Origin of the sequence: Devosia sp. (assembly GCF_035944845.1) — a bacterium.
Classification (GTDB): domain Bacteria; phylum Pseudomonadota; class Alphaproteobacteria; order Rhizobiales; family Devosiaceae; genus Devosia_A.
The window spans coordinates 56,127-112,917 of the sequence record NZ_DASZAW010000087.1 but is presented as its reverse complement, the minus strand read 5'-3'; the positions used below and the strand labels follow the sequence as shown (position 1 = coordinate 112,917).

52 protein-coding genes, 2 tRNA genes and 1 pseudogene (1 of these 55 running past the window's edge) are annotated in these 56,791 nt (G+C 64.7%); 10 read left to right on the top strand and 45 right to left on the bottom strand.

What is annotated here, in order from left to right; genetic code table 11:
• Positions 1-395 precede the first annotated feature (395 nt).
• From VGV07_RS17455 to VGV07_RS17435, 6 genes are all read right to left on the bottom strand, one after another.
• Positions 396-1,514 carry a site-specific integrase gene (locus tag VGV07_RS17455; protein ID WP_326869999.1) on the bottom strand — a complete coding sequence of 373 codons (1,119 nt, stop codon included), beginning with the start codon at positions 1,512-1,514 and terminating at the stop codon, positions 396-398.
• 2 nt (positions 1,515-1,516) lie between these two features.
• The gene (locus tag VGV07_RS27425) at positions 1,517-1,996 is read right to left on the bottom strand and encodes a helix-turn-helix domain-containing protein (protein WP_414649971.1); all 480 of its coding nucleotides are present in this window, start codon (positions 1,994-1,996) and stop codon (positions 1,517-1,519) included.
• Between the two features lie 5 nt (positions 1,997-2,001).
• Positions 2,002-2,181, bottom strand: a complete 180-nt coding sequence (locus VGV07_RS17450; RefSeq protein WP_326869998.1) for a helix-turn-helix domain-containing protein — start codon at positions 2,179-2,181, stop codon at positions 2,002-2,004.
• A 104-nt stretch (positions 2,182-2,285) separates the two neighbouring features.
• Complete coding sequence (locus VGV07_RS17445) at positions 2,286-3,305, bottom strand: hypothetical protein (protein ID WP_326869997.1); 1,020 nt, start codon at positions 3,303-3,305, stop codon at positions 2,286-2,288.
• 68 nt (positions 3,306-3,373) lie between these two features.
• A complete protein-coding gene (locus tag VGV07_RS17440; RefSeq protein ID WP_326869996.1) occupies positions 3,374-4,624 on the bottom strand; it encodes a tyrosine-type recombinase/integrase in 1,251 nt (416 codons plus the stop codon).
• Between the two features lie 192 nt (positions 4,625-4,816).
• A tRNA-Phe gene (locus VGV07_RS17435) sits at positions 4,817-4,892 on the bottom strand.
• Between the two features lie 211 nt (positions 4,893-5,103).
• Here VGV07_RS17435 and VGV07_RS17430 point away from each other — a divergent pair.
• Both VGV07_RS17430 and VGV07_RS17425 read left to right on the top strand, forming a co-directional pair.
• Positions 5,104-5,865 (top strand): SDR family NAD(P)-dependent oxidoreductase, encoded by a 762-nt coding sequence (locus VGV07_RS17430; protein ID WP_326869995.1) that lies wholly within the window; start codon positions 5,104-5,106, stop codon positions 5,863-5,865.
• A gap of 21 nt (positions 5,866-5,886) precedes the next feature.
• A complete protein-coding gene (locus VGV07_RS17425; RefSeq protein WP_326869994.1) occupies positions 5,887-6,243 on the top strand; it encodes an endonuclease domain-containing protein in 357 nt (118 codons plus the stop codon).
• A 239-nt stretch (positions 6,244-6,482) separates the two neighbouring features.
• On the opposite strand, the gene yacG is transcribed toward VGV07_RS17425, so the two are convergent.
• The 8 genes and pseudogenes from yacG to murA all read right to left on the bottom strand — a co-directional run bounded on the left by yacG (position 6,483) and on the right by murA (position 12,467).
• A complete protein-coding gene (yacG, locus tag VGV07_RS17420) occupies positions 6,483-6,692 on the bottom strand; it encodes a DNA gyrase inhibitor YacG (protein WP_326869993.1) in 210 nt (69 codons plus the stop codon).
• Between the two features lies 1 nt (position 6,693).
• On the bottom strand, positions 6,694-7,332 hold the full coding sequence (locus VGV07_RS17415; RefSeq protein ID WP_326869992.1) for a Maf-like protein: 639 nt from the start codon (positions 7,330-7,332) through the stop codon (positions 6,694-6,696).
• Positions 7,272-7,445 (bottom strand): annotated as a pseudogene (locus tag VGV07_RS17410) (translation initiation factor IF-1); the annotation flags it as partial. The gene VGV07_RS17415 and the pseudogene VGV07_RS17410, both read right to left, overlap by 61 nt.
• 56 nt (positions 7,446-7,501) lie before the next feature.
• The gene (gene infA, locus VGV07_RS17405) at positions 7,502-7,720 is read right to left on the bottom strand and encodes a translation initiation factor IF-1 (protein ID WP_055048078.1); all 219 of its coding nucleotides are present in this window, start codon (positions 7,718-7,720) and stop codon (positions 7,502-7,504) included.
• Between the two features lie 318 nt (positions 7,721-8,038).
• Entirely contained in the window at positions 8,039-9,004 is a 966-nt protein-coding gene (locus VGV07_RS17400; RefSeq protein WP_326869991.1) for a UPF0262 family protein, read from the bottom strand.
• Positions 9,005-10,297, bottom strand: a complete 1,293-nt coding sequence (gene hisD, locus VGV07_RS17395; protein ID WP_326869990.1) for a histidinol dehydrogenase — start codon at positions 10,295-10,297, stop codon at positions 9,005-9,007. It lies immediately after the preceding gene.
• Positions 10,297-10,725, bottom strand: a complete 429-nt coding sequence (locus tag VGV07_RS17390) for a DUF2948 family protein (RefSeq protein WP_326869989.1) — start codon at positions 10,723-10,725, stop codon at positions 10,297-10,299. The genes hisD and VGV07_RS17390 overlap by 1 nt, the downstream gene beginning before the upstream one ends.
• Positions 10,726-11,180: 455 nt before the next feature.
• A complete protein-coding gene (gene murA, locus VGV07_RS17385) occupies positions 11,181-12,467 on the bottom strand; it encodes a UDP-N-acetylglucosamine 1-carboxyvinyltransferase (protein ID WP_326869988.1) in 1,287 nt (428 codons plus the stop codon).
• A gap of 386 nt (positions 12,468-12,853) precedes the next feature.
• On the opposite strand from murA, the gene VGV07_RS17375 reads away from it, so the two are divergent.
• Positions 12,854-12,928: transfer RNA gene (locus VGV07_RS17375), tRNA-Thr, on the top strand.
• Between the two features lie 92 nt (positions 12,929-13,020).
• On the top strand, positions 13,021-13,854 hold the full coding sequence (locus tag VGV07_RS17370) for a DUF6538 domain-containing protein (protein WP_326869986.1): 834 nt from the start codon (positions 13,021-13,023) through the stop codon (positions 13,852-13,854).
• A gap of 217 nt (positions 13,855-14,071) precedes the next feature.
• Here the strand turns inward: VGV07_RS17370 and VGV07_RS17365 are convergent, their stop codons facing one another.
• From VGV07_RS17365 to VGV07_RS17325, 9 genes are all read right to left on the bottom strand, one after another.
• Positions 14,072-15,304 carry a metal-dependent hydrolase family protein gene (locus VGV07_RS17365; RefSeq protein WP_326869985.1) on the bottom strand — a complete coding sequence of 411 codons (1,233 nt, stop codon included), beginning with the start codon at positions 15,302-15,304 and terminating at the stop codon, positions 14,072-14,074.
• A gap of 222 nt (positions 15,305-15,526) precedes the next feature.
• Positions 15,527-16,492, bottom strand: a complete 966-nt coding sequence (locus VGV07_RS17360) for an oligopeptide/dipeptide ABC transporter ATP-binding protein (protein ID WP_326869984.1) — start codon at positions 16,490-16,492, stop codon at positions 15,527-15,529.
• Entirely contained in the window at positions 16,485-17,492 is a 1,008-nt protein-coding gene (locus tag VGV07_RS17355) for an ABC transporter ATP-binding protein (RefSeq protein ID WP_326869983.1), read from the bottom strand. Before VGV07_RS17355 ends, VGV07_RS17360 begins: the two co-directional genes overlap by 8 nt.
• A gap of 5 nt (positions 17,493-17,497) precedes the next feature.
• The gene (locus tag VGV07_RS17350) at positions 17,498-18,445 is read right to left on the bottom strand and encodes a succinylglutamate desuccinylase/aspartoacylase family protein (protein WP_326869982.1); all 948 of its coding nucleotides are present in this window, start codon (positions 18,443-18,445) and stop codon (positions 17,498-17,500) included.
• Positions 18,446-18,478: 33 nt separating this feature from the next.
• Positions 18,479-19,321, bottom strand: a complete 843-nt coding sequence (locus VGV07_RS17345) for an ABC transporter permease (protein WP_326869981.1) — start codon at positions 19,319-19,321, stop codon at positions 18,479-18,481.
• Between the two features lie 4 nt (positions 19,322-19,325).
• Positions 19,326-20,351: an ABC transporter permease gene (locus VGV07_RS17340; protein WP_326869980.1), complete on the bottom strand. Its 1,026-nt coding sequence runs from the start codon at positions 20,349-20,351 to the stop codon at positions 19,326-19,328.
• 229 nt (positions 20,352-20,580) lie between these two features.
• Positions 20,581-21,753, bottom strand: coding sequence for a Xaa-Pro peptidase family protein (locus VGV07_RS17335; protein ID WP_326869979.1), 1,173 nt, complete (start codon positions 21,751-21,753; stop codon positions 20,581-20,583).
• A 269-nt stretch (positions 21,754-22,022) separates the two neighbouring features.
• Entirely contained in the window at positions 22,023-23,558 is a 1,536-nt protein-coding gene (locus tag VGV07_RS17330; RefSeq protein ID WP_326869978.1) for an ABC transporter substrate-binding protein, read from the bottom strand.
• 102 nt (positions 23,559-23,660) lie between these two features.
• Entirely contained in the window at positions 23,661-24,710 is a 1,050-nt protein-coding gene (locus VGV07_RS17325) for a GntR family transcriptional regulator (protein WP_326869977.1), read from the bottom strand.
• A 259-nt stretch (positions 24,711-24,969) separates the two neighbouring features.
• On the opposite strand from VGV07_RS17325, the gene VGV07_RS17320 reads away from it, so the two are divergent.
• Both VGV07_RS17320 and VGV07_RS17315 read left to right on the top strand, forming a co-directional pair.
• Positions 24,970-26,136: a hypothetical protein gene (locus VGV07_RS17320; protein ID WP_326869976.1), complete on the top strand. Its 1,167-nt coding sequence runs from the start codon at positions 24,970-24,972 to the stop codon at positions 26,134-26,136.
• A complete protein-coding gene (locus VGV07_RS17315; protein ID WP_326869975.1) occupies positions 26,136-26,642 on the top strand; it encodes a hypothetical protein in 507 nt (168 codons plus the stop codon). The genes VGV07_RS17320 and VGV07_RS17315 overlap by 1 nt, the downstream gene beginning before the upstream one ends.
• Before the next feature lie 544 nt (positions 26,643-27,186).
• Here the strand turns inward: VGV07_RS17315 and VGV07_RS17310 are convergent.
• The 5 genes from VGV07_RS17310 to VGV07_RS17290 form a co-directional block, all read right to left on the bottom strand.
• Positions 27,187-29,484, bottom strand: coding sequence for a Tex family protein (locus tag VGV07_RS17310; RefSeq protein WP_326869974.1), 2,298 nt, complete (start codon positions 29,482-29,484; stop codon positions 27,187-27,189).
• Positions 29,485-29,809: 325 nt separating this feature from the next.
• Positions 29,810-31,267 (bottom strand): hypothetical protein, encoded by a 1,458-nt coding sequence (locus VGV07_RS17305; protein WP_326869973.1) that lies wholly within the window; start codon positions 31,265-31,267, stop codon positions 29,810-29,812.
• A gap of 18 nt (positions 31,268-31,285) precedes the next feature.
• Positions 31,286-32,122 (bottom strand): carbohydrate ABC transporter permease, encoded by an 837-nt coding sequence (locus tag VGV07_RS17300; protein ID WP_326869972.1) that lies wholly within the window; start codon positions 32,120-32,122, stop codon positions 31,286-31,288.
• A 3-nt stretch (positions 32,123-32,125) separates the two neighbouring features.
• Positions 32,126-32,989, bottom strand: coding sequence for a sugar ABC transporter permease (locus VGV07_RS17295; RefSeq protein WP_326869971.1), 864 nt, complete (start codon positions 32,987-32,989; stop codon positions 32,126-32,128).
• Positions 32,990-33,087: 98 nt separating this feature from the next.
• Positions 33,088-34,344: an extracellular solute-binding protein gene (locus VGV07_RS17290; RefSeq protein ID WP_326869970.1), complete on the bottom strand. Its 1,257-nt coding sequence runs from the start codon at positions 34,342-34,344 to the stop codon at positions 33,088-33,090.
• A 162-nt stretch (positions 34,345-34,506) separates the two neighbouring features.
• Between VGV07_RS17290 and VGV07_RS17285 the strand changes: the two genes are divergently transcribed.
• Positions 34,507-35,226 carry a GntR family transcriptional regulator gene (locus VGV07_RS17285; protein WP_326869969.1) on the top strand — a complete coding sequence of 240 codons (720 nt, stop codon included), beginning with the start codon at positions 34,507-34,509 and terminating at the stop codon, positions 35,224-35,226.
• A gap of 41 nt (positions 35,227-35,267) precedes the next feature.
• On the opposite strand, the gene VGV07_RS17280 is transcribed toward VGV07_RS17285, so the two are convergent.
• The 16 genes from VGV07_RS17280 to VGV07_RS17205 form a co-directional block, all read right to left on the bottom strand.
• Positions 35,268-36,965 (bottom strand): chloride channel protein, encoded by a 1,698-nt coding sequence (locus VGV07_RS17280; protein WP_326869968.1) that lies wholly within the window; start codon positions 36,963-36,965, stop codon positions 35,268-35,270.
• Positions 36,966-37,213: 248 nt separating this feature from the next.
• Positions 37,214-38,002 carry a DeoR/GlpR family DNA-binding transcription regulator gene (locus VGV07_RS17275; RefSeq protein ID WP_326869967.1) on the bottom strand — a complete coding sequence of 263 codons (789 nt, stop codon included), beginning with the start codon at positions 38,000-38,002 and terminating at the stop codon, positions 37,214-37,216.
• A 127-nt stretch (positions 38,003-38,129) separates the two neighbouring features.
• On the bottom strand, positions 38,130-39,173 hold the full coding sequence (locus VGV07_RS17270; RefSeq protein WP_326869966.1) for a sn-glycerol-3-phosphate import ATP-binding protein UgpC: 1,044 nt from the start codon (positions 39,171-39,173) through the stop codon (positions 38,130-38,132).
• Between the two features lie 5 nt (positions 39,174-39,178).
• The gene (gene ugpE / locus VGV07_RS17265) at positions 39,179-40,027 is read right to left on the bottom strand and encodes a sn-glycerol-3-phosphate ABC transporter permease UgpE (RefSeq protein WP_326869965.1); all 849 of its coding nucleotides are present in this window, start codon (positions 40,025-40,027) and stop codon (positions 39,179-39,181) included.
• 11 nt (positions 40,028-40,038) lie between these two features.
• A complete protein-coding gene (gene ugpA / locus VGV07_RS17260; protein ID WP_326869964.1) occupies positions 40,039-40,923 on the bottom strand; it encodes a sn-glycerol-3-phosphate ABC transporter permease UgpA in 885 nt (294 codons plus the stop codon).
• 94 nt (positions 40,924-41,017) lie between these two features.
• Positions 41,018-42,346: a sn-glycerol-3-phosphate ABC transporter substrate-binding protein UgpB gene (gene ugpB / locus VGV07_RS17255; RefSeq protein WP_326869963.1), complete on the bottom strand. Its 1,329-nt coding sequence runs from the start codon at positions 42,344-42,346 to the stop codon at positions 41,018-41,020.
• 281 nt (positions 42,347-42,627) lie between these two features.
• Entirely contained in the window at positions 42,628-43,635 is a 1,008-nt protein-coding gene (locus VGV07_RS17250; protein ID WP_326869962.1) for an Ldh family oxidoreductase, read from the bottom strand.
• A complete protein-coding gene (locus VGV07_RS17245) occupies positions 43,632-44,666 on the bottom strand; it encodes a trans-3-hydroxy-L-proline dehydratase (protein ID WP_326869961.1) in 1,035 nt (344 codons plus the stop codon). The genes VGV07_RS17250 and VGV07_RS17245 overlap by 4 nt, the downstream gene beginning before the upstream one ends.
• Positions 44,667-44,835: 169 nt before the next feature.
• Positions 44,836-45,939, bottom strand: coding sequence for a cis-3-hydroxy-L-proline dehydratase (locus VGV07_RS17240; RefSeq protein ID WP_326869960.1), 1,104 nt, complete (start codon positions 45,937-45,939; stop codon positions 44,836-44,838).
• Positions 45,940-46,095: 156 nt separating this feature from the next.
• Positions 46,096-47,097, bottom strand: a complete 1,002-nt coding sequence (locus VGV07_RS17235; RefSeq protein ID WP_326869959.1) for a 4-hydroxyproline epimerase — start codon at positions 47,095-47,097, stop codon at positions 46,096-46,098.
• Between the two features lie 13 nt (positions 47,098-47,110).
• Positions 47,111-48,361 carry an FAD-binding oxidoreductase gene (locus VGV07_RS17230; protein WP_326869958.1) on the bottom strand — a complete coding sequence of 417 codons (1,251 nt, stop codon included), beginning with the start codon at positions 48,359-48,361 and terminating at the stop codon, positions 47,111-47,113.
• Between the two features lie 87 nt (positions 48,362-48,448).
• Positions 48,449-49,153 carry an ABC transporter ATP-binding protein gene (locus VGV07_RS17225; protein WP_326870044.1) on the bottom strand — a complete coding sequence of 235 codons (705 nt, stop codon included), beginning with the start codon at positions 49,151-49,153 and terminating at the stop codon, positions 48,449-48,451.
• A 4-nt stretch (positions 49,154-49,157) separates the two neighbouring features.
• On the bottom strand, positions 49,158-49,937 hold the full coding sequence (locus VGV07_RS17220; RefSeq protein WP_326869957.1) for an ABC transporter ATP-binding protein: 780 nt from the start codon (positions 49,935-49,937) through the stop codon (positions 49,158-49,160).
• On the bottom strand, positions 49,934-50,908 hold the full coding sequence (locus VGV07_RS17215; protein WP_326869956.1) for a branched-chain amino acid ABC transporter permease: 975 nt from the start codon (positions 50,906-50,908) through the stop codon (positions 49,934-49,936). The genes VGV07_RS17220 and VGV07_RS17215 overlap by 4 nt, the downstream gene beginning before the upstream one ends.
• Positions 50,908-51,822, bottom strand: coding sequence for a branched-chain amino acid ABC transporter permease (locus VGV07_RS17210; RefSeq protein ID WP_326869955.1), 915 nt, complete (start codon positions 51,820-51,822; stop codon positions 50,908-50,910). Before VGV07_RS17210 ends, VGV07_RS17215 begins: the two co-directional genes overlap by 1 nt.
• A 74-nt stretch (positions 51,823-51,896) precedes the next feature.
• Positions 51,897-53,006: a branched-chain amino acid ABC transporter substrate-binding protein gene (locus VGV07_RS17205; RefSeq protein WP_326869954.1), complete on the bottom strand. Its 1,110-nt coding sequence runs from the start codon at positions 53,004-53,006 to the stop codon at positions 51,897-51,899.
• Positions 53,007-53,110: 104 nt separating this feature from the next.
• On the opposite strand from VGV07_RS17205, the gene VGV07_RS17200 reads away from it, so the two are divergent.
• Entirely contained in the window at positions 53,111-53,827 is a 717-nt protein-coding gene (locus tag VGV07_RS17200) for a GntR family transcriptional regulator (RefSeq protein ID WP_326869953.1), read from the top strand.
• 215 nt (positions 53,828-54,042) lie between these two features.
• Here VGV07_RS17200 and VGV07_RS17195 read toward each other — a convergent pair whose 3' ends face one another.
• Positions 54,043-54,807, bottom strand: coding sequence for a GntR family transcriptional regulator (locus VGV07_RS17195; protein ID WP_326869952.1), 765 nt, complete (start codon positions 54,805-54,807; stop codon positions 54,043-54,045).
• 135 nt (positions 54,808-54,942) lie between these two features.
• Here VGV07_RS17195 and VGV07_RS17190 point away from each other — a divergent pair, with 135 nt between their 5' ends.
• Positions 54,943-56,295, top strand: coding sequence for a 6-phospho-beta-glucosidase (locus VGV07_RS17190; RefSeq protein WP_326869951.1), 1,353 nt, complete (start codon positions 54,943-54,945; stop codon positions 56,293-56,295).
• Positions 56,295-56,791, top strand: partial view of a carbohydrate kinase family protein gene (locus VGV07_RS17185; protein WP_326869950.1) — the 5' portion only. It continues 436 nt past the right edge of the window; only the first 497 of its 933 coding nucleotides appear in the window; it begins with the start codon at positions 56,295-56,297; its stop codon lies beyond the right edge, outside the window. Before VGV07_RS17190 ends, VGV07_RS17185 begins: the two co-directional genes overlap by 1 nt.

The following is a 56,791-nucleotide window of genomic DNA, read 5'->3' as shown; positions in this document are numbered from 1 at the left end:
CCGCCTTCGACAGCATGGCCGAGAAGGTGGCGACAAGGTGCGCTCGCGCCGCCGCAAGCGTCACAGACCCGCCTCGTCCGCGTCCGGGCAGTAGCGTGCCATCGGCCAAGAGTTCAGACTTGATGAGATGGTACTCGTCATCGCTCCATTGAAGCGCCTTCCGGAGCCGTTCATTGCCTGCTGTTCCACCCAGCGCTCGCAGGGAGTCCAAGAGTTGCTCTCGCTTCGCCTGATCAGCCATAGCGTTTCGTCTCGCTTCTATGCGTTTGAGTAATGCAGTCGGACGCATCGCCAGTCTGCAGATGTGTCGATGTGCGGCACTTGTTTGGTGGTAACGCCAAAGCTCCCAGGTGCCATTCTTGGTCTATCGTCGTGAATAAGCAATCGATGAGTGGTCACTGCCGCGCCATACTGCCATCCGAGACTTTTTGGGCCAATGCCGCGATCAGTTGAGCTGCATCAGCATTGTACAGGGGATCGGCGAAGGTGCCGGACAGCGACATGCGACGAATCAGGTCTGCCTGCCGGTGCGGAGGAACAGTCCCATAGCTGTTGAGCGTCGTCATCACATCGCTATGCCCCAGATTCTGTGACCACGCCTTGAATTCCTCCGGTGATCGGCAGAGGCGCTCACCGAGTAGCGCGAGCATGTCCCGAACCGAGTGAGGGTTGAAGTAGGGCAGGCCAGCGGCCGCGCAGCCGTCCCTGAAGGCGTCGCGAATAGGTTGCGTGGTGCTCCAGCCGTTGCGAGACAGCCCGGCGGCGATGAAGCCGCCCTCCGGACCCAGTCCGCTCTGAGTGGAAGGGAAAAGTGGGTCGTCATTTCCCCAATGCCGCTCTGTGCGAAGCCAGTTTACCCATTCTGTGAGGATCGCCAGCGCATTGCCTCCCACTGGGAAAAAGCAGGTCGTGAAGGACTTCGCAAACTTGGTCCGAACCTCATGCGGATCCTGAAAGATGGCGCCGCGATCAAGGTCGATGTGCTTCAGCTTGAAGGAAGCCAGCGCGTCGGCTCGTGCGCCAGTGAGGACGGCAAAGGCAATCAGGGCACGACTGCGGCGCTCCTGATCGGTGCCGGACGGCATGACGGAGAGGATATGGTGCATCTGTTCCAGCGTCGGGACGCGCTTCTCACGCTTGGCTCGCGCCACCGATAGTTCCTTCTCGGACAGGTTGAAGTAGTCGGCATCGCCATAGCGAATTCTGGTCTTGTATCCCGGCTGACCGGCCAGCCAGAGGAAGAAAGCACGAAGCTCGCGCACTGTGGCCTGGACTGTCGACCAGCTCAGGCGCTCGGCCGACCTCGCATTGGTCTGCTCTGAGAGGGTAGTCTTAAAGGCGACCGCCTGCTCGCGGTGAAAGCGCTTGAAGTCGCGCCAGCGCGTGGTCTCCTCAAACCGATGGAGCGCCTTGGCAGCAGCATCCACCGAAGCATTGCCGCGCCGCCGGGCTTCCTTCAGGTAGTGGAAATACTCGCGCTTGATCCGCTCATTGGAAGGGTGGTGCTTGGCCATGATCATCGGTCCTTCGGTTTGTCACAGTTTTGGGAGGGAAAGTGCTTCCCATCTAGTCGTGGCGGACCTTCCACGATCCGGACCTGAATGCCCGGCATCACCGCTGCCAACTGGTCACGGCTGACACTGCGAAACATCGGCGTTTCACAGACGCTGCAAAGCGCCATGATGTTGCCGCGCCGTGCAGTTGACGGGTTCCAGTCGACCATGCCCAGCGCTGGCTCGCGCGGCTCTCGGCATCTGAAGCAGTAGACCGTTCCGGGTCGGCATGGGCGCTTCCGACCAGCTCTGCGCCGCTCTAGGAAGACGCGCAGCTCGCTGCCCAGAAACAGCACCGGGCGGCTGTCGTCGATTGGCCGGAGGCCTTGTGCGCGCCAGGCGCGAACGCTGTTCTTGTGAACGCCCAGCACGCGTGCCGCTTCCTCTACCGAATAGGTCCGGTGCAGTTTGATGGCGCGAGGAGTGGTGCGTCGGCGGGACACGTCCCCTACTCCGCACCAGTCCTGACGTCTCCGATCAAGGCACGGATCGAAGCCGTCTTGACGAGAGTGCGGCGACCGAGCTTGACCGTCTCAAGCCGGCCTTCCTTGATCAGCGCATAGATGGATGTGCGCCCCAGGCTCAGTGCCTTGGCCGCGCCGTTGATGGATGTTGCAATGGGTTCCATGGTCGATCCTTCGCTTGTAGCCGCTGGTGTTCCAGCGAACGCAGGACCGACGATATGGACATGGGCAGCCAATGCAGCCGGATTGGGCCGGAAACTGCCGAGGCTTAGTTTCCGGCTGATCTCAGCCGCACCAAAACAGCGCGAACAGGGGCCTGCACGGTGGATCGGCTCAGGCCGTCCAGGCCTCGGGCCTCAAGGCGTTCCTCTATGGCTCCAATCAGTGCGTCCTGTCCCTCGGCGCCTTCACCGGCCGGTATGCCCTCTTCGTGTATGAGGCTGACCAGCTCTGCAATCCAGTCGGTCCAAGACTCGCTGCGAGACCGCCCACCGCGCGACGGTCGCGCGGAAGGCCGTACACTATCGCTTGCAGCGACCGCGATCGGCGCTGGCGAGTCGGCTACGTCCCGTTCGCGAAGCATGATCTCTAGGTCGACCACCCCACCGATATCGAACTCGGCTCCTTTGATCCGTACTTTGTGCACTAAGCCGGATATCCGGCCACGCCCCGCAAAAGTACCCGTCTGCCAGTCCAGGATTGCCTCCGGCTCGGTCGCGCAATGCTCCCAGAACCACGCGGGAATAGCGACGTTCTCCAGTTCTTGCTCTTCCAGACCCAGTAACTCAGTCGATTCGTGCCAGAAGCTGGCGCAGCGTCCTTCTATCAGGCCCGCTCGACAAAACCGCACGAGATGGTCCGCAGCCTCTTTCTGGCTGCAGCCCAAACGACTTTGCAGCTCGCCTAGACAGCGTGCGCTAGACGCGAAATTCCCTTGTCTGGCCCGTCCTGGTTGGAAGCCGCTACCTCGGCTGGGCGGCAACATTGCTGCGATGTCGCGCTCTCGAAAGGTAACGCCATAGGCCCTGCAATGGAACTTGCTGCCGATCCAGGTTTCGAAATCTCCTGAAGCCCATTTCTGGGTCAATGCGGCCTCGCCACATGCCCACCAGAAGCCGGCAGGCACTTCGACATCTTGGTCTCTGTTATCGCCAGCAATAAAGGTCTGGGCTCGTGCGACGATGATTCCATCATGCGCACGGCTGCAAATCACCTGCGCCGCCCGAAACGGCTCCGTTTTCTTGACCCGCTCATATGCTTCGGCAGCACTGATCCACGTTTCTTCCATTCGGCAAGATTAGCCGATGGTGGAGTAGCGGCAAGCGTGGGCGAACGTTCGTGAACGGAAAACGCCCTTTAGCCCGCCACTTTCCCGGGAAAGCGAACGACTTCGCCACCTTCTCGCAGCTTGTCCAAATGATCACTCCACCACTGCGCCATCTGTACGCGTTCGTCCCAGTAGGTTGATCGATGATATGCCGCGCGCACCTGATTGCCTTCACGATGCGCCAAGGCTCGTTCAATGGCGTCGGGGTTCCATTTGCCGCTCTCGTTTAGCAGCGAACTGGCAGTAGAACGGAACCCGTGCGCGGTCATCTCGTCCGCGCCATAGCCCAAACGGCGGAGGGCTGCGTTGATGGTGTTCTCCGACATCGGGCGCACAAACGACCGTATTGACGGAAAAACCAGTTTCCCAGAACCGGTCAGCGAGTGGATGTCCCTCAAGATAGCCAGCGCCTGCGACGACAACGGGACATGGTGCGCCTGCCGCATCTTCATGCGTGTAGCCGGGATCGTCCAAACAGCCTTGTCAAAATCAACCTCCGACCACTCCATCTGACGGACTTCGCCGGGGCGTTGGAAGATGTGCGGCGCAAGCCTGAGCGCGAACAGTGTTGCCGGCTGGCCCTGGTATCCATCTATTGCTCGCAGAAGTTCGCCCAGCGCCTTCGGCTCTGTGATGGCGGCATGGTGCTTGGCATTCGGAGGCACGAGGGCGCCGAGAAGCATGTGGGCAGGATCATCGCTGGCACGGGCTGTGGCAACGGCATAGCGAAACACTCGACTGGCGAAGGACCGCAGGCGGCCGGCCGTCTCTCGCTTTCCTGACTGCTCAATCTTCTTCATGACAGCGAGCAGTTCGTGCGGCTTCACTTCTGCCACCGGTCGGGCGCCTATCGCTGGCTTCAGGATCGCGGCGAGCCACCGGACCTTGTTCAGAGTGGCATCCGCACGCCCCTCCTGCTCCATCCTCTGAATGTACTCTTCCGCTACCGCTGCGAAGCTGTTGGCGGCGCCCAAGGCAGAAGCGATCTTAGCTTCCTTCTTTAGCTGTCCGGGATCGATGCCCTCGGCAAGCTGCTTTCGAGCTGCGTCCCGCAGGGCTCGCGCCGCCTTAAGTGTCACATCCGGATAGCTTCCGAAGGAAAGCAACTTCTCGATGCGCTTGGGGTGTCCGTTAGGGTCTGCACCGTCTGCCCGATACTTCATTCGCCAAAGCCGCCCGCCTTGCGGCTGGATCAACAGGTGTAGCCCGCGCTCGTCCGACAACTTGTAGGGCCTGGCGCGGGGTTTGGCGTTCTTGATCGCAGTATCGGTCAGCGGCACGGCGGCACCCCCAGTTCTGCGTCGCCTTTTTGGGGGTATCGAGTCAGTCGACCGCAGGCCACCCCCAACGCCACCCCCAACTTGGGGCGACTGCCGGCGAACTTGGCCGGACGATGCCGGCCGTTCAGATACTGTTTTTACAGGATTTCTGGGGTTCTCTCAATCATTCGCGCACTTTCGCGAACAGAGAAATGGTGCCCGGGACCGGAATCGAACCAGTGACACGCGGATTTTCAATCCGCTGCTCTACCAACTGAGCTACCCGGGCAACCGTGGCGCCCGAGGGCGCTAAGTCGGGCGGTTTATAGGGGGCATTGCCGGGGTGCGCAAGCGGGTTTTGCCATCTTGTTGCCTGTGGAAAATCCGGCAGCCAAACCGCGCTGTCGAAGCCCCTCGCCGGCATGGTTCATGCGCCATTCCTGTGGCCTCGCGGTGGCCCTGCGGGCTAGTCTGCGCCCGATTCAATTTGCGGAGGCAACATGCTTGAGGATCTCAAGGGTAAGCGCGCCCTCATCACCGGCTCGTCCACCGGCATCGGCGCCGCCGTGGCCAAGGAACTGGCGCGGCTCGGCGCCAGCGTCGCCGTGCATGGCAACAGGAATGCTGCGAGCGCTGAAGCAGTGGCTGCCGAGATACGCGCCGCGGGTAGCAAAGCCGTGGTGGTGCTCGGCGATGTCAGCAACTCGGCTTCCGCCGCCAAGATCGTCGCCGACGCGGTGGCCGGGCTCGGCGGCCTCGATATCCTCATCAACAATGCCGGCGCCATCCTCGAGCGCGTCACCAACGCCGCCTTCGACGACACGGCCTACGACAATGTCTACAACCTCAATGTCCGCTCGGTGCTGGCGGTGACCAAGGCGGCCTATCCGCATCTCAAAGCCGCCGGCGGCGGCTCGATCATCAACACCGGCTCGGTGGCCGGCCGCTTCGGTGGCTTCGGCGGCTCGGCCGTCTATGCTTCGGCCAAGGCCGCGGTGCACTCGATCACCCGCAACGCCGCCCGCGAATTCGCCCCCGACCACATCCGCGTCAATGTCGTCGCCCCGGGCTTCATCATCACCCCGTTCCACGACAAGACCCCGCAATCGGTGAAAGACACCGCCGCCGCGCAGATCCCGATGCAGCGGCTCGGCACGGCCGAAGATTGCGTCGGCGCCTACGTGTTCTTGGCGTCGGATTCGATGTCCGGCTACATCACCGGGCAGATCATCGATGTGAATGGCGGGCAGCTGATGCCGTGAGGGGGAGGGGGTCTTTGCAGCATGCGCCGACCAGTCTCGCCTCCACACCGCACCTTCGCCAGATCCCTCCGCACCGACAGCACCGACGCCGAGCGCAAGCTCTGGTCCGTGCTTCGCGCCGGCCAGCTCGACGGCCTCAAGTTCAAGCGCCAGGTGCCGCTCGACGGCTACATCCTCGACTTCGTCTGCTTCGAGACGAAGCTGATCATCGAGCTCGATGGCGGCCAGCACAGTGGATCGGCGGCGGACCTGATCCGCGATGAGCACTTTCGCGCGGCAGGCTTCCGCACGCTGCGGTTTTGGAGCAATGACGTGCTGGAGAATATCGAGGGGGTGTACGAGCGGCTGCGGATCGTGCTCGAGACGAGAGATCGCTGACACTGCTGTCGTGCCTCGAAAACCCCCTCTCTTGCAAAATCTAAGGCTTAGCCAAACGGCTAAACCTAAGATTTTGCTTTCTCCCCCGCCAAGGGGGAGATGATCCGTGCCCTCCACTAGCATCGGAGCATCAGTCGGGACTCTCCCCCTTGGCGGGGGAGAAAGCGAAAACTTGGGCTTAGCGCAGCTAAGTCCGTAGTTTTCGCAAGAGAGGGGGTCTGGGGAGCTACGAGGAACGCCTACTCCTCGTCCCCATCATCGCGCGTCACCACCCCATCCTCGTCCTCCTCCACCGGCTCGGCCGGGATCACATAGCTCCCGCTGAGCCAGCGATTGAGGTCGATGTCCTGGCAGCGGCCGGAGCAGAACGGGTGGTGTTGCTGGCTCGATGGCTTGCCGCAGATCGGGCAGGGCCGGGTCGGCTTGAGTTTGATAATCTCAGCGGTCATCTCAAACCGCCGTCAAACTCGACTGGTTGAGCCAGTTGAAATGCACCGGATAGCCTTCGCCGGCCAACAGCCCCACGGTCTCGTTGAGCGGCAGCCCGACCACGGCGGTGTAGGAGCCCTGCAGCTTGAGGACGAACGCCCCGGCAATGCCCTGGATGGCGTAGCCGCCGGCCTTGTCGCGCCATTCGGCGCTGGCGAGATAGCTTTCGATTTCGCGCGCCGAGAGCCGCTTGAAGCGGATGCGGGTTTCGACCAGGCGTTTGCGCATCTGGCCCGACGGCGTCAGCATGGTAACGGCGGTGAACACCCGGTGCGAGCGGCCCGAGAGGACGCGGAGGCACTCCGACGCTTCTTCCATCGTCTCGGCCTTGGGGAGGATCCGCCGGCCCACGGCCACCACCGTATCCGCCGCCAGCACCAGGGCGTTGCCCGCAATGCCGGTCGTCTTGGCCTTATGCTGCGCGGTGATGGCCTTCTGGTCGGCGAGGCGCTGCGCGAGCTTGCGCGGCAGCTCGCCCTTTTCCGGCGTCTCGTCGATATGCGCCGGCACCAGATGTTCCGGCTCGATGCCGATCTGGTTCAACAGCGCCAGGCGCCGCGGCGAGGCGGACGCGAGGATGAGCTCGGGACGGCTGGCCATACGGTGCCCTGTTTGAAGCGGTAAATGATCCGGCGCTTGGTCAGATCGTCAGGTGTCATTTCGCACAACACCTCATCGCCCGCCAAGACTCGAATGCGAGTCTTGCGCATGCGGCGATGATCTCGTGCGCCATCGGCAGCGCGGCAGCGTGCCGCCGCACGTCCAGACCTTACCTGAACCGGTAGTTGATCCGGCCCTTGGTCAGGTCATAGGGGGTCATTTCGACCAGCACCTTGTCGCCTGCCAGCACACGGATGCGGTTCTTGCGCAGCCGGCCCGCCGTATGGGCGATGATCTCGTGCTCGTTCTCCAGCTTCACGCGAAAAGTCGCATTCGGCAGCAGTTCCGTGATCACGCCCGGAAATTCGAGCACTTCTTCCTTAGCCATTCTCTCTCCTGAGACGGCCCCGCGAAACACGTTACTGACAATGTCGGGGGCTTGAATTGGGCGCCACCTATACTGGATGTCGCCCCGTTTGTGAACCACCCGCCTGCGCGGGCTAACCACATATGGTGCGGGCGTGCCACATTTGCAAAGCTGGACGGGATTGGCGGGGGTGACTGCTGGCAGACGGCCCCTCCCATCCTCCCCCATAAAGGGGGAGGTGCCTGCCGGTGGATTTGGCACCATCGAAGACAGAGCCTCGACTCTTCACCTCCCCCTTTATGGGGGAGGCCGGGAGGGGGCCGTCTCTATCAGCATGCCTCACCCCACCTTCACCGGCGCCGCCACCAGCTTTTCCAGCCGCTCCCGCACCCGCTGCTGCAGCGTATCCCGCAATGTCCGGTAGGCACTCAGCACCGCCTCGCGATTGCCTTCGGTCTCCTGCGGGTCGGGCATCGGCCAGTGCTCGATCGCCCCCATCTCGAGCCCGCGCCGCTCCACCGCCTCGGGCGCATCGTTCGAGAGCGTGATCACCAGGTCGAAGTGGTTGGCCACCAGCTCGTCCATGGTGTGCGGGGTGTGGACGCTCATGTCGATGCCGATCTCTTCCATCACCTCGTGCACGAACCCATCGGCCTTGCCCGAGCGCACCCCGGCCGAGCGGACGATCAGCCGGCCGGGAAAGTAGCGGCGGGCCAAGGCCGCGGCGATCGGCGAGCGCACCGAGTTCATCGAGCAGACGAACAGCACCGTCGGCAGGGTCGACTCGCGCTCGTCGATCCGGCTGGCAAAGGGCTGCACCGCGCAGATCAGCGTGAACAGGCGCCGTGCCGTGTTGAGATCCATCTCCAGCTTGTTGTCGAGCCGGGTGCGCAAGAGCTCCGCCGCCTCGTTGTGCAGCCCGCGCCGCGCCATGTCGACGGTCTCGATCTGGTAGGTCGAGCCGGTCTTGATCGCGTCGTAATAGCTTTCGCGGATGCGGAAATAATCGCGGATCAGCCGCCGGAACGGGGTCAGCGACAGGTAATGCGCGGCGATCGGCTCATAGGTGTCCGGGTTGCGCACATCGAGCACGATGTAATTGCCGATGATCGAGATGTGCAGCGCATAGGGCCCGGTGGCCTTCACCCGCGCCGGGGCGAAGACGTTCTCTTCGACGAGGTCGTAGATGGCGATGCGCCACTCGTGCACCTCGTCGGGGTCGACCGAGGTGATGGTGTTGGGGTCGAGCGTGACGGCGACGATGCGATCGCTTGTGGGATCGAACTGTCGCGGCGTCAGCGCCATCTAGCGATTGAGCCTGATGGCAATCGAGCGCTCATGCGCCCCGAGCCCCTCGGTCGTGGCGAGCGTCCGGGCGGCCGGCGCCAGTTCCGCCAGCGAGGCCGGGTCGCACCCGAGTACCGAGGTCCGTTTCATGAAATCGAGCACCCCCAGGCCGGATGCATAGCGCGCCGAGCGGGCCGTCGGCAGCACATGGTTCGAGCCGCCCACATAATCGCCGATCGCCTCCGGCGTGTGATGCCCGAGAAAAATGGCACCAGCATTGCGGATTTTGGGGAGCAGTGCCTGCGGATCATCGATCGCCAGCTCCACATGCTCCGACGCGATGCGGTTGGCGAGCTCCACCGCTTCCGCCATCGAGGCGACGGTGATGATGGCGCCGAACTCTTCCCAGCCGGCGCGGGTGATCTCGGCGCGCTCCAGCTGCTCGATCTGCCGCCACACCTCATCCTCGACCACATCGGCGAGTTGGGGATCGGTGGTGATGAGGATCGATTGCGCCCCGCCGCCATGCTCGGCCTGCGCCAGCATATCGGCCGCTACCCAGGCGGGGTTGGCTGACGAGTCGGCGATCACCAGCACTTCCGAGGGCCCGGCGATCATGTCGATCCCCACCGTGCCGAACACCTGGCGCTTCGCCGCCGCGACATAGGCATTGCCCGGCCCGACGATTTTGCTCACCGGCGCGATGGTCTCGGTGCCATAGGCCAGCGCGCCGATCGCCTGCGCCCCGCCGATCCGGTAGATCTCGGTGACCCCGGCAATCCTCGCCGCCGCCAGCACCGCGTCGTTCGCCTCGCCACCGGGCATCGGCACCACCATGGCGATGCGGCTCGCGCCGGCCACCTTGGCCGGCACGGCGTTCATCAGCACCGACGAGGGGTAGGCGGCCGTGCCACCCGGCACATAGATGCCCACCGCTTCCACCGGCGTCCAGATCGTCCCCAGCGTCACCCCCAGGTGATCCTGGTAGATATGGTCGAGCGGCTTCTGCTTTTCGTGGTGGGCGCGGATGCGCTCATGCGCCACCGTCAGCGCCGACAGCACGTCCGAAGAAACCCGCGCACTGGCGGCAGCGATTTCCTCGTCCGTCACCCGCAGCTGCCAATTGGCCTGCGCCGGCTTATCGAAGCGCTCGGTATACTCGATCACCGCGGCATCGCCGCGCGCCTTCACCTCGGCGAGGATCGCCGCCACGGCGTTCCCCACCTCTTCCGAGGCTTCGCGCTTCGAGTTCAGCAGCGTTTCAAAGGCAGCGGCAAAGCCGGCATCCCGGCTGTCGAGAATAGATGGCATTACGGCGCGTGCTCGGGTTTGACTTTCGCCGCCCAGGCGGCGCCCAGATCCTGCAGCCGCGCCTCCAGCACTTCGACTTCGAGCCGCACCGTGCCGCCGCCGGCAAAGGCCAGGTCCACCCAGCCGCTCGGCGCTTCGTTCTCGGTGAAGCGGATGGTCAGGAGTTCCAGCGCGCCCTCGAGCGAATTGGTGTCGATCCCCGCTACCTTCACCCCGGTCACCCGGTCGAAATGCAGCGCGGCGCGCTTCCGCACCCCTGCCTTGGCGTTGCTGCCATCTTCCCAGGCATAGCGGTTCATCAGCATGGCGAAGCGCTGGTCGGCCTTGGCGTAACCCATATCGCCGACGCGCACGATGGCATCCTGCGTGGTCGCCGAAATCACGTCGAGGTCTTCGCTATCAAGCGCCAGAAGCTTGAGATCGGTCATATGTTGGGGGTCCGGAAACGGTGGAATTGACCAGCAAGTGGGGGCCCGAAAGACGATCTACAAGCTAAGCGCCGAGGGGGCAATCGCTTATGGCAAGCCACCGGCTGCGCCATGATCCTCCCCCGCGTGGCGGGGGAGGGGGACCAGCGAAGCTGGTGGAGGGGGCGGCCACACACACAGGCACCTACTGCAAGGAACCACCGGCCTTGAGGAGCGACGCAGTACGCGGAGAGAGCCCCCCTCTCTGGCGAAAACTAAGGACTTAGCTTTGCTAAGCCCAAGTTTTCGCTTTCTCCCCCGCCAAGGGGGAGAGTCCCGACTGATACTCCAATGCGAATGGAAGCCACCGCTCATCTCCCCCTCGGCGGGGGAGAAAGCGATTTCTTAGGTTTAGCCGTTTGGCTAAGCCTTAGAAATCGCAAGAGAGGGGGCCCTGGAGGGCACGATGCCTCCACTCACCCCGCAACCCGCTCGATCTCCGCGCCCACGGCGCTCAGCTTGTCCTCGAGCCGCTCAAACCCGCGGTCGAGGTGGTAGATCCGGTTGACCACCGTCTCGCCGCGCGCCGCGAGCCCCGCGATCACCAGCGACACCGAGGCGCGAAGGTCGGTCGCCATTACCTGCGCGCCCTTCAGCTGCGGTACGCCGGTCACCGTCGCCACCTGGCCGTCGACCTTGATGTCGGCGCCGAAGCGGGCGAGCTCGGCCACATGCATGTAGCGGTTCTCGAAGATCGTCTCGCGGATCTGCGAGGTGCCGTTGGCCATGGTCATCAGCGCCATGAACTGCGCCTGGAGGTCGGTCGGAAAGCCCGGGAAGGGCTGCGTTTCGGCATGCACCGCCTGGATGCCGTTGCCGTTGCGGCGTACGCGGATGCCGCCCGCTTCCGAGCTGATTTCCACCCCGGCTTGCCCCAACGTATCGAGCGCCGCCTGCAAATGCTCGGCTCGCGCGTGTTTCAGCAGCACATCGCCGCCGGTCATCGCCGCCGCCATCGCGTAGGTGCCGGTCTCGATCCGGTCGGCCACCACGGCATGGGTCGCCCCATGCAGTTCGTCGACGCCCTCGATGGTCAGCGTGCGCGTGCCGATGCCGGAGATTTTCGCGCCCATCTTCACCAGGCACTCGGCCACGTCGCTGATCTCGGGCTCCATCGCGGCGTTCTCGAGCACCGTGGTGCCCTTGGCGAGCGTCGCCGCCATCAGCAGCACATGCGTCGCGCCGACGGTGACCTTGGGGAACACCACGCGCGCCCCGCGCAAGCCGCCCCTGGGGGCCCGCGCCACCACATAGCCTTCGTCGATCTCGATCTCGGCGCCCAGTTCCTTCAGCCCCTGGAGGAACAGATCCACCGGCCGCGTGCCGATGGCGCAGCCGCCCGGCAGCGATACCCGCGCCTCATGCGCCCGCGCCAACAGCGGCCCGATCACCCAGAAGCTGGCGCGCATGGTCGAAACCAGCTCGTAGGGCGCGGTGGTGTCGACAATCTCTGCGGCCTGCAGCGTCATCCGCTGGCCCTCGAGCGTCGGGGCCTTGCGCCCATGCACAGCGATATCGACGCCGTGATTCTCGAGGATCTTTTCGAGCTGGTTGACGTCCGCCAGCCGCGGCACGTTCTCCAGCACCAGCGGATCCTTGGTCAGGAGCGAGGCGATCATCAGCGGCAGTGCCGCGTTCTTCGCGCCCGAGATGGGGATTTCACCCCGAAGCTCGTTGCCACCCACCAGACGAATGCGATCCATGTTGTCTTCCCAACTGCGGGGCGTTCTGCCCTTGAGTGTTTAGCTATCCGAGTCAGCCGCAGGCTTCAACGCAGCCGCCTCGGCCGCGTCGTCTGCTTCTGCATCGCTTGGTGATTTGTCGCCGCCCGCCGCCCGGGCCCGCGCCTGTTCCTTCCGCCGCTTCAGGTTTTCCCGAAGCTTTGCGGCCAATCTTTGCTCCCGCTTCGCCGCGTCTTCCGCCACGTCCAGCCTTGCCTTCACGTCACTCGATTTGCGGCGCTACCCTAGCAGCAAAGCCACTGTGCGCGCTGTACCCCGTTTGCAAGCTTTTTGCGCTTGCACCATCGAAAGCCCTGTGGCAGTAACCGCCCCACGCCGCCGGGGCCTCGCCCCCAGCCCATGCGTTCGCTGCAGTAGCTCAGTGGTAGAGCACTCCCTTGGTAAGGGAGAGGTCGAGAGTTCAATCCTCTCTTGCAGCACCATTCCTTCCCGTTGAAAAGCCAGAACTATCTGGTAATGCTGCGACTTTCGCCGCCCCTGGTGATACACAGAGGTGGTCCACGTGGTCCTTTTTATGCCCCGTCCCTACAAGCACCCCAAGACCGGTGTCTATTGGTATCGGCAACGAGTGCCTGCGTCTCTCGGGTCCTTGCCCAAGGGCAAGACGGTCACGGTGACCATTGAGGGCAAGACTACGACGCCCAAGATCGGCTCCGACATCAAGGTGAGCTTGAGCACGAAGGAGGCGAAGGTCGCCAAGCAGAGGGCGCAGGACGCACAGGCCCAGTTCGACTTGATTTGGGCCAGCTTCGACAATGCGCCGGTCCATCTCACGCTGAAACAGTGCGTTGCGTTGTCGGGGGAGATTTACCAGCTCTACAAGTCGTTCGAGGATGAGCCCGAGGCGTTTGCTCACCTAGCCGAGCGCAAGAGACAGGCCGACGAGGAGCGAGCGAGATCAGAGAAAGACCCCCGGCAGGGGTTGAAGATCAAGCGGCCTGCCACGCTTCGCGAGCGCTGGGGTACGTGGGTCGATGGCGCTCTCGCCGACCGGCACCTCCGTGTGGACGAGCAGAGCTACCAGACCCTTCTGCGGGAGTTCGATCGTGCGTTCGGCGATGCTGCGGCACTGCTGGAACGCCGCGCGGGCGGTGACTTCGGGCCGGATGCGACGGAGCACCGCTTCCCCGAGGTCAAGCTCCCAGTGACCACGCCCGCCCAAGCGAAGCCAAGTGCTGAGGTCCTGACCCTTACCGCGTTGCTTGACCACAAGCAGAAGACCCAATCCCAGAAGGCCCGCACCTACACGGCCTACCGTTCCTGCATCAAGAACTTCGCCGCGTTCGTAGGGCACGAGGAGGCCCGGCTGTTCGCCCTCAACCAAGCGCGGGCCGCCGCTCAGGGATAGCCCACCGGGGGCTTGATCGGTGCGCACGGCGGTGGTACACAGACCTCGAAAGCGGTCGAAAATTCGTTAGCTTTTTCAACTGGTTCTGGAGCCGAGGGGCAAATTCAATCCTCTCTTGCAGCACCATTTACTTTCATCGAAATTGCTGTGGGTTTGGCGGTTCGCAGGGGCGCACCCGTGCCGACGCCCCGATAGCGGCAACCCCCACCGCCCCAGCCTACGCCCCCTCCTTCACCACCCGCCCCGCCGCCATAATCAACGGCATATGCGCTCCATCCCCCTGCAGCAGCGCAATATCCGCCAACGGATCGCCATCCACCACGATGAGATCCGCAAACGCCCCGGCCGCGATCGTCCCGATCTGCCCCGTCATCTGACACAGCTCTGCCCCCACCACCGTAGCCGAGCGGATGATCTCTGCCGACGTAAGCACTTTGGCCAGCAGCTCGAACTCCATGCAGTGGTACTTTCTGAGCTCACCCAGGAGGTCGGAGCCGAAGGCCATGGGCAGGCCGGCGTCGCGCATGATTTCGAGGGATTTGAGCCCGCCTGAGCGGACCACCTCGATCTTGTCGAACTCGGCCGGGCCGAGGCCGAGCGCTTTGCCTTCGAGCCACAGCGCGTCATAGGCGACGAGGGTGGGGACGGCGATGCAGCCTTTTTCGGCGGCGAGTTTCGCCGTCTCGGCGCTGATCAGGTTGCAGTGCTCGAGCGAATGGACGCCGAGCTCGACGCAGCGGCGGATGGCGCGGTCGGTATAGACATGGGCCGAGACGTAGAGGCCGGCATTCTCGGCTTCCTCGACCATGGCGAGGATTTCCTCGCGCGAGTACTGGATCGAGTGGATCGGGTCGTTCGGCGAGGAGACGCCGCCATTGGCCATCACCTTGATGAAGTTAGCGCCTTCCTTGATCATCTTGCGGCAGGCCGCGCGCACGTCGTCGACGCCGTCGGCGATGTAGCCCATCGAACCCAGGCGATCCGACATCATGCCGGGCCGGTCGTCGGTGCGCTTCCTGAGATCCGCGTGCCCGCCGGTGGTGGTCAGGCCCTTGCCGCAGATGACGATGCGTGGCCCGTCGATCAACCCTTCCTCGACGCCGCGGACCAGCCCGTGATCGGCGCCGCCCAGATCGCGGATGGTGGTGAAGCCGCGCTGCAGCATCTCCTCCATCACCCGCCCGGCACGCAGCCCGGCGAGCGAGGAGGGGGCGGTCATATTGCCCCAGAGGTCGAGCGTTTCGGCGACGACATGCACGTGGCAATCGATCAGCCCCGGCATCAGCGTGCGGCCGCCGAGGTCGATGGTGCGCGCCTCGGAGGGGGCGGCGATGCCGGCGCCGACTTCGGCAATGCGGCCATCCTGCACCAAGACGGCGAGGCCATCCTGTGTGACGCCGCGCTCGGCATCGAGCACGCGCCCGTTGATGAAGAGGATTGGCTGGGTCATGGGGTGGGCTTTCTGGCTGGGGTAGGCGTGGGGATAGGGCAGGGGACTCTCGGTGATCCTCCCCCGTGGAACGGGGGAGGGGGACCAGCGAAGCTGGTGGAGGGGGCGGCAGAGTGCGCCGGTGATTGTGGCCGCCCCCTCCACCGCCTTCGGCGGTTCCCCTCCCCCGCCACGCGGGGGAGGATCACTGCACCGCCGGTGCCTTCCATGGAGATGCCCCGCCTACCGGTGATGGCAAGCCACCAACCGCCCGTCGTCGCGCGCGGTGAGCGGCGGCTCGCTGCTCTTGCAAACCTCGGTGGCCAGCGGGCAGCGGGTGTGGAAGGGGCAGCCGGTGGGCTTGTTGATGGCGCTCGGCACGTCGTCGTTGGAGGCGCTGAAGGTGTGGCGCGCCCGTGGGTCGAGGGTCGGGGCGGCGCGGGTCAGCATCTCGGTATAGGGATGGGTGGGCTTTTCGAACAATTGGGTCTTCGGCGCGATTTCGACGATCTTGCCCAGGTACATCACCGCCACCCGGTGTGAGATGTGCTCGACCACGCCGAGGTCGTGCGAGATGAACAGGTAGGCCACCCCGAGGTCGCGCTGCAGGTCGGCGAGCAGGTTGAGGATCTGCGCCTGCACCGAGACATCGAGCGCCGATACCGGTTCGTCGCAGATGATGATGTCGGGTTTGAGCGCCAGGGCCCGGGCGATGCCGATGCGCTGCCGCTGGCCGCCGGAAAACTGATGCGGGAAGTTGTCGGCCTGGTCGGGCCGGAGGCCGACGCGCGCCATCAGTTGCGCCACCTCGGCGTCGCGCTCGGCCCGGGTGCCGATGCCATGGATATCGAGGGGAGCTCTGATGGCGTCCCGCACCCGATGTCTGGGGTTGAGCGAGGAGAACGGATCCTGGAAGACGATCTGCACCCGGCGGCGATAATCCTTCAGCGCCCGGCGATCGAAGCCGCGGATTTCCTCGCCGCCGAAGCGCACGCGGCCGCCGGTCGGGGCGATGAGGCCCATCAGCGCCAGACCGGTGGTGGATTTGCCGCAGCCGCTCTCACCCACGAGGCTGAGCGTCTCGCCCTTGCCGATGGCAAAGCTCACCCCATCGACGGCCCGCACCAGGGCGGATTTGCGCTGGAACACGCCGGAGCGCACCGGGAAATGCACTTCGAGATTTTCGACGGCGAGCAGGGCCTCAGGCATCGACATGCTCCCAGCAGGCGGCGAAATGTCCGGGGCGCTTTTCCTCGAAGGGCGGCCGCTCTTCGAAGCAGCGCGCCGAGGCGCGCGGGCAGCGCGGCGCGAAGGCGCATCCCTTGGGCAGGTCCCATGGTGGCGGCACCGTGCCGGTAATATCGACCAGCCGCTCGCTGGTCGGCCGCCCGGCCACCGAGCGCGGGATCGCCCCCATCAGCCCCAGCGTATAGGGGTGGATGGGGTTGTCGAAGAGATCGTAGACGCTCGCTTCCTCGACGCGGCGGCCGGCATACATCACCACCACCCGGTCGGCGACTTCGGCAACGACGCCGAGATCGTGGGTGATGAGGATCAGCGCCGTGCCGAGCCGCTGCTGCAGATCGGACAGGAGCCCGAGGATCTGCGCCTGGATGGTGACATCGAGCGCCGTGGTCGGCTCGTCCGCCACCACGATGCGCGGGTCGCAGGCGAGCGCCAGGGCGATCATGGCGCGCTGGCGCTGCCCGCCGGACAGTTCGTGGGGGAACTGTTTCGCCCGGCGAGCGGGGTCGGGCATCTGCACCAGGTGCAGCACCTCGATGGCCCGCTGCATCGCCGCGGCGCCGCCGACCTTCCTGTGCTGGCGCACCGATTCCGCGATCTGCTCGCCGATGGTCAGCACCGGGTTGAGCGCGGTCAGCGGCTCCTGGAAGATCATGGCGATCTCGGCGCCACGCATGTCCTCGACCTCACGGTCGCTCAGGCCAAGGAAATCTTCGCCATTGATGCGGATTTCGCCGCCGGCGACCGAGGCCGCCTCGGGCAGCAGCCGCAGCAGCGACAGCGCCGTCATCGATTTGCCGCAGCCCGATTCCCCGACGATGCAGAGCGTTTCGCCGCGGGCCACCGACAGCGCCATATCGGCAACCACCGGGTACGACCCCTGGTCGCCGCGGATACGGATCTCGAGCCCGGAGACGGCGATCGCCGGCCCCTCGGTCCTCTCCTGTGGCGCTGCCTTCGTCATCGTGTCTACTGCTCGGCGCCGTCGAGATTGCCGACCATGAAGCCATAGTCGCCGGCTTCGACGAGGTTGCGGCTCAGGTGCTGCATCACCATGATGCCGTTCTGGAACGGCGTCGGGATCTCCTCGATGGTCTCGAAATCATAGGGGCTGACGACACGGCCGAGCAGCTGCCCGCCCTTGATGATCTCGCCATTGGCGGGCGACAGCGGCTCGAGCCAGCCGCCGTGCTTTGGCCGGATGCCGACCAGCTCGGTCACCACCACCTGCTCGGGGTTCGGCTGCACCTCGCCCGCGATGACGCCGAGATAGCGCAGCTGGTTCAGCATGCCGTCGACGGTGCGCTTCACATAGGGGCCCTGGTCGACAATGCCGCCGCCGAGCTCGATGGTTGTCACCTTCATCTCGGGGCGCCGGTCAATGGTCACCGTCTTGGTGGTGCCGGTGTAGACCGTGCCGGTCTTGCCGGTGGTCGGGCGATAGAGGATTTTCGAGCCGAAGGCGCGGGATAGCCCTTCGTCGCTCCAGATGTAGACGTAATCGACGGTCGGCCGATCGGTGCCCGAGTGAAGATCGATATTGGCGTCGAGCCTGGCGAAATACTCCTCCGACAGCGCATGCGCGAGCTGCTGGGTGTAATTGCCCCGCGGGTCGCCCGGGAATTCGCGGTTGAGGTTCAGCTCGTCGAGCGGGGTGAAGCGGTGGTTCACCGCGAACGCTCTAGGGTTGGCGACCGGCAGCAGCAGGATGCGGCCCTTGAGCGGCATTTCCTTCAGCACGCGGTAGAGATCGAGGATGGCCTGCGATCCGGCATTCTCGTTGCCATGGATCGAGGCCGAGATGCCCACCGTCGGGCCGTCGCTCTCGCCGACGAGCTCATGGATGAAGAGCACCGCGTCGCTGCCATCGGCATGGGTCGTGAATTTTGGCCTCAGCTTGTTGATCGATTTGACCATGGTCGGTGTCCTTCTTCAGTCTTCTTGGAGTGTCTATTTCTTCGCCCCGACCCGGGTCAGCTGACGCGGATCGAGGATGTCGCGGAGGCCGTCGCCGAGGAGGTTAAAGCCCAGGACGGTAATCATGATGGTGGCGCCCGAAATGATGGAGAGCCACGGCTCGTCGCGGATGAACCGCGTGCCATAGGAGAGGGTCCAGCCCCAGGTCGGGGTCGGCGGCGGCAAGCCGAAACCGAGAAAGCTCATGGCGCTTTCGATGATCACCGCGGTGCCGAGCCCGAGCGAGGCCAGCACCACGATGGGGCCGAGCGTATTGGGCAGGATTTCGCCGAACAGGATCCGTGGCGCGCTGGCGCCGAGCGCCCGCGCCGCCTGCACATAGTTCTGTTCGCGCAGCACCAGTGTCGTGGCGCGCACCACCCGGGCATATTCGGTCCAGGTGACGGCGATGATGGCGGCCGAGATGTTGATGACGCCCGGCCCCAGTACGGCGACAATGGCGAGGGTCAGCACCACGGCGGGAAAGCCGAGGAACACGTCGGTGATCCGCATCAGCAGCATATCGACCCAACCGCCGAAATAGCCGGCGGCGAGCCCGACACTGGTGCCGATGACGGCTGCCACCGTCACCGACAACAGGCCGATGGAGAGCGAGATCCGCGCCCCGTAGATCAGCCGGGACCACAGGTCCCGCCCGAGATTATCGGTACCGAGCAGGTGCTCGAGCGAGGGGTAGGAGAAGCGGTTCGCCATATCGAGCTTTTCGACCGGGTGGGTCGCGAGCCACGGGGCGAACAGCGCCAGCGAAATCAGCGTCACGATGATCAGGCCGCCGATCACCAGCGAGGGGTTGCGCAGTGGTTTGGGGAGCCGCATCGGATCACCCCAGCCTGACGCGCGGATCGACCAGTGCGTAGAGCAGGTCGACCACGAGGTTTACGAGCGCGAAGATCAAGGCGAAGGTCAGCACGATCCCCTGGATCAGCGGCAGGTCGCGCTGCGACACCGCGGAGAAAGTAAGCTGGCCGAGCCCCGGCCAGGCAAAGATCATCTCCACCAGCACCGCGCCGCCGAGCAGCGCCCCGAAGCGCAGGCCAATGACGCTCAGCACCGGCAGCAGCGCGTTGCGCAGGGCATGCCGGATCACCACCCGGCCGCGGCGCAGCCCCTTGGCATAGGCGGTGCGCACGAAATCCTCGCGCAGCACTTCCAGCATCGAGGTGCGCACCAGCCGCGAAATGATCGCCGCCGAGTTGGCCGCCAGCGCCAGCGCCGGCAGGAGGATATGGAGGATCGAATCCCAAAGCACATCCGGTCGCCCTGATAGAGCCAGGCCGATCGCCTCGAGCATCGGCGTGCCACGCCCGATCGCCGGCAGCCAGTTGAGCTGCACGGCAAAGCCCAGCATCAGCAGCAGCCCCATCCAGTAGACCGGCATGGAAACGCCGAGCTGCGCCAGGAGCATTGTCGCCGTATCGATGATCGAGCCCTGCTTGATCGCCGCGAGCACGCCGAGCGTCACGCCGATGATGGTCGCGAGCAGCAGCGCCACCACGGCGAGCTCGACGGTCGCGCCGATGCGCCCGGCAATGATCTCGCTCACCGGCGCGCTCTGGAAGATCGAGCGGCCGAGGTCACCCTGGAGCAGGTGGGCGAAATAATCCCACAGCCGCACATACCACGGGTCATCGAGCCCCAGCGTGCCGCGGAGGTTGGCGATCATCTCCGGCGAGGCTTCCGGGCCCAGCAGCACCGCAGCCGGGTCGCCCGGCACCAGCAGCAACAGGCCAAAGGTCACGACGACCATGCCGAACGCCATGGGGATCAGCAGCAGCAGGCGGCGGATGACATAGGCGATCATCGCGCAGGTCTCGGGAGCAAGGGCACAGATGGCGGCAACGCGCACCGATCTGCCTTCTCCCCTTGAGGGAGAAGGTGGCGCGCAGCGCCGGATGAGGGGTATCGCGAAACGAAGTGTAGCGCGCTCCGAGCGAAGCGAGGAGCGACAGAGTACGGGGAGAGATACCCCTCATCCGCCCTTCGGGCACCTTCTCCCTCAAGGGGAGAAGGCACGTCGCTGCACGTTCGGTGGGTCTCCACCCGCAACACTCCTACCGATGCGCGCGCCGCCACCCTCATGCGATCACGATCTCATCGATCCGCCGCGGATAATGCGTCATGCTGTCCGGCCCCTCGGCCGTCACCAGCACCGTGTCGGCAATGCGATAGCCCGCAAAGCCCGGGATGGTGATCGAGGGTTCGCTCGAGGCGATCATCCCCGGCTCGAGAATGGTCTGGTCCCCGGCTTCAATCCATGGCGGCTCGTGGAACATGATGCCCATGCCATGCCCGACCCGGTGGAGCGCATTCTCCGCCATGCCATGGTCCTTGATGTAGCCGAGCGCCAGGTTGTCGGACGAGGCGCAAGTGTGGCCGGCGATCAGCGCCGCGGTCGCCATTTTCTGCGCTTCGTAGGCGACGGAATAGTGCCGCTGCTGTTCGGCGGTGGGCTCGCCGATGAAGAAGGTGCGCTCGCTTTCGGCGGCGCGACCGCCGACCCGGCAGCCGAGCGACAGGATCAGGCTCTCGCCGCGCTGCACCGGATTGCCGGTCGGCATGCCGTGCGGGAACGACGAACGGATGCCCGAATAGACGAGGCCCGAGGCGAGCCCCTGCACCAGCATCAGCTCGTCGTGCTCGGCATACATGATCTGCATGGCGTGCCGCGAGACGTAGGATTCGATCTCGATTTCGCTCGGCAACTCGCCGCCCTTCCTGGCGGCTTCGGCAATCAGCTGCACGCCTGCGGTGACCATGGCGTCGGAAATACGGGCCGCCTCGCGATGCAGCCGGATTTCTTCGGGGTGCTTCCTGAGCCGCATCTTCTGGACGATGTCGGAGGCTTGCACCCTGGCATTGGGGAAGGCGGCGGCGATCTGCCCGATGCGGCCATAGGCGATGCCATAGCTATGCGCCACGGTGCCCGATTGCGCCGGCAGCGCCCGCGCCAGCGCCTCGAATGGCCTCGTGACGCCGGGAAACTCGAAATAGATGATCGGCTCGGCGGCAATCTCCTGGTGCGCCGCATGACCCTGTTCGAGCCGCGGCAGCAACAGCCAGGCGCCGGACTGGCTGATGGCGAACACCACCGGCCGTTCGGTCGTGTAGTGCGAAAAGCCGGTCGTGTAGATCACGTCGTCATTGGCATCGAGCAGCAGCAGGTCGATGCCGGCCTCCGCCATGCGGGCGCGGATATCGCGATGAACGCGCGCGTAGAAATCTGCGCCGAGACGCTGCGTGAAACTCATCTTGTCTCCTGGGCGCTTCAGGTGGCGAAAGCGCGAAAATCAAACGTCTGCAGAGCCAGGCCGATGAGCCGGTGTGGGAAACGTACCCCCACCCCTGTCCCCTCCCCGCAGGGGGGAGGGAGACGCTCTCACCGGCGCTGGTGTTTTGGTCTCCTCCCCCTTGCGGGGGAGGGACAGGGTGGGGGGTATCTTCCCGAACCGGGCTATCCCCTCAAACTCCAAAACAAGATGGCCGGCGCCTGGGAGGGTGGCGCCGGCCGGGGCGCGGCTTATTTCTCGAGGCCGATGAGGCCGCGGAAATTGCCGCGCGGGGTGGCTTTCACTTCGACCGGGAAGTCCTTCTTGTAGAACAGCTGATAGCCCTGGTCGGAGATGATGTAGTAGGGCAGGTCGCTGGCGAGGATGGTCGCCGCCGCCTGGTAGGCCTTGGCGCGCTCCGCCTGGTCGAGCGACGAGCGGCCTTCCTGCAGCAGCTTGTCGACTTCGGGGTTGGAATAGCCGCCCCAGTTGGTCGAGCCGCCGGTCGAGAGCTGGCCGAACAGCAGCCGGTCGGGGTCGACGATGTTGAGCCAGCCGAGCAGCGCGATCTGGTGCAGGCCCTTCTGCACATAGTTGGTCGAGAACGACGGCCAGTCGGTGATCTGCACCTGCGCATCGACGCCGGCCGACTGCATGATGGCCTGCGTCACTTCCACGGCCTGTACGCGGTTGGGGTCTTCGCTGTGGGTGGCGATGGTCACCGTCAGCTTCTTGCCGTCCTTGTCGAGGATGCCGTCGCCGTCGCTGTCCGTCCAGCCCAGCTCGTTGAACTTGGCTACCGCGCCTTCGACGCTGAAGGTCGGCTGCTTGATGTCCGCCGAGTAGGCCCAGGACGAGGGCAGGATGATCGACGAGGCGATCTCGTCGACGCCCTGGTAGATGTCGTTGACGATCGACTGCTGGTCGATGAGCATCGAGAACGCCTGGCGCATTCCCGGATCGGCGAGCAGCGGATCCTTGACGTTGTAGTTGATGTAGGTGACGCCGAGCCCCGCCATGATGACGTTGCCGAAGCGCGCATCGGCGCTGAGCCGCTTGATGTCGTTGGGCGACAGCGGCGACTGGATCACGTCGAGGTCGCCGGCTTCGAAGGCCTGGGCGCGGGCCGAGTTGTCGCCGATGATCTTGACGGTCACATCGGTGACCGGCGCGACGCCGTCCCAATAAGTCGGGCTGGCTTTCAAGACGATATCGCTGCCGCGGTTCCAGGCGACCAGCGTCATCGGGCCGGCGCCGATCGGGTCGGTTGCCGGGTCCTTGCCGGCTTCGACCGCTGCCTTCGAGACGATCCCCTTGTCGAGATAGCTGAGCAGCGGTGCGTAGGGCGCCGAGAGCGTGAACTTCACCGTCTGCGGGTCGACCGCTTCCACTGCGCTGATCGGGGTGTAGAGCGCGCGATCGGGCGCGTTGAAATCGGGGTTGATGACGCTCTGATAGGTGAACACCACGTCGTCGGCAGTGAGCGGCGAGCCGTCCGAGAACTTGAGGTCGGGCCGGAGCTTGAAGATGTAGGTCTGCGGATCGGGCGATTCCCAGCTCTCGGCCAGGTCCGGCACCGGCTCGAGGCTCGGCGTCAGGTGCACGAGGCCGGCATAGATCAGGTCGGCGGCGCGATAGGCGGTGGTGTCGCGAGTAAGGCGCGGATCGAGCGTGCCGGCATCGACATCGGCGCCGATCACGATCGACGTATCCTGTGCCTGCGTTACGGTCGCCGGCAACAGCCCCAGCGCCACTATGGCGGTGGTCAGCAGCAAAAGTTTGTTCATTCCCGTTCCCCTGTGTGAAGTCGTGTTGTTCGGCGACGGAGCGCTTTCAGGTGGAGTTGCAGACTTCTCTGGTTCGAAAGCGCGACCACTTCATCCCTGCGGCTAGCCGTTCGCCGCGTCTTTTTCGGTGGCATCGATCTCGGCGCCACCGCCCTCCGGCGCCGTCTCGTTGACGGCGATCTTGCCCCGGCGCAGATCCGCCAGGTGCGGTACGAGCACACCCTCCAGCGCGCCCGGATCCGGCGCATGCCGGTATTCGAAGCACGGCACCCCGGGCTGCACGAGGTCAGCCACATGGTCGGCGCCGGAGGCGAAAATCACCGCGTCGCATTGCGCGATGACGTCGCCAATGTCGGGCGAAGACAGCCAGGTGACGCGGATATCCGAGACGTGCGGGGCGAATTCGCGCACGCTCGGCCGCATGATGGCGATGTACTCCTCGAAATAGGTCACCGCCGCGACCCGGGTGCGCGGATCGAGCCCGGCCAGCGCCTGCCGCGTGCGCATCGAGGGGATGAAGCGCAGCCCCAGCACCCGCGCTTGGGGGATCAGCGCCTGCACCTCCGCCTCGCGGTGGAGGAAGGTGAGGACGATATCGGCCTCGGTGCTGATCCGCCGCAATTCCTCGGTGACCCGCAACGAGTCGAGCGTGATCAGCTGGATCTGGTCGTTGGTCGCCAGCACCGGCTTCAGTTGCGCCACGTAATCGCGCCCCGGCCCCTCGAAGATGGCGACGAACACGATCTTCAGTCCGGCCTTGGGCCGGCGCAGCAGCGATTGCGCATTGATCATCGAATTGAGCGTCAGGGAGGAGATGCCGAGCTTTTCGGCCTTGCCGATCAGCACCTCGATATCGGCGCGCAGCGACGAGACCGGCAGGCTGTCGGGCCCGCGCGTCTTCACATCGGAGACGGCAAAGGCGCCCAGCCCATGCTTCATCTCGACGAGGCCCGCGTCACGCAGCCGCTGATACACCTGCGCCACGGTCATCGGGGCGATGCCGAGCTCGGCGGCGAGCTGGCGCACCGACTGCAGGCGGGTGCCGTGGGCGATGCCGCCGAACGACAGCGCATAGCTCAACAGGCCATAGAGCTGCGTGCCGACCGGCACGGGCAGGGACTTGTCGATGCTGTTGGCGTCGATCGCGAACATGTGTTCTATCCACCTGATACACCGTGACGGTAGCGTTCCCTTTCCCTGCTGACAATCGGGTGCGAACAAAAAACATGCACTGACCTTTGGCTGCCCAAATCGCATGCAAATGTCGGCAAAATCAGAGGCTTGGCGCCGGCAGGCGGGTGAGTGTGACACCCTGCATGCAACGAAAGTCGGTCTGGGCCTCTGGCAAGTGCCCAGCTGATGGTGTTCTAGTCTGCTATGTCAATCAGGGGCTGGGTGAGCAGGAATGAGCATGCAACTGGGATTGGAACTGGCGCGGCTGACGGCCGGTCTCGATCGGCTCTATCGCGACGTGCCGCGCACCCAGAGCTTTCTCGACCGCGAGGGGCTGATCCCGGTAGCGATGGCGCAGGTCGAGCCTTATGCGCTCACGAGCTACAGCGAAGCGCGCGACCGCCTCGAAGCTTTGCAAGCGCGCATCCCGGGCGAGGCCGAGAGCGAACTGCGCCGCGCCTACCTGCTCGAAATGGTGGATTCACTGCTCGCCCTGCTCGACACCTTCGAAGGCCGGCAGATCTCCTATGCCGAGCGGTTGCGCCGGCAGATGCGGGTCGACACCCAACTGGTGAGCGACGAGATCCTCGACGGCTATCGCGACACCATCCGCGCCAATCTCGATGAGCTGGGCTATCGCGGCGGCTCGCTCGCCGAGGATGTCGGGCGGTTCGAAGCCGATACGCTGGTGCCGGCCGACCAGGTGCTCGCCACCATGGGCGAGGTGACGCGCGAGGCGCGTCGCCGCACCAGCGAAATGATGTACCTGATGAACGACGAATGGCTCGAGCCGGTGCGTCTGGACGATGTGCCGTTCACCGCCTATTGCGATTTCCCCGAGCGCAAGATGCGGCTCAACCTCGCCATGCCGTTCACCCGCTCGGCCATCAAGCACCTTGCCTGCCACGAGGCCTTCCCCGGCCACCTGGTCCACATGGCGCTGCGCCAGCGCTATGTCGCCGAAGGCAAGATGCCGCTCGATGGCGCCCAGGTGGTGACCAGCTCGGCCAGCAGCGCGCTGTTCGAAGGCATCGCCGACAATGGCTGGTTCTTCCTCGACTGGATCAACACCCCCGAGGACGTGGTCGGCATGACACTCGAGCGGCTGAGGGCAGCGCTCCGCTGCAACGCCGCCTGGATGCTGCATGCTGAGGGACGCTCGCACGAGGAAGTGGCGCCGATCATCGCCGCGGCCGGCTATCAGGACCTCGCCACGGCCACCAACCGCATCGCCTTCCTCCGCCACGGCCTCCGCGCGCCGTTCGTCTATGGCTACTGGTGCGGCGATACCGCAACGCACGCCGTATGGGAGAAGGTGCCGAAGGAGCGGCGCACCGAGTTCTGGGCCTATCTCTACGGCAACATGCACACCCCCTCCACGCTCCGCGATTTCTGGGTCGCCTGATGGCCGGACCAGACCAGCACTGGCCGGCCTTTCTCGCGCTCGTGCGGCAGGCCGGGCCGACCGAGCCGATTTTCGATTTCGTCGCCGGGCTGATCGGCGAGGCGATCGGCAGCAAGCTCACCACTGCCACCCTGTTCGACATCCCGGCCGGCCGGCTCCGCCGCCTCTTCACCCAGAATGCAGAGGCTTATGCGGTGGGCGGCTTCAAGCCGATCCCCGACAACAAATGGACCGAGACGCTGATCCGCCGGCAGAAAATCTACACCGCCCTCAGCCTCGAAGCGATCGCGGTGGATTTCGCCGACTGGCAACTCATCGGCTCGCTCGGCTGCGAGTCGATCGCCAACCTGCCGATCGTGGTCGGCGGCCAGACCATCGGCGCCTTCAACCTGCTGCACGAGGCGGGGTACTACACGCCCGAGCGGCTGGCCCGGGTACCGGAGGTGATGCCGTTCGCGACGATGACGTATCTGGCGGCGGTGTTTGGGGAGCGGGCGGGGCGCTAAATGGCGTCCGTGCAGCGCCAAGACAAGCGGAAGGGGGAGGTGACGCCCCTAGTGCCGAGCGACCTCAACCAGGTGGGCCGCTTCCCTCGTTCCCCAGGCGGAAGCGGCCTTTCCGGACACAATCCTCCAAGATACCGCGCGTGGTATCCAGATCAAAATCGGTGTCTGACTGACCGTTGCGATAGTAGGAGAAGTAAGCGTCTCGGTTCACATCGCATAACTGCTGCGCCTCTGCGCTTCGCTGCTCCTTCAGTCGTCGCTCTTCTTGTATGCCGTCTTCCGTAGCGAACCAAACAAACACCACGGTGCACACCGCCGCTGCCAATGGAAACCATGGAAGAATCTTGTGAACTCGTCTCTCCAGCGCGGCGTTCCGGCCGGTCGTATTTGGTCTGCTCATTACCGCGTGTCGCTCAAAATCGCCCTCGGATGTTCTCGAAGCAGTAGGGCACGGAATATTCCGCGTGTCAGGCGCCGATGCATCGCTGCCTGTCTATTGGTTCATTTTGGTTGCGATGGCGCCGGTGTTTGTGCTGCTCGCGATCTACTTCTTCCTGTTCATCGCTTCGCTCAGCCTGTCCCCCAATGACCCAGTGCTCCTCGGCGTCTGCTGCTGCACCCGCTGGTTGGCCCGCACCGGCGGGTCCCGCGGCCGGTCGCGCGGGGCGGTGGGATCAACCTCCTTGCGCATGCTCAAACCAATCCGCTTGCGCGGCACATCGACTTCGACGACGCGAACCTTCACCACATCGCCGGCCTTGACCACCTCGTGCGGGTCCTTGACGAATTTGTCAGCCAGCTGAGAGACGTGAACCAGCCCGTCCTGATGCACGCCGATGTCGACGAATGCCCCGAAGGCGGCGACATTGGTGACGGTGCCTTCAAGCAGCATGCCGGGCTTGAGGTGTTTGATATCGTCGACGCCCTCGGCAAAGGTCGCCGTCTTGAAGGCGGGGCGGGGGTCGCGGCCGGGCTTTTCCAGTTCGGCGAGGATATCGCGCACCGTCGGCAGGCCGAAGCGCTCGTCGACGAAACGCTTCGGATCGAGGCCCGCGAGCGCCGCCTTGTCGCCCATGATGCTGCGGAGGTCACGGCCGCAGGCGGCGACGATCTTGCGGGCGACGCCATAGGCTTCTGGGTGCACCGAGGATGCATCGAGCGGCTCGGTCCCGCCGGTAATGCGCAGGAACCCGGCGCTCTGCTCGAAGGTGCGTTGGCCGAGCCGCGGCACCTCGAGCAACCCCTTGCGCGAGCGGAACGGGCCATTGGCGTCGCGATGGGTGACGATGGCGTCGGCGACCGATGGGCCAAGACCGGAAATCCGCGCGAGCAGCGGCGCGGAGGCGGTGTTGAGGTCGACGCCGACGGCGTTCACTGCGTCTTCGACAACGGCGTCGAGCGAACGGCTGAGGCGGGATTGGTCGACGTCGTGCTGATACTGGCCAACCCCGATCGACTTGGGTTCGATCTTGACCAGTTCGGCCAGCGGATCCTGCAGGCGGCGGGCGATGGAGACGGCGCCGCGCAGCGACACGTCGAGATTGGGGAACTCGGCCGCCGCCAGTTCGGAGGCGGAATAAACCGACGCGCCGGCTTCGGAGACGATGACCTTGGTCGGCTTCGGCGCCGGCAGGCGTTCGATCAGGTCGGCGACCAGCTTTTCGGTCTCGCGGCTGCCGGTGCCATTGCCGATGGCGATGAGCTCAACGCCGTGCCGCTTGATCAGCCCCTCGATGGCGGCCTGGGCGCCCATCACATCGTTGCGGGGCGGGAACGGGTAGATGGTTTCGGTATCGAGGAGCTTCCCGGTGGCGTCGATCACCGCGACCTTGACGCCGGTGCGGATGCCGGGGTCGAGCCCCATGGTGGCGCGGGCCCCGGCCGGGGCCGCCAGCAGCAGGTCCTTGAGGTTGCGGGCGAATACGCCGATGGCCTCGACCTCGGCCCGCTCGCGCAGCTCGATCATCAGGTCGATGGCGAGTGAGATGCGCAGCCGCGTGCGCCAGGCCCAGCCGGCCACCTCACGGAGCCATCTGTCGCCCGCTCCATTGCCCTGCACGTTGAGCGCGCCGGCGACGAAGCGCTCCGCCGGTTTGACCGGATCGGTGACATCGGCATCCACCTCGATATCGAGGCTGAGCACGTCCTCGTCGCGACCGCGCATCATGGCGAGGGCGCGGTGTCCCGCGACCTTGTTCCAGCGTTCGGAATGATCGAAATAGTCGGAGAACTTGGCGCCGGCCTCTTCCTTTCCCTTCAACACCTTGGCGCTGAGCATGGCCTTGTCGCGCATATGGGCGCGGAGCTGGCCGAGCAGGGCGGCATTCTCCGACAGGCCCTCGATGACGATGTCGCGCGCGCCTTCCAGAGCTTCCTTGGTGCCAGGCACCTCTTCGGTGATGTACCCCTCGGCAAGCAGTTGCGGATCGGCGCTGCGATTGGCGAGAATTGCTTCGGCGAGCGGGCCAAGCCCGCGTTCCCGCGCAATCTCGGCCCTGGTGCGGCGCTTGGGCTTGAACGGCAGATAGAGGTCTTCCAGCTCAGCCTTGGTTGCCGCACGGTTGATGGCGGCGCTCAGATCGCCGGTGAGCTTGCCCTGTTCGTCGATGGATTTGAGTATCGCCGCGCGACGGGCTTCCAGTTCGCGCAGATAGGTCAGCCGCTCGGCCAACAGGCGCAACTGGGTGTCGTCGAGCCCGCCGGTCACTTCCTTGCGGTAGCGCGCGACGAACGGGACAGTGGCGCCGTCATCGAGCAGTTCTACGGCCGCCCGAACCTGTTCAGGACGGGCGGCGATTTCGGTGGCGAGCTGGGCGGCGATGCGGGTGTCGAGTTGAGACATGCGGCTACTTCTTGATTTGGTCGGGCCGACCATAGTCGTCTCGGGCCGGACCTCACACCCGGCGCCGAACGATTTCCTCGCTTTGTGCGCAGGGCGAAGCGCCGCGGTTCGTCCGCAGCATCGTTGGTCGATGCGCTAACTGGGAGGGAGCGGATGATCTCTGCAGGCGTGGCAGCCGGGGAGGCGACGGTCACGTCCGGCCTCCCCGCTGAACCAAGAGGTCGCGCCCACCATTGCCGAGGTCGGCCAGCAGGATTTGGCGACCGCCTTTGTTTCAAGGAGCGGCGCACCGAGATCCTGGCTGCCTGGATACTGATGCACGCGGCTAGAGTTCGATCTCGTAGGCGGTGACCGACGCCTTCGGCACCCTTAGCTTGCCCTCTGGCTGCTCATTCGTCGTCGTCACCGCGAACACCTCGAGCGCCGTGCTGTCGATCGCCGTGTCGAGTTCCGGGTTGATGCGGTGGGCGCGGATCGCCTTGGGCGAGACGCCACCGAGCTCGAGGGTCACCTCGGCACCGTGGTCGAGGCTGGTGTTGACCACATGCACGAACAGCGTGTTGACCGATCGACTGGCCGAGACTTCGATCGACTTGTCGTCGGACGAGATCGCCACGCCATGCGTACCCGAATGGCGACGGAACAGCCGCATGATATGCCCGACCGGCAGCAGGTAGGGTTGCTCCCGCGGCGAGCCCAGCAGCACTGCGTTTACCGTCCACGAGGTTCCGGCAAAATCGGCCAGCGTCGAGATATCGATGATGTCGGAATGCCGCTCGAACAGTGCCATGCAGCGCGCGTGGTAGAGCCCCGAGATCCACTCGCGCAGCATCTCGGATTTGTTGTGTGGCTGGATCGACAGATGCCCCTCGGTAATGGCGAGCTTGGCCGGGGTGCCGAGTGCCTCGAGCGTCCGGCGTGCGCCGAGCAGTTTCTGCTCGACCTTGTCGTACATGCCGCCCAGCGCCTCCCAGGTGGCGCCGTAATCCTTCCGGTAGTCGCGGCCACTGAGCACCGTGGGCTCGTTCCCCGGGTTCTGGTGCATCATGTGGATGGCGATCATGTCGACGAGCTCGCCACCCTGCTTGACCAGCTCGTTGGCCCACCATTTGCCGGTGTCGCGCTCCATGTCGCCCCAGCCGATCAGCTGGATCGATGGGTCGCGCGCCTTCATTGCCTTGGCGAACTCAACGTAGTGCCGGGCGTTCTCGGTGCTGGTGAAGCGCTCGCCGGCCTTGGGGTAGGAGGTTTCGTTGCCGATCTGCCAGGTGTGGATGGCCCATGGCGCCTTGCGGCCATTGGCGATGCGCTCGGCATTATCGGGGTCGTTGCAGTAGCTGACGAGGTCGGCGGCTTCGGTGGCATCGCCCGAGCGCTGCTCGCCCAGGGCCGTGTTGATGTATTCAGGACGGCCATCGGCAGCGAAGTTGATCGCCATGATCGGCTCGGCCGCAACCGCCTCGCAGAAGGCGAGGAATTCGTCGACCCCGACGACGTTCTTCTCCCAGCCGCCCCAGAGGTAGTTGACCATGTCCTGGCGTGCGGCGCGCGGGCCGACGCTTTCGCGCCATTTCCAGAAGCTGGTGAGGATGCCGCCCCAACGGATCGAGCTCGGGGCGAGATCGCGCACCACCTCGATGAAATCGGGCCGCCAGCGATCGCTGAGTGCATCCCAGCATGCTTCGACCGACGAATCGGTGGTGCCGAGCGGCTCCATGAACTGCATGTAGAGACGGGGTGAAATGGCGTGCAGCGGCCGCGGGTCGACCTTGATCGTCGGCATAGAACTAGCTCCTGAGACTTATTTGATGCCCGAAGTCGGGCGCATTCCACTGACGATCCAGCGCTGGCCCACGAGGAACAGCAGGATCATCGGCAAGGATGTGACGAAGGCGGCGGCGAGGATCAGCGTGTAGTTGAGCACTGCGCTGGTATCGGCGCTGAGATAGGCGATCACCACCGGCACCGGCATGGCTTCCGGCGTGTTGGTGACGATCAGCGGCCAGAGAAAATTGTTCCAGCTATAGAGTGCCGTGATCACCGTGACGGTGATGATCGAGGGCAGGGCCAGCGGCACCATGATCTTCAGGAACACCTGGAAATCGGTGGCGCCATCGATGCGCGCCGCCTCATCGAGCTCGCGCGGCACCTGCATGAAGAACTGGCGCAGGATGAAGATGCCGATGACCCTGGGCAGGCCGGGCAGGATCACCCCCCAGAGCGTGTTCACCAGCCCGATATTGGCCATCAGGTCATAGAGCGAGATCACCTCGAGAATGCCCGGCATCATCATCGATACCAGCACCAGCGCGAACAGCACGTTGCGACCGATGAATTTCGTGCGCGCAAAGGCATAGGCGGCGGGCACATCGAGCAGCAGGATGCCCGCGACCTGCAGCACCATGATCACCGTGCTGTTCCAGATGCCGGTGGGGACACTCACCCCGCGCTGCGTTTCGGTGAGCACCTTCACGTAATTGTCGAGCGTCCACTGTGTCGGGACGAACCCGCCCTTCAGCACTTCGCTCGGCGGCGCGAACGAGAACAGCACCAGCGATACCAGCGGCAGGAACCACAGGGCGGCGAGAATGGCGAGGACGATCCAGCGGGTGGCGTTGGCGCCTTTGCGCTGCTGCATGGCTCAGACCTCCCGCCGGAAGAAGCGGAACTGGATGAAGCTCAGCGTCGCGATGATGATGGTGATGACGACGCCGATTGCTGCGGCACGGCCCAGCGCAAAGCGCTCGAAACCCTCCTCGTAGAGCAGCATGGTGAGCACGGTGGTGGAGCCGAACGGTCCGCCCTGCGTCATGATCAGAACTTCGCCGAAGATCTGAAACGCCTGGACGATCGAGAGGACGACGACGATCAACAGGATCGGCCTGAGCAGCGGCACGGTGATCAGCAGCAGATCCTGCAGCGCCGTGGAACCATCAAGTCGCGCCGCCTCGTAGAGCTCATCGGGAATGTTCTCGAGCCCGGCGAGGAGGATGATCACCATGAACCCCACATTGATCCACAGCGTCACGAGGCTGATGACGAACAGCGACCAGCCGGGGATCTGGAGGAGGTTCTGCCCGGGCAGCCCGAAGGCGGCGAGCACCTTGTCGATGGTGCCGATATTGGGCTCGAACAGCCAGTTGAAGGCGATGGCGGCCACCGCGACGTTGATCACGATGGGAAGGAAGAATGCGGTGCGGAAGATGCCGATGCCGGGGAGCTTGCGGTGCAGCATCACTGCCAGCACCAGCGAGATCACCGTGATCATCGGCACATACATCAAGGCAAAGCCGCTGGTGATCCAGAACGAACTCCAGAACCGCCTGTCGTTCCAAAGCGATGTGTAGTTATCGAGCCCGACAAAGGCGTTAGGCCCGAAGATCCCCCAGTCGAACAGGCTCATATAGAGCGCGCGCCCCACCGGATAGGCGACGAACACCGCGAACAGCGCGATGTAAGGGCCCGCCATCAGGTAGGGGAACAGGGTCGAACGGAGACGGACCATGCGCGGCTCTTCTTGGGTGCGGATATCAGGGGAAGCGATCGGCACATTGCCGATCGCCCCGGGAGGGCTCCCGCCAGGTGGGCGAGAACCGCGTTGGGTTATTTCTTCGCCAGTTCCTGGCGGATACCATCGACCATCATGGCGACGGCCTGGTCGATGTCGACCTGCCCGGCATAGAAGGCCTCGGCCGCCGTCTGCACCGCGCGATCGACCTGTGGCTGCACCGAGAGCGCCGGCGGGAAGTGCACATATTCGAGCGAAGTCGCGATGAGGCTCTGCTCGGGCAGCGCCTTGAACTCGGCGCTGTCGAGCGTGGTCACCTTGGCCGGCATCTTGCCCGTCTTGGCCCAGGCCAGCGAGTTGTCGCCGATCCATTTGACGAACACCAACGCATCCTTGCGGGCCTCGGGAGGCGTGCCGCGCGGGATGACGAAGTTATGTCCGAGCGCAAAGGTCGCCGGCTTGTCGCCGAAGGTGGGAAGCGGCGCCACACCGAACTCCAGCCCCTGGTCGGCGGCCGCTGTCTGGTACACCGGCAGGTCGGTGATCTGGGTCAGCGAGATGCCGATCTTGTTCTGGGCGAACTGAGCGGCGCTGTCGGAGATGATCTCCTTGGGCGAGACTCCGGCATCAAGGAAGGCCTTGAGCGTAGCGAGCGATTTCTTCGCCGTTTCGGCAAAGCCATCGGCCACGTCGGTCATATCGGCATTGTAGAGCTCGTCCTGGTACTGCCAGTAGAAGCTGTAAAAGTTGCGTACCGCGCCCGAGCCGTTGAGCTGGAAGAACAGCCCCTGCACGCCATTGCCGAGCGCCTGGATCTTGGTCGCCGCGTCGAGCAGTTCGGCGCCCGTCTTGGGCGGGTTGGCGGGGTCGAGACCCGCCTGGGTGAACAGCGCCTTGTTGTAGTAGATGTGGCGTGGGAAGGCATCGATCGGCACGCCATAGCGCTTGTCCGCAACGACGCCGGCGCTCCACAGCTGCGGTATATAGTCGGCTTGGGCGAGGCCGGCGGCGGCAATCTCCTCGGGCGTATAGGCCTCGAGCGCGCCCTGCTTCACAAAGCCCGCGATCTGGTGCGAGTGCATCACGGCGAGATCGGGCGCTGTGCGCGACGCCATCGAGACCGAGAGCTTGGTGTAATAGTCATCCCACGGGATGATCAGCAGGTTGACGTTGACGCCGGCCTCGGCCCCCGCGCCGGCATTGAATTCCTTGACCAGTGCATCGATCGCGGCGCCGTCCGGCCCGGTGAACGGACTCCAGAACTCGACCTCTCCGGCGAACGCCGCGAGCGGCATGAGCGATGCAGTCACCAGTGCCATGGCCGATACGGCCATTCGGTTCATAGCCTTCATGATCTTCTCCTCCTGATCGGGCTTCAGCCACAACCTTCTTGCATACGCTACTGATATATTAGTATCTAAGTCAACGGCTCTCGCATCTCGCGTCAGTGGGGTAGCGCGTGCTAAGGTTCAGCTCGTGGCATTCAAACGCCCGGAAATTAGCGGTTCTGCTGTATGGAATTGCCCAAGGAATCGGTTCGACCACGGCGGCGTGCGAGTCCCTCTCGCGTCGCTGGAGCCAGCTCTGCATCAGCTTGGCGACTAGTATATCAGAATCTCAGGGATGACATCGTGTCGCTGCGCCTGAAGCCCGGCGACCCGATCAGCGAGAAGGAAGTCGCGGCCCGCTACGGCGTCAGTCGAACCCCGGTCCGCGAGGCCATTCAGCGGCTGGCCGATGAACGCCTGGTCGAGATTTTTCCGCAGTCTGGTACCTTCGTCGCCCGCATCCCCTATGGCGACCTGCCCGAGGCAATGGTGATCCGCAAGGCGCTTGAAACCGCTTCGGTGCGGCTGGCGACGGAAAAGGCGACGCGGAGCCAGTTGCTGGCGCTGGCCACCATCGTCGAGCAGCAGCGCGAGGCGGCGGAAGCCAATGACCGCGGTGCCTTTCACCGTGCTGACGAGGCTTTCCACGCCAAGATCGCCGAGATCAGCGGCTTTCCAGGCATCTGGCGGCAGGTGCTGCAGGTCAAGGTGCAGGTCGATCGCTATCGGCGGCTGACCCTGTCGCAGGAAGGGCGCATGGCGCAGGTGATCGCCGACCACGAACGGATCCTCGCCGGCATCACCGCGGGCAACCCGCAGGACGCCGAGATCGGCATGGCGCTGCACCTCGATGCCGTGCTTCCCGACACGGTGGAAGGCAAACCGACCGACGGCACAACGGACTGAGTCTCGCAGAGGGCGCAGGCCCCGATGGCGAGGTCGCGTCGCTAGCCGGTCAGATCTCTCCAGCCCTTGTCGAGTTCGGCCGCGTACCGTCTCAGCAGATAGGCTTCGGTCAGCAACCCGACGACGTTGCGACTTCCGAGACTATCGAGCACCGCCAGCTCTTCGCTATTGGTCTTTTCGAACATGAGCGCGGCATCCGCCACGTTGAGACCCGGCAGCAGGAACCTGTCCTTGTACTTCAGCAGGCGTTCGATCGTCGGTGGCCCGGCGTCCCCCTCGGCAACGGGCAGTGGCCGATGCGCTTCGGCGACCAGCACGATGCCGGCATAGCGTCCGCGCTTGTCGACCGCGATGACCCGTTCGGTGGAGCCCAATGGATACTGGGTTCGAAAAGCCTCTATCGGGACGTCCTCGCTGATTGTTCTCACGTCAGCCCTCATCATGGTCGCTACCGTGAGGCTGCGGAGCCTTCCGACATCGTGCGGCGATCGTATGGTTTCGCCGCGTAGGTGCAGGCGCCAGGTCGAGAAGGAATAGCCGAAGGTTTCGCGGACCAGCATGGCCGACATGGCAACGGCGACAAGAACGGCGGCGGCGATTGCCAGGTCCCCGGTCGTTTCCAGCACCAGAAAGGTCATCGTCAATGGGCCGCCGACGACGCCCACTGCCAGTGACGCCATGCCAACCAGGCCAGCGATTGCCGGATCGATGCCGGGGGCAATGCCTGTGATGGCCAACAGTCCTGCACCAAGGCGCCCCAGCATGAGACCCAGAAGCAGTGAGGCGAAGAACAGACCGCCGCGAAATCCCGAGCCGAGCGAGAAGCTCGACGCCAGGATCTTCAGCACGAACAGCAGAGCGATCGCCGCGAGATCCGGAGATTGGGCAAATTGCAGCTGCAACGCGCCGTGGCCGGAAGAGAGAACCTGCGGGGTAATGAGCGCCAATGCTCCAACGGCAAGGCCGCCTATCATCGGACGGAGGGGGGGCGGGCACTTCACCATCGTGAAGCCTCGCTCAACCTGTGCGACGAGCAGCATGATTCCGACAGCCACCGCCCCTCCCACCAGCCCCAGAACAAGAAAGGCTGGAAGGTCCGACACCACGAGCGGGCCGATCGGGCCGACCTCGATCGGGGTTTGCAGCGCGCCAAGCCAGTGCGCGGTAAAGCTGGCCGCGAGGAAGGCCGCGACAACTGGCGCCAGCAGAGCTACCGAGTAGACGCCGATGATCAGCTCAAAAGCGTAGAACGCCCCGGTAAGCGGAGCATCGAAGGCTGCCGCGATGCCTCCAGCTGCGCCGCATCCCACCAGCATGCGAACTTCGTTGCGGCGCAGTCGAAGGAAACCGGCAGCCTTGGATCCGAGCGCCGAGGACATCTGCGTGTAGCCGGCCTCGAGGCCAACCGAAGCGCCAAACCCGCTGGAGATCAGAATCTGCACGGTCACAATCAGGCTCTCCCGAAAGGAAAGCTTGCCGCCATGGATGGCATTCGCCTCGATCGGATCGACCGGCGGCCGCGTACGAAACCGTCTGTACAGGACAATGCTCACCCCGATCAGGATGCCGCCTACTGCTGGCAACAGGGCGAGCAGCGGACTTGCTAGCGTGGCCTGGGCGCTCAGGCGCTGTTCCGCGGGCAAGCCGAACAGCGCCTGATGCAGGAAGTGGGCGACCAGGCTGATCAGCGCGACCACCAGACCGGCGGCAACCCCGATCCCAACCGAGGCAGCCAGCAAGACGACGCTCCGCCACCGGCCAGCCGTTAGGCGCCGCAAAGCCCCGCCGAGATTGACTGCTAAGTCGGTCACGTGCGCCCGCGTCTCAAGACGGACGCTTCTGGTGGTACTTCTGTCGACGAGTCAAGCGATGTTGCCCGCAATGCTCCACGAACGGGTTTTGATCGAGGTGTTACCGTGTCGGGTCTGGCAATCGCATATGCCCGCCAAAGCAGCAAAGACCTCACCGCGGCACAGGCGAAAGCAGCTCATTCCGCCGCGGGCTCGCCGCACACGACAACCCGGATGCCGCTTTCGTTCAGGCGTCGCGATGCTTCCGGGTTCTCGGGAAGTCGATCCGTTACGAAGCATGAGAAGGCAGAGAAAGGGGCAATTCGCACCGCTGCGGCAAGGTCCCACTTGGTCGCGTCGGCTGCGAGGATGCGGGTGCGGGAGTTTGCCAGGATGCCATTGCTGATCTGGGCGTCACCCTGGCTGAAATCGAGCGCCCCGGCCTGCGGGTTCAAACCACCTGCACCGACCACGGCATGCGTGGCGTGGAACTTCTCGAAATAGCGGATGGCGTCCAGCCCGACCACGTCCCGATCGTTGGGCCGCCAGACGCCGCCGGTGACGTGTAACTGGATTCCCGGCGCAGCACCCAGCACCATGGCGACTTCGACATTGTTGGTCACCACGGTCAGATCGGAATGCTCGCGCAATGCGACGGCCGTGAACTGGACGGTCGACCCGATACCGAGAAAGACGGTGGAGCCGTCGGGGATGAGTTCGGCGATTTTTGCGCCGATGCGCCGTTTCGCGGCACTTTGCAGCAGCGAGCGTGTGCGGACGGGGCTGTTCTGCGGCAGCACCGGGAGGTCGACGCCGCCATGCAGCCTTCGTGCGAGTCCCAATCCGCACAGCACATTGATGTCGCGCCGAATGCTTTGCGTCGTCAGCCCATATCGCCGCGCCAGTTCGTCGATCTGCTGCGCGCCGCCCGACGCGATCTGATCGAGGATGTCCTGTTGTCGTTGGGAGAGGTGAGTGCTGCTCATTTCAGTTCATGAGTTGCCCGCCATGGATCGCGCCGCGCCCCTCGCGCCAGGGCGACCGCGGAGCGCGTGTAGCTCGGCGCAGCGAGTCTGACGATTGGTGATTTAGTCCCATCGTGCTTCACCATGCTCAGTCAGTGCGGCGACCACTGGCACGGTTGAACGGATGCAGGTCCGCGATGCGGACATAGAGCGGAATAGTGGCGCCTTCGACGACCGCCGTGCGGGCAGGCACCGCAGCAACGATGAGTTGGCCGCTCGCCTCCAGCCGCAGATGCAGATGGCTCTCCCCACCGATCGGTTCGTAGAGTTCGATCGTCGCATTGAGCCGCACCGATGGCTCGCCGGGATCGGCGACCTGAATCGTATCGGGGCGAACGCCGCAAAGATCGGTGCCCGCTGGCAGCTTGAGGTCTTCGCCGCGGTCGAGCAGATAGTCGACCTCGATCAGGTTCATCGGCGGGGAGCCGATGAAGCCGGCGACAAACAGCGTCGCGGGCCGCTCGTAGAGTGCGATCGGGGCACCGACCTGCTCGATCCGTCCTGCATTCATCACCACCAGCCGATCGGCCAGGGTCATGGCCTCGAGCTGATCGTGGGTAACGTAGACGCTCGTCGTCTTGAGGCTGCGCTGCAGCCGCTTGATCTCGATCCGCATCTGGCCACGCAGCTTGGCATCGAGATTGGACAGCGGCTCGTCGAACAGAAACGCCTTGGGCTTGCGGACGATGGCGCGGCCCATGGCGACGCGCTGGCGCTGGCCGCCCGACAACTGTCGTGGTCGACGGTCGAGAAACGGCTCGATTTCGAGAATGCGGGCCGCCTCGACCACGCGTCGGTCGATCTCATCGCGCGGGGTGCCCCGGTTCTTGAGCCCGTATTCCAGGTTTCCCCGTACCGACATGTGGGGGTAGAGCGCATAGTTCTGGAACACCATGGCGATGTCGCGCTCTGCCGGTTCCTTCTTGTTGACGACCTGTCCGTCGATCGAGATCGTGCCTTCGGTGATCGTCTCGAGCCCGGCGATCATGCGCAGCAGGGTGGACTTGCCGCAACCCGAGGGACCCACGAGAACGACCAGTTCGCCATCCGGGATGGTGAGGTCCAGATTGTGGACGGCCGTCACATTGCCCGCGTAGACCTTTTTGACGGCTGAGATGTCGATACTTGCCATTGCGCTTACTTCTCGATTTCGACGAGGCCTTTGACGAACAGGCGCTGCATGAGGATGACGACGAGGACGGGTGGCAGCATGGCCAGCATCACGGCAGTCATGACGAGGTGCCATTGGGGTTCCGCATCCGCAGTGGCGGCAAGCCGTTTGATCCCCATCACGATGGTGTAGTAGCGGCTGTCGGTGGTCACCAGCAGCGGCCACAGGTACTGCACCCAGCCATAGATGAAGAGGATAACGAACAGCGCCGCGATGTTGGTGCGGCTGAGCGGCAACAGGATATCGCGGAAGAACTTCATCGGACCGGCGCCGTCGACACGGGCGGCTTCCATCAGTTCGTCGGGGACGGTGAGGAAGAACTGGCGGAACAGGAATGTCGCCGTTGCCGACGCGATCAGCGGGATGGTGAGACCGGCATAGGAGTTGAGCAATCCCAGATCGGCGACCACCTTGAAGGTGGGCATGATGCGCACTTCGACCGGCAGCATCAGGGTGATGAAGATGATCCAGAAGGCGAGCATCCGGAACGGGAACTTGAAGAAGACGATGGCGTAGGCCGACAGGATCGAGATGGCGATCTTGCCGGTGGCGATCACCAGGGCGATGATCAGCGAGTTCAGCAGCATGATCCACAGCGGCGGGGCGCCCGCCGTGGTCAGGCCCTCGGTCAGCATGAACTCGTAATTGGCGAACATGTCGGGGCCGGGCAGCAGTGGCACGAGCCCGCGCAGAAAGTCACCGCCGCCATGCGTCGAGGCGATGAAGGCGAGGTAGACCGGGAACACCACGATGACGACGCCGATGATCAGCACCAGATGGGTGAGGACGGCAAGGATGGGTCTGTTTTCGATCATTGCTGCCGCCCCTAGTACTGCACGCGCCGCTCGACGTAGCGGAACTGGACCGCCGTCAGCGCGATTACCACGATCATCAGGATGACCGATTGGGCCGAAGACGAGCCGATGTTCAGGCCGAGGAAGCCGTCGGAATAAACCTTGTAGACCAGGACGTTGGTGGCCTGCGCCGGGCCGCCCTGGGTGGTGGCGTCGATGATGCCGAAGGTGTCGAACATGGCGTAGTTGATGTTGATGATCAGCAGGAAGAACGTTGTCGGCGACAGCAGGGGGAGAACGATGGTCCAGAAGCGCTTGAACGGTCCGGCCCCGTCGATGGCCGCTGCTTCGATCAGCGATTGCGGGATCGACTGCAGGCCGGCGACAAAGAACAGGAAGTTGTAGGAGATCTGCTTCCAGCTTGCGGCCATGACAACCAGCAGCATGGCATCGACGCCATCCACACGGTGGTTCCAGTCAACTCCGAAGCCTCGCAGGATGTAGGGGGCGATGCCGATGGTGGGGTTGAACATGAACCACCACAGGACGCCGACCACGACCGGTGCGACGGCGTACGGCCAGACAAGCAGCGTGGTGTAGAGCCGGTTGGTCCGCAGCACTCGACTGACCGCAACCGCGAGCAGCAGCGACACCGACATGGCGAGGAGGGTGACGCTGGTGGCAAAGACTGCGGTCTTGCTGAGCGAACCGAGATAGTTGGGGTCGGCGAACAGCCGCCGATAGTTCTCGAACCAGACAAAGGTGGTCTTGAACCCGAACGGATCCTCTCGCTCGAACGATGACTTCACTGCCTGCAGCGCCGGCCAGATGAAGAACACTAGCGTCACCGCCAGTTGCGGGACCAAGAGCAGATACGGAAGAACCTTGTTTGGGAAAATCGTTCGTTTGGTCTGCATGCTCCCCCCTGGTTGGCGCAGCCCGAGCACGAGTTCGCTTTGCCTCACCCACGATTGGTGGGTGAGGCGAGATCGTTAGTTCCGATCGGCGCGGCTACTGGTTGGCAGCTTCGAAGTCCCGCAGAATCTGGTTACCGCGTTCAACCGCAGCGTCGAGAGCCTGCTGTGCGGTTTTGGAGCCGGAGAGCATCGCCTCGAACTCCTCATCCACCACGTTGCGCGCCTGCGTCAGGTTGCCGAAGCGGACACCCTTGGAATTGGCCGTGGGCGTCCCCCGAGTGATCTGCCCGATCGCGATGTCGGAGCCTGGATTCTTGGCGTAGTAGTCCTGGGACTTGCCGAGTTCGTAGGCAGCGTTGGTGATCGGAAGGTAGCCGGTGGCCTGATGCCATGCCGCCTGCACCTCAGGCTGGCTGAGGTAGGTGAAGAACTTCGCTACGCCTTTGTAGACGGCAGGGTCCTTGCCGTTGAGGGTCCAGAGCGTCGCGCCGCCGATGATCGAGTTCTTCGGATCGGTGGTCACGTCGTCGTAGTAGGGCAATGGACCGAAACCAACCTCGAAGTCCTTGGCGTTGTTGATGACACCGGCGCGCGAGGCCGAGGAGTTCATGTAGATCGCGCATTCCTGGGCGTAGAATTTCGGTGGTGCGTCGCCGCCGCCGACAGGGCCGCCATATTCGAACAGGCCTTCATCGGACCATTTCTTGAGGTTGCCCCAATGTTTGACCTGCACCGGGCCGTTGAAGCTGAACTCGGTGCCGAGGCCCCCGAAGCCGTTCTCCAACGTGCCAAAGGGCTGGTCATGGATGGCCGACAGGTTCTCGGTCTGAACCCACGTGATCCAGCCGCTGGTGAAGCCGCAGGGAGCGGCCCCTGATTCCATGATCTTTCGGCTCATCGTTTCGAGCTCCGCCCAGGTCTTGGGCGGCGTCTCGCGATCAAGGCCGGCTTTCTCGAACACGTCCTTGTTGTAGTACATGATCGGAGTCGAGGAGTTGAACGGCATCGACAGGATGTTGCCGTTGGTGTCCGAGTAATAGCCCACGACCGGCGCGAGGAAGCCCGCCGGATCCCAAGGCTCGCCGTTGTCTGCCATCAGCTGGTAGACGGGGTAGACGGCGCCTTGCGCCGCCATCATCGTGCCGGTGCCGACCTCGAATACCTGCACGATCGCGGGCTGCTCGTTGGCGCGGAACGCAGCGATGGCTGCCGTCAGGGTCTCCGGATAGGTGCCCTTGTAGGTTGGAACGACCTTGTACTCGCTCTGGCTGTTGTTGAACCCGTTCGCGATCTCCTCGAGCTTCTTGCCCAGTTCGGCATCCATCGCATGCCACCACGCGATTTCGGTCTGGGCACTGGACGCGGGGGCATAGGCAAAGGCGGCGAGAACGCCGGTCGACAGTAGCAACGCAAACTTGCGCATCAGATCGTTCCTCCGGTTTTCAGCGAGGCTCTTCCGTCCTCGTGCTCTATTCGTAGCGAGCGATGTTCATATGGGAAAGCCATCATATTCAAATGAACACAGGTGCGGCGCTCGGCCGGCAGTCCAGCCACGTTCGGCGTTCAAATGAAATCATCGAGCAACGCCGCGCAGCACGGGCGGTGCCGGCTGGTTCAGCGTAGCGCACACAGAGCTACGGTTTGCCCGGCGGCGTGGGCTCCTGCGCCGGGATGCATAGGGGCTGCCGCCGTTGCCAGCGCACCTTACTCCGCTGCCAGGGCCCGGATTTCGGCCAGCGCGGCCTCGTCCACCTCTATGCCCTTTGCAAGGCTTTCTCGCCGGGTGGCGTAGCGGCGGTCGCCCGGCAGGCGGGATTGGCCGGCGTCTTGGATTTCTGCGATCAGCACTTCGAGCCGGTCGGCAAAGCTGTTCACCGCGCCGCGTCGAGGGTCGATCAGGATGTAGGTCTGGCCGCCATGCGGGGTGGCGGCGCCCGGATAGGCGCTCCAGTCGATTTCGAACGAGTAGTCGCCGCCGGCCAAGGCCGCACCCATGATTTCCATCATCATGGCGATCGACGAGCCCTTGTGCCCGCCGAACGGCAGCAGCGCACCGCCATCGAGGATGGCGGCGGGGTCGGTGGTAGGCTGGCCCTCGCTGTCGACCCCGGTGCCCGGCGGCAATTGCCGGCCTTCCCGCCGGGCAATCTGCACATCGCCATTGGCCATGGCGCTCGAGGCCTGGTCGAACACCAGCGGATCGGCGCCGTCGCGCGGCGCCGCGAAGCCGAACGGGTTGGTGCCATAGACCTTGCGGTGCCCGCCATGCGGCACGACCGACGCCATCGAGTTGATCATCGCCAGCGCCAGGAACCCCTCGCGCGCGAATGGCTCGATATCCGGCCACACTGCACTGAAGTGGTGCGCCTTGCGCACGCTCAGTATCGCAATGCCATTGGCGCGCGCCTTGGCCATCAACGGCTGCCGTGCCAGTTCGAGCACCGGCAGCGAGAAGCCATTGCGGCCATCGGCCCTCAGCATGCCCGGCGCAACATCTTCGAGCACCGGCATCGCCTTGCCGTCTACCCAGCCCGTATCGAGCGAAGCGAGGTTCCCCTTGATGCGGAAGATGCCGTGGCTACGCGCGCCGTCGCGTTCGGCGCCGGCCATGTTCTCGGCAAGAATCGACGCCACCGCTTCGGAGCAGCCATGCCGGAGGAACACCCGACGCAGCAGGGCCACAAGCTCGTCGTGGGCGATGTGGGCGGTCACTTGCCGATCCGTGGCCAGGTGTCGGAGAGCCGATAGCCGCCTTGCCAGGGGTCGGACGGATCGAGCATTTCGGTGCGGGTGCCGGTGATCCAGGCGCGGCCGGAGATCGAGGGAATGATCGCCGGCCGGCCGCCGAGCATCGTGTCGGCCTCGATGCGGCCCAAAAACTCCGAGCCGATGATCGAGCGCGCCAGGTAGCGATCGCCGACCTGCATCTCGCCTTTGGCACGCAGCACCGCCATGCGGGCCGAAGCGCCGGTGCCGGTGGGCGAGCGGTCGATCTTGCCGGGCTGGATAGCGACCGCATTGGCGGCAGTCAGCAGGCCATCCCGCCGTTCCAGCGGCGCGGCGATCTGGCAGAACGAGAAATGCCGCCAGTCCGGGTTGGTCGGATGGGTGAAGCCGAGCTGCTCGTTGGCGGCGCGGGTGATGCGGATGCCGGTCTCGGCCAGCTCGCGGGCTTCATCCGGGGCGATCTTGAAGCCGAGCGCAGTGGCATCGGCGATGACGAAGCTGTCGCCGCCGTAAGCAGTGTCGACAGTAAGCGTCCCGACCCCTTCGACCTCAAGCTTCGCGCCGAGCTTGTCGGCAAAGCTCGGCACGTTCGTCACGGTGATCCGCTCGGCTTTGCCGTTCCGGCACTCAGCCACCACTTCGACGATACCGCCTGGGGCCTCCAGCACCAGTCGTGTCTCAGGTTCGGTCATCGGCACGATGCCGGTATCGAGCAGCACGGTCGATACGCAGATCGAGTTCGAGCCCGACATGGGCGGGGTGTCCTCTGGCTCCATGATGATGAAGCCCATCTGCGCCCGCGGATCTCTAGGCGGCACCAGCAGGTTGACGTGCCGGAACACCCCCCCACGCGGCTCGTTCAGCACCAGGTTGCGCAGCGTCTGGTCGCGCGCGATGAAGCGCGACTGCTCCCACAAGGTCTCGCCCGGCGGCGGCGCGACCCCGCCGACGATGACATCGCCGACCTCACCTTCGGCATGGCAGCCGACGATCTGAATGGCGCGGGTGGTTCTCATGTGAGCATCGAAGCTAGCAGTCGACTCCCTCCCCCTTGCGGGGAGGGATCAAGGGTGGGAGGCGCCACGAGCAGGAAGCGTGCGTCTCCCCCCACCCCAGCTCCACCAGGTCGCTTCGCTCTCGGCTGCGCTACCCTCCCCGCGAGGGGGAGGGAGTCCCGACTGCAAGTCAACTGATCACCTGCACAGCTTGCCCCAGCACGTCCCATTTCGGCTCGATCCCCAACCCCGGCGCATCGCTTGCGGTCATAAACCCGTTCTCGCGCCTGGGCGCCCCGTCGGCGATTGACACCGTGACGTAGGAGTTGAAGTCGGTCGCGGTGAAGCAGAATTTCTGCGGCGTCGAGCGGGCGAGGTGCGCGATGGTGGCGGTGACGATGTCGCCGCCCCAGGTGTCCTCGATGGTCATCGGGATACCCGAGGCAACGCAGAGGTCGCGCATCTGACGCGCCTTGGTGAGGCCGCCGACCTTGCTGATCTTGAGGTTGATGACGTCGAAGGCGTCTTCGGCGAGGCCTGTCACCAGGTCGCCGACCGTGCCGATATTCTCGTCGAGGACGAAGGGCAGGCTGGTGCGGCGGCGGATCGAGACGCTCTCCTCATAGCTCATGCAGGGCTGCTCGATATAGACATCGAGGTCGGCCACGGCGTTCACCACCCGCGCCGCGTCGGCCATGGTCCAGCCGGTATTGGCATCGGCAACGAGGATGTCGGTATCGGCGAGGATTTCGCGGCACGCCCGGATGCGCCGGATATCGTCATTGGGGTCGCCGCCGACCTTTAGCTGGAACTTGGTGTAGCCCTCGGCGCGATAGCCGGCGATCTTTTCTGCCATCACCGCCGAATCTTCCTGGCTGATTGCCCGGTAGAGCGCGATCTTTTCCTGCTCCGCGCCACCCAGCAGCTTATAGACCGGCAACCCCGCGACCTTGCCCAGAATGTCCCAGCAGGCGATATCGATCGGCGCCTTCACATAGGGGTGGCCGCGCAGCACCGCGTCCATGTGGTGGTTGAGCGGCCAGAGGTCGGTCGGGTCATGCCCGATCAGCTTGGGTCCGATCTCCTCGATACCGGCCCGCACCCCCTTGGCGTAGGACGGCAGATAGGCAGAGCCGAGCGGGCAGCATTCGGCATAGCCGGTGATCCCGGCATCGGTCTCGACCGCCACGACGGTCGAGTCGAACACCTCCATGAAGTTGCCGCCACTCCAGTTGTAGCGGCCCTCACGCAGCGGCAGATCGACCTGGTAGACTTTGATGGCGGTGATTTTCATTCAGAAGGCCCCCTCACCCGGATTGCTGCGCAATCCGACCTCTCCCCCAAGGGAGAGGTGTTGCTGTGGCTCGATCATGCCCGACCACCACCTCTCCCTTGGGGGAGAGGTCGGCGCGTAGCGCCGGGTGAGGGGGCCTTGCTTTCGGTCCATCCCTCACACCAGCGAAAAGCCGTGGGCGAAGGGGTCGCGGTCGTCGATATAGATGGTGTTGAGGCCGGTCTGGCGGGCCCAGCCGGCGATCGAGGGGACGATCCCCTCATAGTTGCCGACCTTCACGGCGCGCTCGACCCGGCCGTTGAACACCGAACCGATGATCGACTCGTGGTTGAACGCATCGCCGACCTTTAGCTTGCCGCGGCCATACCACTGCGCCATGCGCGCCGACGTGCCGGTGCCGCAAGGCGAGCGGTCGATCGCCTTGTCGCCGTAGAACACGGCGTTGCGCGCGGTGTTGGCGGCATTGGTCGGCTTGCCGGTCCACAGGATGTGCGTGCAGCCGCGAATATTGTCGTTCTCAGGATGCACGAACTCGTAGCGCTCGTTCATCGCCGTGCGCAGCGCCGGGCTCCAGCGCAGCAGGTCGCCCACCGACACGTCCGCGATGTCGGAGAAGTTCTCCTGGGCGTCGACGATGCAGTAGAAATTGCCGCCATAGGCCACGTCGACCTTGAGCTTACCCAGCCCCGGCGCCTCGATCTCGAGGTCGGTGGAGTGGAGGAAGCTCGCGACGTTAGTGAGCCGCACCTTGTCCACATACTCGCCATCCATGGTGTACTCGGCCACCACCTTGCCGGCTGGGACATCGAGATTCACCACCCCCGGCGTTTTCGGCGTCATCAGCCCGTTCTCGATCGCCATGGTGACGGTGCCGATGGTGCCGTGCCCGCACATGTAGAGACAGCCCGAGGTCTCGATGAACAGGATCGCAATGTCGCAATCCTCGCGCGTCGGCGGGTAGAGGATCGAGCCACTCATCACGTCGTGCCCGCGCGGCTCGAACATCAGCCCCTTACGGATCCAGTCGTGATTTTGGAGGAAATCGGCGCGCCGCTCCATCATCGAGTTGCCCTTGAGCAGCGGGCCGCCGCCGGCGACGAGGCGGACCGGGTTGCCGCAGGTGTGGCCGTCGATGCAGGTGAAGATATGCCGGGACATGGAAAGGCTCGTTCTAGAAGCGTTGCGGAGAAAAGGGCGCGAGGTCGAGAGACGGCGTGGCGCCGGTGATGAGTTCCGCCACCAGCTTGCCGGTGCCGGCCGATTGCGTCAGCCCCAGGTGCCCGTGCCCGAATGCATAGACGATGTGGCGCGAAGCGCGCGAAAAGCCGATCGTCGGCAGGCTGTCGGGCAGCGAGGGGCGGAAGCCCATCCACTGTTTGCCGCCGGTCGTCGTGAGACCAGGCATGAACATCGCGGCCTTCTTCAGCATGGCGTCGGCACGCTTGAAGTTGGGCGGCAGCGTCAAGCCACCCAGTTCCACCGCGCCACCGACCCGGATGCCCGTTGCGAGCGGCGTTACCACGAAGCCGTGGCCGCCGAACACCAGCTGCCGTTTGAGATCGAAACTGTAGCCGGGCAGCGTGGTGTTGTAGCCGCGTTCGGTTTCGAGCGGAACGTTGTCGCCGAGCGGCGCCGTCAGCCGCTTCGACCAGGCGCCACCCGCCACCACCACCTGCCGTGCCCGCAACGTCGTGCCGTCGCTGAAGGCGATGCTGACGCCGTCGCCATCCGGCCGCAGCCCTGCCACCTCGGCGCGGCGGAAGCCGGCGCCCCGTGCCACGGCCGCCTTGCCGACCGCGACGGCGTAATCATAGGGGTCGCTGACTGTCTGCCACTTGGGAATGAAGGTGGCGCAGGTGATGCGCGGAGAGAGGCCGGGTTGCAACTCGGCGAGCTCGGCGCCGCGCACATGGCGGAACTCGATCCCCTCCGCGGCCTTGGCTGCGTCGTCTCGCGCCGTCCGGGTGAGCTCGGCTTCGCTCTCATAGAGCTCGAGCACACCGTCGCGGCGGATCATGCCATCGAGCCCGGCGGCGGCGATCAGCGCTTCGGCTTCGGCGCGCGCCACTCGCATCATGGCGCTCTGCGCCTTGAGGCTTGCCGCCACCCGATCGGGCCAGCCGGCCCGCCAGAACCGCATCAGCCAGGGCGTAATCTGCGGCAGGTATTCGGGCCGGATGGTCAGCGGCCCCAGCGGGTCGCTCAGCCATTTGGGCAGCTTCTGCAACACGCCCGAGGTCGCCATCGGGATCACGTCCGAAAAAGCGAAGGCCCCGGCATTGCCGCGGCTGGTCTCCTCGGCAACTCCCTTGCGGTCGATCAGCAGGGCGGTCCGGCCCGCCTCCTGCAGCTTGAAGGCGGTGCAAACGCCGATGATGCCGGCGCCGACAATGGCGACGTCGATGCTGGTCGTCTCGGTCAAGTCAGACGGCCTCTTGCGGGTGCTTGGATGGTCAGGATGCCGGTCACGCCGTGCGAGCTTGTGGTCACTACATTGTCCTTTGGAAGTTCAGCTGCCGAGATAAGCCTGGACGATCGAGGGATCGGCGCGGAGCTTTTCCGCTTCGCCTTCGAGCCGGATCACCCCGCTTTCGAGCACGTAGCCGTAATGGGCGAGCCGCAGCGCCAGCCGCGCATTCTGTTCGACCAGGAGGATCGTCGTGCCTTCCTGGTTGAGCCGTTTGACGATCTTCATCGTTTCGAGCACCAGCTTGGGCGCGAGGCCCATCGAGGGCTCGTCGAGCAACAGAATCTTAGGCCCGTGCATCAGCGCCCGCCCGATGGCCAGCATTTGCTGCTCGCCACCCGACAACAGCGAGCCGTCCGAGTTGGCGCGCGTCCTGAGGATCGGGAACTGGTCGAACACCTGTTCGAGCCGGTCTTTCCTCAGCGTCGGGTCCTTCACGGTGAAAGCGCCGAGCTCAAGGTTCTCCCGCACGCTGAGGCCACGCAGCACGTGTCGGCCCTCCGGCACGTGCACGACGCCGGCCCGGGCGATCTGGTGCGCCGCCATCGCCGTGATGTCGTTGCCCTCGAACAACACCCGGCCGGCCTTGGCGCGGACGAGCCCCGAAATAGTCTTCAATGTCGTGGTCTTGCCGGCGCCGTTGGCGCCCAAGAGCGTCACGATCTGCCCGCGCTTCACCTCGAGATTGATGCCCTTGACCGCATCGATCTTGCCATAGGCACTGGCAATGCCTTCGAGCTGGAGGATCACTTCAGAGGTCAAGAGCGTCCTCCTCGACACCGAGATAGGCCTCGATCACCCGCTGGTTGGACTGGATCTCCTTGGGGGTCCCCTCGGCGATCATCACCCCATGGTCGAGCACGCTGATCCGCTCCGAGAGCCGCATCACCAGCCCGGTATCATGCTCGATCAGCAGCACGCAGATATCCCGCTCGTTGCGGATGCGGCGAATGAGGTCGATCAGGTCCTCCTTCTCGCCGGAGGTCAGCCCCGCGGCGGGCTCGTCGAGCAGCAGCAGGCGCGGCTTGGTCGCCAAGGCCCGCGCAATCTCGACGCGGCGCTGCCAGCCATAGGGCAGGGTGGTCGCCTCCCGATCCCAGCCTTCGGTGATGCCGACAAAGCTCAGGCAATCCTCGGCGACTTGCCGGATCTCGGCTTCTTCGCGCCGTTGCCCCGGCAGCCGCAGGATTGCATCGATCACCCCGGAACTGGTTCGGCAATGCATTCCCGACATGACGTTTTCGAGCACCGTCATTTCGCGGAACAGCCTGACGTTCTGGAAGGTGCGGGCGATACCGAGCTGCGTCACCTGATGCGGCTTCAGCTTCAGCATCTCAGTGCCGTCGAAGCGGATCGAGCCCTGCTGCGGCTTGTAGAAACCGGTGATGGAGTTGAACAGCGAGGTCTTGCCCGCGCCGTTCGGCCCGATCAGGCTGACGATCCTGCCCGCCGGAACGTCGAAATCGACGCTGTCGAGCACTCGCGAACCGGCAAAGCTCAGGCTGACACCCTTGAGTTGGAGCAGGCTCATCGTTGTTTGCTCCTCGCCGGCCAGATGCCGCTCGGCCGGAACAGCATGATCAGCAGCAGCCCCACCGCAAAGATCAGCAGCCTGAGATCGCCGAAGTCGCGCAGCAGTTCGGGTGCGAGGATCACGATGAAGGCGCCGAGAATGACGCCGGGGATCTTGCCCATGCCACCCAGGATCACCGCCATCAGGATCAGCACCGACTGGCGGAACGAGAAACTCTCGGGCGAGATCGCCCCCAGATTGGCGGCAAAGAACGCTCCGCCGATCGAACCGTAGATGGCGCCGACGACATAGGCGGCGAGCTTCACCTTCACCCGGTTGATGCCCATCGCCTCGGCCGCGTCTTCGTCGTGCCGGACATAGAGCCAGGCGCGCCCCAGCCGCGAATTGGCGAGCCGCACCGAGGCGATGACGCCGAGGATCGCGAGAACGCAGAACACGTAATAGAAGTCGAGCGGCGTCCGGATGTGCCAGCCGAACAGCCACGGCGAGTCGATACCGATCAAGCCGCTGGCGCCGCCCGTTTCACGCAGGTTCCGTGCCGTGATGCGAACGATCTCGCCGAACCCCAGCGTGACGATGGCGAGATAGTCGGAGCGGAGCCGGAGCGTCGGCGCGCCGATCACGATACCGGCGACGATCGCGAGAAGGATCGCCAGCGGCAGCGCCAGCCAGAAGTTGAGCCCGAAATGCAGCGTGGTGATGCCGACCGTATAGGCACCGACGGCGAAGAATGCCGCAAAGCCGAGGTCGAGCAGGCCGGCATAGCCGACGACGATGTTGAGCCCCAGCGCCAGCAGCACATAGAGCAGCGCGTTGGTGAGGATCACCGTGCCGTATGGCCCGAAGACGTATGGTGCGACAGCCATGGCGCCGAGGATCACGGCGATCGCTGCGTATCGCTTCTGCGGCGTATCGAGCAGGGTCGCCAAGCCGCCCCAGGCACTCGGTCGTTCCGGGAGATCGGCCATCACATGCGCTCCTGTTCAGGCTTGCCCAAGAGGCCCGTCGGTTTGAGCACCAGAACGAGGATGAGGACGGAGAACGAGAACACGTCCTTCCACTCGCTGCCCACCCCGGGCAGTTGCGTGCCGAAACTCTCGAGCAGCCCGAGGATCAGGCCGCCCAGCATGGCGCCGGGGATCGAGCCGATGCCGCCGATTACTGCAGCAGTGAAGGCCTTGAGCCCGATCAGGAAGCCCATGAAGTACCAGAGCGAGCCGTAATAGGCGCCGGCCATCGAGCCGGCTGCGGCAGCGAGCGCCGAACCGAGAAAGAAGGTGATGGCGATCACGGCGTTGACGTTGATGCCCATCAGCCGGGCCATGTCCTTGTCGACCGACACCGCCCGCATGGCGCGGCCATACTGGGTGCGCGACACGAAGAGCTCGAGCCCCAGCATCAGCACTCCGGCGACACCGACGAGGATCATCTGGTTGTAGCTGATGAAGAGGTTCCCCAGCCGCACGCCGCCGAAGCCGAGCGCCGCACCGAACGGCACATACTGGCCCTTGGTCAGCGTCAGCATGCCGTTCTGCAGCACCAGCGACACGGCGAGGGCAGTAATCAGGATGGAAAGCCGCGGTGCCGACAGCATCGGCGCATAGGCCACGCGCTCTATGACCACGCCGAGGAAGCCGACCGCGATCATCGCCAGCACCATCGATACCGCGACGCCGAGCCAGCCGGGCCCCAGATAAGGCGCGAGGAACGACAGCACCAGGAAGCCGGCAAAGCCGCCCACCATGTAGAGCTCGCCATGCGCGAAGTTCAGGAGCTTCACCACGCCGAACACCATGGTGTAGCCGAGCGCGACCAGCGCATAGAACGAACCCAGCACGATGCCGTTCAGCAACTGGTTCGTGAAGATGTCGAAGATGCTCACCCGCCACCTCGCCCTTCAGTCAATCTCGCAGGGGGCGGATCGGCACCGGGGCGCCGATCCGCGTTCCGGGGTGATTACTGCGCCAGCGTCCAGGCGCCGCCCTTGCCTTCGAGCACCACGAAGTTGGAGCGCGCGAGGGTCTTTTCCGGCGTGAACGAGATCGGGCCCGAAATGGTGTCGGTGAAGTTGGCGCCCTGCAGCGTCTCGATCACCTTGGCGGAGTCGGTGCTGCCGGCGGTGGTGAGGGCCCAGGCGAGCAGCTTCATCGCGTCGTAGCTGAGCGTCGAGTAGGGGCCCGGCGCCGCGCCGAACTGCTTCTGATAGGCCTCGGCGAACGCCTTGGCTTCCGGCAGGAACTCGGCGGTCGGGTTGGAGAAGGCGATGACGCCCTCGGCCGCCGGGCCGGCGATCTTGAACAGTTCCGGCGAGTTGGACCCGTCGCCCACCGCGATCAGCCCCTGGTAGCCACGCTCGCGCAACTGCCGGATCAACAGGCCGCCATCGGCGTAGTAGGCGGTCCAGAACACTGCGTCGGGATTGGCCGCCGTAATGGCAGTGACCACGGCGGAGTAATCCTGTTCGCCCTTGTTGGTGACTTCGAAGTTGGTGACGGTGTTGCCGGCGGCTTCCCAGTTCTTCTTGGTGAGATCGGCGAGGTCCTGCGAATAGGCATCGCCCTGGTTGATGATGGCGATCTTCTTGATGCCCTTGGCGTTGAAGTACTCGATCGCCTTGGCCACCTGGTCATTGCCGGTCGAGTTGATCATGAAGGCGTTGCCCGGGTTCTCCGGGATCAGCTTGGTCGAGTTGGCCGCCGGAATGATCAGCGGGATCTTGGCATCGCCGTAGATCTTGAGCGTCGGCACCGTGGCGCCCGAGCAGTAGCCGCCCACCACGCCGACGACGCCGGAGGCCGCCAGCTTGCTCGCCGCATTGACCGCCAGCTGCGCGTCGCACCCGTCGTCGCCGATGGTCGAGGTCAGCTGCTTGCCCAGCACGCCGCCCGCCGCGTTGATCTCGCCAATCGCGAGGTTCACGGCATTGGCCATGTCCTGGCCGTAGGTGGCTTCCGATCCGGTCGTGGGGACCATGATGCCGATAGTCAGCGTATCCTGTGCCATTGCCGGCACACCGAGTACGATGGCGAGTGCGAGGCCCGCTGCGGTTTTCATGACATTACGCATGTCGTTCCGTCTCCCTTGTCCTCAGATGCATCCTTGCATGCACCTTGTCGGCACAATGCAGCCGCGTTAACATTTCGTCAATCGGGGGCGAACAGGAGCCGGATATGAGTGGATCCTCGCGCGAAACGGCGCAGTTTGCGCCACGCGTCAAAGGTTCGGGCGTCCAGAAGGTCTATGAGCAGCTCAAGGCCTCGATCCTCGATCTGTCGCTGGAACCGGGCGCACCGCTCGACGAGGTCTCGCTCGCCGAAACCTTCGGCATGTCCCGCACCCCGATCCGCGAAGCATTGGTGCGGCTTGGTGCCGAAGGGCTGGTGAGCCAGCTGCCCAACCGCAACACCATCGTCGCGCCGATCGATTTCGGCGCCTTGCCCGTCTATTTCGAAGCGCTCACCCTGATGTACCGAGTGACCACCCGGCTCGCCGCCGGCAGCCGCACCCGGGCGCATCTCGATACGATGCGCCTCCATCAGGCGGCCTATGCACGGGCGGTGCGGGAGAACGATGTGCTGGGCATGATCGGCCACAATCGCGATTTCCACGCCACCATCGCCGAAGCTGGCGGCAACCCCTACTTCATCGGGCTGTTCACCCGCCTGCTCGACGAGGGCCGCCGCATCCTGAGGCTCTACTACTACAAGAGCTTCAACGACCACCTGCCGCGCAAATATGTCGACGAGCACGATGCGATCGTCGCCGCCATCGAGGCCGCGGATGCTGAACTCTGCGATCGGCTGGCGGCTGAGCATGCCGGCCAGATCGTCGCCCAGATCCAGCGCTATATCGCGGTGGACCGGACCCGCGAGCTGTCGCTCGCCTGACGGGTATGGGGTGAGCCGGCCCGCGGAACCGTACCGGCGGCGATGGCCCCGCGCTCATGCGGATCGATTGCGCCCGAGTGGAGTCGCAACTCGGCGCGCGCGGTTGCTAACCTGCTTGCCGATGCCAGGGATCACCCTCTTGAGGGACAAGCCCATAGCAATGCTCCCGAGGTCGTCATGCCCGAGCGCGAGCGCTTATTGCGCGGCTAGCCGGTTCATCGACCTGTGCGGCTGGTGCGCGAATCCTGGTCCAGCCGCAGCGGATAGCGCGTGGGGTGATGGGTGGAGAGCGTCAGGTTGAGCGGGCGTTCGTCGACGTCGAACGCCATCTGCTCGACCCCCAGCACCGCCGCCGGGGGCGGCAGTTCCAGCAGGCGGCTTTCCTCCGCATCGGCCAGCCGGGCCGAGAGGATGGTATGGCCGCGCTGCGGCACCAGCCCGTAGCGGCCGGCAAGTTCGGCATAGAGCGAACTGTTCGGAACGGTCCAGTCGAGCTCGAGAATGTCAGGCACGATCGCCGCCGGCATCCAGTCATGCGCAATCGCCACCGGCTGATCATCGATCAGGCGTAGCCGGCGCAGCGAGATCACCTGGTCACCTGGCCTGAGTTGCAGGGCGCGCGCCACCTCTTCCGGGGCGCCGACCTCTTCCGCCGTCAGCAGCCGGCTGCCCGGCCGGCGGCCATGCGCCACCGCGGTGGCGGTGAAGCTGCGCAACAGTTCCAGCTCGTAAACCCCCTTGGGCCGCCCGGTCGGGTAGAACCCCTTGCCCGGGTGGCTGCGCAGGTGCCCCTCCAGCACCAGTTCGGTCATCGCCTGGCGGATGGTGATGCGGCTCACCCCGTAGAGTTCCACCAGTTCCCGTTCCGAGGCGAGCTTGGCGCGCGGCGGGATGGTGCCGTCGTCGAGCGCGCGCAGCAGGCGTTCCTTCACCTGCTTGTAGAGCGGTAGGGGATCGTCGCGCGTGACGCCGTTGGCCATGGCTTTGGGGTAACCGAACTGATTGCGCTTTGGAAGCGGGCGCCGCGCCCGCCGATCAAACTTAGTCGTACGATTCCATCTTGCCTACCTATTATGACTGGATATGATCAGTTGCAGGAACGGGGGACGTTCAGGGTGAAACTGGTCGTTGTCGGAGGGGGAGGGCTGCGTGCCCCGTTGTTCGTCGACTCGGCGCTGCGCCGGGCCGAGCGGACCGGCCTCACCGAAATCTGCCTGATGGATGTCGATGCCGCGCAGCTCACGCTGATCGGCGCGCTTGCCACCGAGCTCGCCCGCCGCGCCAGCGGCGCTGTGACCATCTCCACCACCACCGATGCCGAAACCGCCTTTGCCGGCGCCAGCTATGTGGTGACCACGGTTCGCCCCGGCGGCATCGATGGCCGCATCGCCGACGAGCGTATCGCGTTGTCGCATGGCGTGCTCGGGCAGGAGACCACCGGGGCCGCCGGCTTCGCCATGGCGTTGCGCTCGATCCCCACCATCCTCGCCTATGCCGAGACGCTCCGTCGCATCAGTCCCGAGGCCTGGCTGTTCAACTTCACCAACCCGGCCGGGCTCGTCACCCAGGCGCTGCGCGATGCCGGCTACAGTCGCACCGTCGGCATCTGCGATAGCGCCAACGGGGCGCAGACTGCTGTCGCAAAGTGGCTGCGGCTGCCCGAGCGTGCGGTACGCGCCGAGGTATTCGGGCTCAACCACCTCTCCTTCACCCGACGGGCCGAGGTGGCCGGGCGCGATGTACTGCCCGATGCGCTGGCCGATGATCGCTTCCTCGCCGGCACGGTGCAGCGGGTCTTCGCCCCCCACGTGGTGCGCCGGCACGGCGTGTGGCTCAACGAGTACCTCTATTATTACTACTATGCCGACGAGGCCGTGGCGGCGGGAGCCGCCGGCCCGACCCGCGGCGAAGAGATCCGCGCGCTCAACCAGCGGCTGTTGCCACGCTTGCGCCAAGCCGAGTTGCTAGCCGACCCGGGGCAGGCGCTCGATGTCTATTTCGCCTACGAGCGCGAGCGCAGTGCAACCTACATGCAGCATACCCACGACGACGCCGAGCCGGTCGCGGCTGTGGCGGATACCCATGACGGCGAAGGCTATGCCGGCGTGGCGCTTGATCTGATCGAGGCGCTGCAGGGCGGCACGCCGATTCGCACCGGTTTGAATGTCCCGAACGAAGGCGCCATCGCCGGGCTGCGCGACAGCGATGTGGTCGAGGTCAGCTGTGTCGTCGATCACCACGGCATTCGCCCGCAGCCGATCGGCGCCATGCCCGACGCGCAGGGCTATCTCGTCAACTCGGTGAAGCACTACGAGCGGCTAACGGTCCAGGCAGTGGCCGAACGGAGCCGCGCCCTCGCCGTCGAGGCGCTGGTCGCCCACCCGCTGGTGCTGTCCTATTCGCGGGCCGAGCCGCTGGTCGAGCAGTTCCTCGCCGCGCACAGGGCTCATGTCGGGGAGTGGTTGTGATGCGCTCCGCGGATGTGCTGGTCACCGGCGAATACTATTGCGACCTGATCTTTGCCGGGCTTTCCGGCCCGCCGACGCTGGGCGCCGAACAGGTAGCGCGCGACTTCGCCGTCGTACCGGGCGGCACGTACAACATTGCACTGGCACTCACCCGGCTGGGGCTCGACGCCCACTGGGCCGTCGATTTCGGCTCCGACCTGTTCAGCGGCCTCGTGCTCGAACAGGCGGCGCGCGACGGTTTGAGCCCATTGTTGTTCAACCGCCTCGACAAACCGTTGCGTCGTGTCACCTCGGTGTTCTCCACCGGCGGCGATCGCGGTTTCCTCACCTATGGCGATGGCGCCATCGTGCCGCCGCCGGCTGATACGCTCGAGCGGGTCCAGCCGACCTGGCTGCTGCAGACCTTCCGCTTCGAGCCCGAGTGGCTGGCCCTCATGCGCGCCGCCAAGGCGGGCGGCGCCAAGCTCTTCGCCGATTGCCGCGGCGGCGATTTCAC

Excerpts from the sequence above, each read along its gene's own strand:
- VGV07_RS17455 (WP_326869999.1), bottom strand. The coding sequence starts at position 1,514 with ATGGCCAAGCACCACCCTTCCAATGAGCGGATCAAGCGCGAGTATTTC.
- VGV07_RS17450 (WP_326869998.1), bottom strand. The coding sequence starts at position 2,181 with ATGGAACCCATTGCAACATCCATCAACGGCGCGGCCAAGGCACTGAGC.
- VGV07_RS17445 (WP_326869997.1), bottom strand. The coding sequence starts at position 3,305 with ATGGAAGAAACGTGGATCAGTGCTGCCGAAGCATATGAGCGGGTCAAG.
- VGV07_RS17430 (WP_326869995.1), top strand. The coding sequence starts at position 5,104 with ATGCTTGAGGATCTCAAGGGTAAGCGCGCCCTCATCACCGGCTCGTCC.
- VGV07_RS17425 (WP_326869994.1), top strand. The coding sequence starts at position 5,887 with ATGCGCCGACCAGTCTCGCCTCCACACCGCACCTTCGCCAGATCCCTC.
- yacG (WP_326869993.1), bottom strand. The coding sequence starts at position 6,692 with ATGACCGCTGAGATTATCAAACTCAAGCCGACCCGGCCCTGCCCGATC.
- VGV07_RS17415 (WP_326869992.1), bottom strand. The coding sequence starts at position 7,332 with ATGGCCAGCCGTCCCGAGCTCATCCTCGCGTCCGCCTCGCCGCGGCGC.
- infA (WP_055048078.1), bottom strand. The coding sequence starts at position 7,720 with ATGGCTAAGGAAGAAGTGCTCGAATTTCCGGGCGTGATCACGGAACTG.
- VGV07_RS17400 (WP_326869991.1), bottom strand. The coding sequence starts at position 9,004 with ATGGCGCTGACGCCGCGACAGTTCGATCCCACAAGCGATCGCATCGTC.
- hisD (WP_326869990.1), bottom strand. The coding sequence starts at position 10,297 with ATGCCATCTATTCTCGACAGCCGGGATGCCGGCTTTGCCGCTGCCTTT.
- VGV07_RS17390 (WP_326869989.1), bottom strand. The coding sequence starts at position 10,725 with ATGACCGATCTCAAGCTTCTGGCGCTTGATAGCGAAGACCTCGACGTG.
- murA (WP_326869988.1), bottom strand. The coding sequence starts at position 12,467 with ATGGATCGCATTCGTCTGGTGGGTGGCAACGAGCTTCGGGGTGAAATC.
- VGV07_RS17370 (WP_326869986.1), top strand. The coding sequence starts at position 13,021 with ATGCCCCGTCCCTACAAGCACCCCAAGACCGGTGTCTATTGGTATCGG.
- VGV07_RS17365 (WP_326869985.1), bottom strand. The coding sequence starts at position 15,304 with ATGACCCAGCCAATCCTCTTCATCAACGGGCGCGTGCTCGATGCCGAG.
- VGV07_RS17360 (WP_326869984.1), bottom strand. The coding sequence starts at position 16,492 with ATGCCTGAGGCCCTGCTCGCCGTCGAAAATCTCGAAGTGCATTTCCCG.
- VGV07_RS17355 (WP_326869983.1), bottom strand. The coding sequence starts at position 17,492 with ATGACGAAGGCAGCGCCACAGGAGAGGACCGAGGGGCCGGCGATCGCC.
- VGV07_RS17350 (WP_326869982.1), bottom strand. The coding sequence starts at position 18,445 with ATGGTCAAATCGATCAACAAGCTGAGGCCAAAATTCACGACCCATGCC.
- VGV07_RS17345 (WP_326869981.1), bottom strand. The coding sequence starts at position 19,321 with ATGCGGCTCCCCAAACCACTGCGCAACCCCTCGCTGGTGATCGGCGGC.
- VGV07_RS17335 (WP_326869979.1), bottom strand. The coding sequence starts at position 21,753 with ATGAGTTTCACGCAGCGTCTCGGCGCAGATTTCTACGCGCGCGTTCAT.
- VGV07_RS17330 (WP_326869978.1), bottom strand. The coding sequence starts at position 23,558 with ATGAACAAACTTTTGCTGCTGACCACCGCCATAGTGGCGCTGGGGCTG.
- VGV07_RS17325 (WP_326869977.1), bottom strand. The coding sequence starts at position 24,710 with ATGTTCGCGATCGACGCCAACAGCATCGACAAGTCCCTGCCCGTGCCG.
- VGV07_RS17320 (WP_326869976.1), top strand. The coding sequence starts at position 24,970 with ATGCAACTGGGATTGGAACTGGCGCGGCTGACGGCCGGTCTCGATCGG.
- VGV07_RS17315 (WP_326869975.1), top strand. The coding sequence starts at position 26,136 with ATGGCCGGACCAGACCAGCACTGGCCGGCCTTTCTCGCGCTCGTGCGG.
- VGV07_RS17310 (WP_326869974.1), bottom strand. The coding sequence starts at position 29,484 with ATGTCTCAACTCGACACCCGCATCGCCGCCCAGCTCGCCACCGAAATC.
- VGV07_RS17305 (WP_326869973.1), bottom strand. The coding sequence starts at position 31,267 with ATGCCGACGATCAAGGTCGACCCGCGGCCGCTGCACGCCATTTCACCC.
- VGV07_RS17300 (WP_326869972.1), bottom strand. The coding sequence starts at position 32,122 with ATGCAGCAGCGCAAAGGCGCCAACGCCACCCGCTGGATCGTCCTCGCC.
- VGV07_RS17295 (WP_326869971.1), bottom strand. The coding sequence starts at position 32,989 with ATGGTCCGTCTCCGTTCGACCCTGTTCCCCTACCTGATGGCGGGCCCT.
- VGV07_RS17290 (WP_326869970.1), bottom strand. The coding sequence starts at position 34,344 with ATGAAGGCTATGAACCGAATGGCCGTATCGGCCATGGCACTGGTGACT.
- VGV07_RS17285 (WP_326869969.1), top strand. The coding sequence starts at position 34,507 with ATGGAATTGCCCAAGGAATCGGTTCGACCACGGCGGCGTGCGAGTCCC.
- VGV07_RS17275 (WP_326869967.1), bottom strand. The coding sequence starts at position 38,002 with ATGAGCAGCACTCACCTCTCCCAACGACAACAGGACATCCTCGATCAG.
- VGV07_RS17270 (WP_326869966.1), bottom strand. The coding sequence starts at position 39,173 with ATGGCAAGTATCGACATCTCAGCCGTCAAAAAGGTCTACGCGGGCAAT.
- ugpE (WP_326869965.1), bottom strand. The coding sequence starts at position 40,027 with ATGATCGAAAACAGACCCATCCTTGCCGTCCTCACCCATCTGGTGCTG.
- ugpA (WP_326869964.1), bottom strand. The coding sequence starts at position 40,923 with ATGCAGACCAAACGAACGATTTTCCCAAACAAGGTTCTTCCGTATCTG.
- ugpB (WP_326869963.1), bottom strand. The coding sequence starts at position 42,346 with ATGCGCAAGTTTGCGTTGCTACTGTCGACCGGCGTTCTCGCCGCCTTT.
- VGV07_RS17245 (WP_326869961.1), bottom strand. The coding sequence starts at position 44,666 with ATGAGAACCACCCGCGCCATTCAGATCGTCGGCTGCCATGCCGAAGGT.
- VGV07_RS17240 (WP_326869960.1), bottom strand. The coding sequence starts at position 45,939 with ATGAAAATCACCGCCATCAAAGTCTACCAGGTCGATCTGCCGCTGCGT.
- VGV07_RS17235 (WP_326869959.1), bottom strand. The coding sequence starts at position 47,097 with ATGTCCCGGCATATCTTCACCTGCATCGACGGCCACACCTGCGGCAAC.
- VGV07_RS17220 (WP_326869957.1), bottom strand. The coding sequence starts at position 49,937 with ATGAGCCTGCTCCAACTCAAGGGTGTCAGCCTGAGCTTTGCCGGTTCG.
- VGV07_RS17215 (WP_326869956.1), bottom strand. The coding sequence starts at position 50,908 with ATGGCCGATCTCCCGGAACGACCGAGTGCCTGGGGCGGCTTGGCGACC.
- VGV07_RS17205 (WP_326869954.1), bottom strand. The coding sequence starts at position 53,006 with ATGCGTAATGTCATGAAAACCGCAGCGGGCCTCGCACTCGCCATCGTA.
- VGV07_RS17200 (WP_326869953.1), top strand. The coding sequence starts at position 53,111 with ATGAGTGGATCCTCGCGCGAAACGGCGCAGTTTGCGCCACGCGTCAAA.
- VGV07_RS17195 (WP_326869952.1), bottom strand. The coding sequence starts at position 54,807 with ATGGCCAACGGCGTCACGCGCGACGATCCCCTACCGCTCTACAAGCAG.